The organism is Candidatus Alkanophaga liquidiphilum (assembly GCF_053996935.1).
On sequence record NZ_JBMXYC010000007.1, the window covers coordinates 1 to 47,355 of the forward strand.

50 protein-coding genes are annotated in these 47,355 nt (G+C 52.3%); 21 read left to right on the top strand and 29 right to left on the bottom strand.

All coding sequences use genetic code 11. The features are described from left to right. Nucleotides 1–214: 214 nt before the first annotated feature. The 5 genes from ACXJJA_RS00705 to ACXJJA_RS00725 are packed head-to-tail and all read right to left on the bottom strand — an operon-like array spanning nucleotide 215 to nucleotide 3,615. Nucleotides 215–676, bottom strand: coding sequence for a 50S ribosomal protein L30 (locus ACXJJA_RS00705; RefSeq protein ID WP_456486304.1), 462 nt, complete (start codon nucleotides 674–676; stop codon nucleotides 215–217). 29 nt (nucleotides 677–705) lie between these two features. Next, nucleotides 706–1,314 (bottom strand): 30S ribosomal protein S5, encoded by a 609-nt coding sequence (locus ACXJJA_RS00710; RefSeq protein ID WP_456486305.1) that lies wholly within the window; start codon nucleotides 1,312–1,314, stop codon nucleotides 706–708. Then, nucleotides 1,301–1,861, bottom strand: a complete 561-nt coding sequence (locus tag ACXJJA_RS00715; RefSeq protein ID WP_456486306.1) for a 50S ribosomal protein L18 — start codon at nucleotides 1,859–1,861, stop codon at nucleotides 1,301–1,303. The genes ACXJJA_RS00710 and ACXJJA_RS00715 overlap by 14 nt, the downstream gene beginning before the upstream one ends. Nucleotides 1,862–1,871: 10 nt before the next feature. Next, nucleotides 1,872–2,333 (bottom strand): 50S ribosomal protein L19e, encoded by a 462-nt coding sequence (locus tag ACXJJA_RS00720; protein WP_456486307.1) that lies wholly within the window; start codon nucleotides 2,331–2,333, stop codon nucleotides 1,872–1,874. A 10-nt stretch (nucleotides 2,334–2,343) separates the two neighbouring features. Then, entirely contained in the window at nucleotides 2,344–3,615 is a 1,272-nt protein-coding gene (locus tag ACXJJA_RS00725) for a nickel-dependent lactate racemase family protein (protein WP_456486308.1), read from the bottom strand. A gap of 178 nt (nucleotides 3,616–3,793) precedes the next feature. Between ACXJJA_RS00725 and ACXJJA_RS00730 the strand changes: the two genes are divergently transcribed. Both ACXJJA_RS00730 and ACXJJA_RS00735 read left to right on the top strand, forming a co-directional pair. Next, nucleotides 3,794–5,236: an OB-fold domain-containing protein gene (locus ACXJJA_RS00730; protein WP_456486309.1), complete on the top strand. Its 1,443-nt coding sequence runs from the start codon at nucleotides 3,794–3,796 to the stop codon at nucleotides 5,234–5,236. 5 nt (nucleotides 5,237–5,241) lie between these two features. Beyond that, the gene (locus ACXJJA_RS00735; protein ID WP_456486310.1) at nucleotides 5,242–6,438 is read left to right on the top strand and encodes an acetyl-CoA acetyltransferase; all 1,197 of its coding nucleotides are present in this window, start codon (nucleotides 5,242–5,244) and stop codon (nucleotides 6,436–6,438) included. 32 nt (nucleotides 6,439–6,470) lie between these two features. On the opposite strand, the gene rpl4p is transcribed toward ACXJJA_RS00735, so the two are convergent. Both rpl4p and ACXJJA_RS00745 read right to left on the bottom strand, forming a co-directional pair. Then, complete coding sequence (gene rpl4p / locus ACXJJA_RS00740; RefSeq protein ID WP_456486351.1) at nucleotides 6,471–7,247, bottom strand: 50S ribosomal protein L4; 777 nt, start codon at nucleotides 7,245–7,247, stop codon at nucleotides 6,471–6,473. A gap of 40 nt (nucleotides 7,248–7,287) precedes the next feature. After that, entirely contained in the window at nucleotides 7,288–8,250 is a 963-nt protein-coding gene (locus ACXJJA_RS00745) for a 50S ribosomal protein L3 (protein ID WP_456486311.1), read from the bottom strand. A 182-nt stretch (nucleotides 8,251–8,432) separates the two neighbouring features. Here ACXJJA_RS00745 and ACXJJA_RS00750 point away from each other — a divergent pair, with 182 nt between their 5' ends. Beyond that, nucleotides 8,433–9,602 (top strand): class I SAM-dependent methyltransferase, encoded by a 1,170-nt coding sequence (locus tag ACXJJA_RS00750; RefSeq protein WP_456486312.1) that lies wholly within the window; start codon nucleotides 8,433–8,435, stop codon nucleotides 9,600–9,602. Here the strand turns inward: ACXJJA_RS00750 and ACXJJA_RS00755 are convergent. Then, nucleotides 9,585–10,607: an NAD(P)/FAD-dependent oxidoreductase gene (locus tag ACXJJA_RS00755; RefSeq protein ID WP_456486313.1), complete on the bottom strand. Its 1,023-nt coding sequence runs from the start codon at nucleotides 10,605–10,607 to the stop codon at nucleotides 9,585–9,587. The two genes, ACXJJA_RS00750 and ACXJJA_RS00755, sit on opposite strands and share 18 nt — an antisense overlap. A 103-nt stretch (nucleotides 10,608–10,710) precedes the next feature. Here ACXJJA_RS00755 and ACXJJA_RS00760 point away from each other — a divergent pair, with 103 nt between their 5' ends. After that, nucleotides 10,711–11,355: a Yip1 family protein gene (locus tag ACXJJA_RS00760; RefSeq protein ID WP_456486314.1), complete on the top strand. Its 645-nt coding sequence runs from the start codon at nucleotides 10,711–10,713 to the stop codon at nucleotides 11,353–11,355. Between the two features lie 48 nt (nucleotides 11,356–11,403). On the opposite strand, the gene ACXJJA_RS00765 is transcribed toward ACXJJA_RS00760, so the two are convergent. The 7 genes from ACXJJA_RS00765 to ACXJJA_RS00795 all read right to left on the bottom strand — a co-directional run bounded on the left by ACXJJA_RS00765 (nucleotide 11,404) and on the right by ACXJJA_RS00795 (nucleotide 17,843). Further along, complete coding sequence (locus tag ACXJJA_RS00765) at nucleotides 11,404–11,772, bottom strand: Mov34/MPN/PAD-1 family protein (RefSeq protein ID WP_456486315.1); 369 nt, start codon at nucleotides 11,770–11,772, stop codon at nucleotides 11,404–11,406. 158 nt (nucleotides 11,773–11,930) lie between these two features. Beyond that, nucleotides 11,931–12,752: an acyl-CoA dehydratase activase gene (locus ACXJJA_RS00770; RefSeq protein ID WP_456486316.1), complete on the bottom strand. Its 822-nt coding sequence runs from the start codon at nucleotides 12,750–12,752 to the stop codon at nucleotides 11,931–11,933. Then, nucleotides 12,749–14,017 carry a 2-hydroxyacyl-CoA dehydratase subunit D gene (locus ACXJJA_RS00775; protein ID WP_456486317.1) on the bottom strand — a complete coding sequence of 423 codons (1,269 nt, stop codon included), beginning with the start codon at nucleotides 14,015–14,017 and terminating at the stop codon, nucleotides 12,749–12,751. Before ACXJJA_RS00775 ends, ACXJJA_RS00770 begins: the two co-directional genes overlap by 4 nt. After that, nucleotides 14,017–15,180 carry a 2-hydroxyacyl-CoA dehydratase subunit D gene (locus tag ACXJJA_RS00780; RefSeq protein ID WP_456486318.1) on the bottom strand — a complete coding sequence of 388 codons (1,164 nt, stop codon included), beginning with the start codon at nucleotides 15,178–15,180 and terminating at the stop codon, nucleotides 14,017–14,019. The genes ACXJJA_RS00775 and ACXJJA_RS00780 overlap by 1 nt, the downstream gene beginning before the upstream one ends. Nucleotides 15,181–15,189: 9 nt before the next feature. Next, nucleotides 15,190–15,945 carry an SDR family NAD(P)-dependent oxidoreductase gene (locus tag ACXJJA_RS00785; protein ID WP_456486319.1) on the bottom strand — a complete coding sequence of 252 codons (756 nt, stop codon included), beginning with the start codon at nucleotides 15,943–15,945 and terminating at the stop codon, nucleotides 15,190–15,192. A 25-nt stretch (nucleotides 15,946–15,970) separates the two neighbouring features. Then, a complete protein-coding gene (locus tag ACXJJA_RS00790) occupies nucleotides 15,971–16,435 on the bottom strand; it encodes a DNA-binding transcriptional response regulator (RefSeq protein ID WP_456486320.1) in 465 nt (154 codons plus the stop codon). Beyond that, complete coding sequence (locus ACXJJA_RS00795; RefSeq protein WP_456486321.1) at nucleotides 16,428–17,843, bottom strand: acetate--CoA ligase family protein; 1,416 nt, start codon at nucleotides 17,841–17,843, stop codon at nucleotides 16,428–16,430. Before ACXJJA_RS00795 ends, ACXJJA_RS00790 begins: the two co-directional genes overlap by 8 nt. 161 nt (nucleotides 17,844–18,004) lie before the next feature. On the opposite strand from ACXJJA_RS00795, the gene ACXJJA_RS00800 reads away from it, so the two are divergent. The 5 genes from ACXJJA_RS00800 (at nucleotide 18,005) to cutA (ending at nucleotide 23,225) form a co-directional block, all read left to right on the top strand. Then, nucleotides 18,005–18,463 carry a hypothetical protein gene (locus ACXJJA_RS00800; RefSeq protein WP_456486322.1) on the top strand — a complete coding sequence of 153 codons (459 nt, stop codon included), beginning with the start codon at nucleotides 18,005–18,007 and terminating at the stop codon, nucleotides 18,461–18,463. After that, on the top strand, nucleotides 18,464–19,606 hold the full coding sequence (locus tag ACXJJA_RS00805; RefSeq protein WP_456486323.1) for a hypothetical protein: 1,143 nt from the start codon (nucleotides 18,464–18,466) through the stop codon (nucleotides 19,604–19,606). Nucleotides 19,607–19,633: 27 nt separating this feature from the next. After that, nucleotides 19,634–20,806 carry a YcaO-like family protein gene (locus ACXJJA_RS00810; protein ID WP_456486324.1) on the top strand — a complete coding sequence of 391 codons (1,173 nt, stop codon included), beginning with the start codon at nucleotides 19,634–19,636 and terminating at the stop codon, nucleotides 20,804–20,806. A 159-nt stretch (nucleotides 20,807–20,965) separates the two neighbouring features. Beyond that, nucleotides 20,966–22,873, top strand: a complete 1,908-nt coding sequence (locus ACXJJA_RS00815) for a coenzyme-B sulfoethylthiotransferase subunit alpha (protein WP_456486325.1) — start codon at nucleotides 20,966–20,968, stop codon at nucleotides 22,871–22,873. A 25-nt stretch (nucleotides 22,874–22,898) separates the two neighbouring features. Then, a complete protein-coding gene (cutA, locus tag ACXJJA_RS00820; protein WP_456486326.1) occupies nucleotides 22,899–23,225 on the top strand; it encodes a divalent-cation tolerance protein CutA in 327 nt (108 codons plus the stop codon). 55 nt (nucleotides 23,226–23,280) lie between these two features. Here the strand turns inward: cutA and ACXJJA_RS00825 are convergent, their stop codons facing one another. The 11 genes from ACXJJA_RS00825 to ACXJJA_RS00875 form a co-directional block, all read right to left on the bottom strand. Further along, nucleotides 23,281–24,255, bottom strand: a complete 975-nt coding sequence (locus tag ACXJJA_RS00825; protein WP_456486327.1) for a hydrogenase iron-sulfur subunit — start codon at nucleotides 24,253–24,255, stop codon at nucleotides 23,281–23,283. A gap of 1 nt (nucleotide 24,256) precedes the next feature. After that, nucleotides 24,257–25,198 carry a complex I subunit 1 family protein gene (locus ACXJJA_RS00830; RefSeq protein WP_456486328.1) on the bottom strand — a complete coding sequence of 314 codons (942 nt, stop codon included), beginning with the start codon at nucleotides 25,196–25,198 and terminating at the stop codon, nucleotides 24,257–24,259. Next, nucleotides 25,199–26,371, bottom strand: coding sequence for a hydrogenase large subunit (locus ACXJJA_RS00835; RefSeq protein WP_456486329.1), 1,173 nt, complete (start codon nucleotides 26,369–26,371; stop codon nucleotides 25,199–25,201). Nucleotides 26,372–26,380: 9 nt separating this feature from the next. Then, nucleotides 26,381–26,872, bottom strand: coding sequence for an NADH-quinone oxidoreductase subunit C (locus ACXJJA_RS00840; RefSeq protein ID WP_456486330.1), 492 nt, complete (start codon nucleotides 26,870–26,872; stop codon nucleotides 26,381–26,383). Next, nucleotides 26,872–28,341 (bottom strand): NADH-quinone oxidoreductase subunit 5 family protein, encoded by a 1,470-nt coding sequence (locus ACXJJA_RS00845; RefSeq protein WP_456486331.1) that lies wholly within the window; start codon nucleotides 28,339–28,341, stop codon nucleotides 26,872–26,874. The genes ACXJJA_RS00840 and ACXJJA_RS00845 overlap by 1 nt, the downstream gene beginning before the upstream one ends. Continuing rightward, nucleotides 28,342–28,761: a hypothetical protein gene (locus ACXJJA_RS00850; protein ID WP_456486352.1), complete on the bottom strand. Its 420-nt coding sequence runs from the start codon at nucleotides 28,759–28,761 to the stop codon at nucleotides 28,342–28,344. It abuts the gene before it with no gap. After that, on the bottom strand, nucleotides 28,761–30,293 hold the full coding sequence (locus ACXJJA_RS00855; protein ID WP_456486332.1) for a complex I subunit 5 family protein: 1,533 nt from the start codon (nucleotides 30,291–30,293) through the stop codon (nucleotides 28,761–28,763). Before ACXJJA_RS00855 ends, ACXJJA_RS00850 begins: the two co-directional genes overlap by 1 nt. Before the next feature lies 1 nt (nucleotide 30,294). Beyond that, nucleotides 30,295–30,882 (bottom strand): hypothetical protein, encoded by a 588-nt coding sequence (locus ACXJJA_RS00860; protein ID WP_456486333.1) that lies wholly within the window; start codon nucleotides 30,880–30,882, stop codon nucleotides 30,295–30,297. Between the two features lie 32 nt (nucleotides 30,883–30,914). Continuing rightward, on the bottom strand, nucleotides 30,915–31,379 hold the full coding sequence (locus ACXJJA_RS00865) for an NADH-quinone oxidoreductase subunit B family protein (protein ID WP_456486334.1): 465 nt from the start codon (nucleotides 31,377–31,379) through the stop codon (nucleotides 30,915–30,917). Between the two features lie 94 nt (nucleotides 31,380–31,473). Next, entirely contained in the window at nucleotides 31,474–32,415 is a 942-nt protein-coding gene (locus ACXJJA_RS00870) for a methylenetetrahydrofolate reductase (protein ID WP_456486335.1), read from the bottom strand. Between the two features lie 12 nt (nucleotides 32,416–32,427). Continuing rightward, nucleotides 32,428–33,102 carry a methylenetetrahydrofolate reductase C-terminal domain-containing protein gene (locus ACXJJA_RS00875; protein ID WP_456486336.1) on the bottom strand — a complete coding sequence of 225 codons (675 nt, stop codon included), beginning with the start codon at nucleotides 33,100–33,102 and terminating at the stop codon, nucleotides 32,428–32,430. A 381-nt stretch (nucleotides 33,103–33,483) separates the two neighbouring features. Here ACXJJA_RS00875 and ACXJJA_RS00880 point away from each other — a divergent pair, with 381 nt between their 5' ends. The 5 genes from ACXJJA_RS00880 to ACXJJA_RS00900 all read left to right on the top strand — a co-directional run bounded on the left by ACXJJA_RS00880 (nucleotide 33,484) and on the right by ACXJJA_RS00900 (nucleotide 36,936). Continuing rightward, nucleotides 33,484–34,155, top strand: a complete 672-nt coding sequence (locus tag ACXJJA_RS00880; protein ID WP_456486337.1) for a DUF1614 domain-containing protein — start codon at nucleotides 33,484–33,486, stop codon at nucleotides 34,153–34,155. 128 nt (nucleotides 34,156–34,283) lie between these two features. Then, nucleotides 34,284–34,952 carry an energy-coupling factor ABC transporter permease gene (locus tag ACXJJA_RS00885; protein WP_456486338.1) on the top strand — a complete coding sequence of 223 codons (669 nt, stop codon included), beginning with the start codon at nucleotides 34,284–34,286 and terminating at the stop codon, nucleotides 34,950–34,952. Then, nucleotides 34,945–35,259 (top strand): PDGLE domain-containing protein, encoded by a 315-nt coding sequence (locus ACXJJA_RS00890; protein WP_456486339.1) that lies wholly within the window; start codon nucleotides 34,945–34,947, stop codon nucleotides 35,257–35,259. The genes ACXJJA_RS00885 and ACXJJA_RS00890 overlap by 8 nt, the downstream gene beginning before the upstream one ends. 12 nt (nucleotides 35,260–35,271) lie before the next feature. After that, complete coding sequence (gene cbiQ / locus ACXJJA_RS00895) at nucleotides 35,272–36,087, top strand: cobalt ECF transporter T component CbiQ (protein ID WP_456486340.1); 816 nt, start codon at nucleotides 35,272–35,274, stop codon at nucleotides 36,085–36,087. A 15-nt stretch (nucleotides 36,088–36,102) separates the two neighbouring features. After that, nucleotides 36,103–36,936, top strand: coding sequence for an energy-coupling factor ABC transporter ATP-binding protein (locus ACXJJA_RS00900; RefSeq protein ID WP_456486341.1), 834 nt, complete (start codon nucleotides 36,103–36,105; stop codon nucleotides 36,934–36,936). 14 nt (nucleotides 36,937–36,950) lie between these two features. On the opposite strand, the gene ACXJJA_RS00905 is transcribed toward ACXJJA_RS00900, so the two are convergent. From ACXJJA_RS00905 to hdrC, 3 genes are read right to left on the bottom strand one after another with little or no spacing between them, the layout of a single operon-like run. Further along, on the bottom strand, nucleotides 36,951–37,496 hold the full coding sequence (locus tag ACXJJA_RS00905; protein WP_456486342.1) for a hypothetical protein: 546 nt from the start codon (nucleotides 37,494–37,496) through the stop codon (nucleotides 36,951–36,953). A 4-nt stretch (nucleotides 37,497–37,500) separates the two neighbouring features. Then, nucleotides 37,501–38,376, bottom strand: coding sequence for a CoB--CoM heterodisulfide reductase subunit B (gene hdrB / locus ACXJJA_RS00910; protein ID WP_456486343.1), 876 nt, complete (start codon nucleotides 38,374–38,376; stop codon nucleotides 37,501–37,503). Nucleotides 38,377–38,390: 14 nt separating this feature from the next. Next, the gene (gene hdrC / locus ACXJJA_RS00915) at nucleotides 38,391–39,002 is read right to left on the bottom strand and encodes a CoB--CoM heterodisulfide reductase subunit C (RefSeq protein ID WP_456486344.1); all 612 of its coding nucleotides are present in this window, start codon (nucleotides 39,000–39,002) and stop codon (nucleotides 38,391–38,393) included. 23 nt (nucleotides 39,003–39,025) lie between these two features. Here hdrC and ACXJJA_RS00920 point away from each other — a divergent pair, with 23 nt between their 5' ends. The 7 genes from ACXJJA_RS00920 to ACXJJA_RS00950 all read left to right on the top strand — a co-directional run. Further along, the gene (locus tag ACXJJA_RS00920; protein ID WP_456486345.1) at nucleotides 39,026–40,159 is read left to right on the top strand and encodes a (Fe-S)-binding protein; all 1,134 of its coding nucleotides are present in this window, start codon (nucleotides 39,026–39,028) and stop codon (nucleotides 40,157–40,159) included. A 29-nt stretch (nucleotides 40,160–40,188) separates the two neighbouring features. Next, entirely contained in the window at nucleotides 40,189–40,983 is a 795-nt protein-coding gene (locus tag ACXJJA_RS00925; RefSeq protein WP_456486346.1) for an electron transfer flavoprotein subunit beta/FixA family protein, read from the top strand. A 12-nt stretch (nucleotides 40,984–40,995) separates the two neighbouring features. Next, nucleotides 40,996–41,982: an electron transfer flavoprotein subunit alpha/FixB family protein gene (locus ACXJJA_RS00930; protein WP_456486347.1), complete on the top strand. Its 987-nt coding sequence runs from the start codon at nucleotides 40,996–40,998 to the stop codon at nucleotides 41,980–41,982. A gap of 130 nt (nucleotides 41,983–42,112) precedes the next feature. After that, the gene (locus tag ACXJJA_RS00935; RefSeq protein ID WP_456486348.1) at nucleotides 42,113–42,610 is read left to right on the top strand and encodes a flavodoxin family protein; all 498 of its coding nucleotides are present in this window, start codon (nucleotides 42,113–42,115) and stop codon (nucleotides 42,608–42,610) included. Between the two features lie 211 nt (nucleotides 42,611–42,821). Further along, on the top strand, nucleotides 42,822–45,344 hold the full coding sequence (gene hsdR / locus ACXJJA_RS00940) for an EcoAI/FtnUII family type I restriction enzme subunit R (protein ID WP_456486353.1): 2,523 nt from the start codon (nucleotides 42,822–42,824) through the stop codon (nucleotides 45,342–45,344). Further along, entirely contained in the window at nucleotides 45,344–46,780 is a 1,437-nt protein-coding gene (locus ACXJJA_RS00945; RefSeq protein WP_456486349.1) for a type I restriction-modification system subunit M, read from the top strand. Before hsdR ends, ACXJJA_RS00945 begins: the two co-directional genes overlap by 1 nt. Before the next feature lie 16 nt (nucleotides 46,781–46,796). Then, nucleotides 46,797–47,355 (top strand): hypothetical protein (locus ACXJJA_RS00950; RefSeq protein WP_456486350.1); only part of this gene is annotated, 559 nt, incomplete at its 3' end.

Sequence of the window (47,355 nt, forward strand, 5' to 3'; positions counted from 1 at the left end):
GGCTGCTTATCCATTGCCTCGTCGCTTCGGGCTGTTGTCGATGACCTTCGAGGGCAAGCGGATAGCTTCCTCCCTCATTGGCAGGATGTGGGCTGGGCGACTGCCGAGCAGCTGCTAGAAAAGAGGCTGTGGCTAAAAATCTTTCGGCTTCTCATGATTGCTAAGCGGTGTCAAAACTGGCTGCTTTGAAAACAGCTCGTCTCAAACCCTCAAACTATCTCATTTTATACAACAATTCGTTTATTTTCTCCCCATGATAGCCGAGCTCGCCGCCCTCCTTAAAGCTCTTTTTTATGCCGCGATGCCCCTTTCTGGGGGGGTGCAGCCTAAATACGGGCTTCAGCCCCGGCACGTCCTTTATTTTCAGCTTCCCCTCGTAGATGGCGTATGCGAGCTCCTTTATGGAAGAGAAAGGCGTGTGCTCTTTCACGTATTCATCAGTCAACCGCTTCCCGCCGTCAAGCCGCCCCCGCAGTTCTAAGAGCTGCTTTAGCGTCTCCTTCGAAATTTCCCCCCATGCCACGTAGTCCTTGACTTTTTGGAGCATGCCCTTGTAATACTCGTTCTCCTCGACGAGGACGCAATGATTGACCTTGTGTAACCTGAGCATTTTCAACGTATCCTTTATGTCGGCACGGACGCCCACCGTCCCTCTTAGCCTAACAACCGCATACATAAAACTCACCAACTACCTGCACTCAACAACTAAACCCGCATCAGCGTCGTCTTCTTCAAGGCGTCGAGCGTCGCCTTTGCTGTGTTAAACGTCGTTCTCGTCTCGCCCATAGAAAATGTCCACACGTCGCGTATACCCGCGAGTTCTAAAACTTTCTTCTGCGTCTTCCCGGCGGCGATGCCCAAACCTTTCGGCGCAGGCTTTAACGTGACACGGACGCTTCCCGACTGCCCTGTAACCGTGAACGGGACGGAGTGCTTCCCACCGCAAGTGCATTCCCACGAGCCGCAGCCTCGCTCCACGTATATTAAATTTAGCTTCGCATTCCTGACCGCTTTCACGATGCTGTCGCCCACGAGGCTATCCTTGCCGAGCCCGACGCCCACATAACCGTCTCGATTGCCGACAGCGACGCAGACTCGGAATTTCGTCCGCCTCCCTGAATCCGTCATCCGCTGCACTAAACTTATGTCGAGAACCTCTTCGTCAAGGTCTGGCAGCAGATAATCCACAATTTCAATCTCCTTCAAAGGGTACTCCGACTTAAGCGCCTCCTCGATTGTTTTTATCTTACCTTCCTTCACAAGCTTCCCGAGCCTCGTTCTCGGCTCCCACGCCTCTAACTCATGCTCCTCCATTCCCTGCCACCTTTTTAGTAGCGTCCTCACGCAGCTCTTCTAATATTTTCTGCCTCGCACGCTCGAAACTTTCAACTATCGCCGTATCGTCTTTATATGCGGCGATATGCTCGCCTCGTATCCTTGCATCATCGGGAAAAATCTCCTCGCTGCACGGGATTTCCATGCCCGCGTCTATAGCGCCTTTTAACGCTGCAAAGACCTTGGCGCCCCGGGACGGCGTGTGCAAGCCGATGTCCAAGACTCCTTCGGCATAACCGGCATTCAACGCCCTGACGCCGAGCAACAGCCCTGTGAGGTAAGCTGCCGGCGTGTTCCCTGCATAGCCGTCGTAACCATACTTCTTCAGCTCTGAAGAGATCGCGGAGATGAGCGTGTGGTCGCCTTTGGCGTCAGGAACGACAAGCTGCACTCTTATTTGGCGATTGCTCTTCCGGACCACCACCCTCGGCTTGCCGCTGAGCAAGAGCCTTAACCGTTTCCGGTAATTCGTTTTTCCTTCTCTTCTCCGCCTAAACGACACTCTATAGACCGCTCCCCGTGCCATTTTGCAACACTCACTCCGTATCCAACTCTATCTTGAAATTCGCCTTTATATATGTATTCAGATGCGCAACGCTCTTGAACTCCCCGCCTTTCGCCTTCCTGTAAAGCATCCTGTAGGTTTTTCTGTCTATCTTTCCACTGTCCCGCAGTTCCCTGAGGCGACGCCGCAACGCCCTTATCCGTATTATCCAAAGCCGCTTCTTCGGCATCCTTGCCCCCTTTGCGCCCTTCCTCGAGCCATGCCCGCGGCGTCTGCCGAGCCGTCGCTTCTGTTCACGCAGCCTTGCTCTTCCTCTGCTCACGCCCCTCTCAGGTCTCCTTTTTATCAAACCCTCTTCGATGAGCGCCCTCACATCGTCCCTGGTTACAGCCTCCGCTATTCGCTCCATGGCTTCGGGCTCAGGGTTCATCCAGACCCTATGTACGCCGACCTTCAGGATTTCCGCCGCAAGCCTCCTCTGCAATGATGGCATTTTTATCCCCTCACTTCGCCGCAAGCGGCACTAACAGCACATCCATGCCTCTCCTTACCACTCCTACTTTATCCCCTTCTTTAATCTCTTCTTTTAAAGCTTCCTCTAAGGAAGAATAAGAGTTTATGCCCCATTCCCCCAACTTGCCAGTGTCAAGCTCCGAAACTATCGAGATTTTAACTTTCCGCATCGCCCTTCTCAGGTAAAAAGCTTTGTGCCCGCCGAGCACGAAATTTTCACGCACCGCCCTCTCCAGTTCCGCCTCGTCGAACTCCATCCACTCCTCAAAATACTTGTTTCCTATACCCTCGTCGCACTTCGCCACTAATATAAGCTTGCCGTCCTGCTTCACCGCTCTGTAGCAATGTTCTATTGCCTTTGTGGCTTGATAGAGACTCCGGTCCTTAGGGAATCCGCCGGCGCTGACTATTAAAACGTCGAAGTTGCCGCTGACGTGCTTTTCGAAGATTTTGCGGGCGGCGGCAACACCACGCTCGAAGACTGTGTTGAGCTCGCCGGCGTAAGCATCTACGAGCCTGCCGTCGGCGTCCGCGACGACGTTCAGCGTGAAATGTGGCGGCGCAAAAGCAGCAAACTCGCACATGTCTAAGTGCACGGGGTTGCCCTCGAGGTTTGCGGTCGTTGCTCGCTCATCTATGAGGAGCGAATGGTTCTTTTTTATGGATTCTCGCCCTGAAATCCCGGGAATCAGGCTCTTGCGTCCGCCGCCGAAGCCTGCGTAGTAGTGCAGCGTGATGTCTCCTGTTAAGATTCTCAGGGTAGCATCCACGTAGCTCTTGTTGATGAGCACGGGCGTTTTTCTACTCGTCTCGCCGAGGCGAACAAGGTCGGCGGCGTCACAGTCGTGCGCCTCGACCTCCAGTTCGCCACTCTTGTAAAGCTCGTAATACCTGCCGAGAATCCTCCTCAGCTCGCTCTCGACGGGCGGCTCGTGCGTCCCACACGCCACCAAAATCTTTAACTCCGCCGTCTCAACGCCGGCACCCCACAGCTCCTTCATAATGCCGTCGAGCATGAACTCGGTCGGCGTCGCTCTCGTGTGGTCATCAACCACGATTACTATTTTACGCCCGCCCATCTTGCCCTTACTAACAACACACAAATCTCTCAGCCTTTTAGTCCCCACAGGATGCTCTAACGCCGATTTTATTACATCGTGCGGCGGGTCGTTCGGATTCGAGCTTGTGGGATTACTGTCGAGCGGCACCGCCTCCACTTCAATCTCCAAAACGCTTGTGCCGTAAGGAAATTTGAGCAGCATTCTTCCATCAAAACTAAGCTCTAACCTTTATAAGTATGCCGCTTTGACAGCCGCTTTGACGCAGCCCTTAGTCCGAAGCTCCATTGTTGAAATTGAGCAGAATCCGAATTCAGCATGACACTTGATGGATGTTGAAAAATAGAAAATGATTTAACATGCTGCTTTAGAAGGGATTTTGATGGTGGGAATAATATCGTATGGAGCGTACATCCCGATATGGAGGATAAGCAGGGATGAGATAGCAAGGGCACACGGCTCTGCAACGATGGGCGGGGAGCGCTCTGTTGCCTCTTTCGACGAGGACAGTCTAACGATGGCGGTCGAAGCTGGGCTTGATTGCCTCACGGGTATGGACCCGAAGGGGGTGGATGCGCTTTTCTTTGCAACCGTAACGTCACCTTTAGAGGAGAAGCAAGCAGCTGCAATGATAGCATCAGCACTGGACTTACGACGTGATGTTCTGACCGCGGACATCACAGGAACGTTACGGGCGGGGACGATAGCTGTGAAGATGGCGATGGATGCCGTGAAAGCAGGCTCAGCAAAGAAAGTCTTAGTAACCGCCGCGGATTCGAGGGTGGCAGTCCCCTCTTCAGACTTGGAGCAGATTTTCGGGGACGGTGCCGCCGCACTCCTCATCGGCGAGGACGGCGTGATTGCTGACATCGAGGGCTTCTCGACGGTGATAAATCCAATACCCGGACCCTGGAGGCGGGAGGTTGACCTGTTCCCAAGGCGTTTCGAGGCGAAGCTCGACACAAGATACGGCTACTTGCACGATTTACCGACGGCCGCAGGAATGCTCGCCAAGAAGCTTAACCTCTCTCCCAAAGACCTCGCCAAAGTCGCAATCTACGGACCTGACCCGCGAAGCATACTCGGCGCCACAAAAGTGTTAGGGGTAGACCCGAAAACACAGCTCCAAGACCCGCTGTTCAGCACAGTCGGAATTACAGGAACGCCGCATGCACTCCTCATGCTCGTCGCCGCTCTCGAGCAGGCAAAGCCTGACGAAAGAATTATGTGCGCCAGCCAAGGCGAAGGGAGCGATGCTTTCGTCGTGAAGACGACGGAAAAGGTGGAGGAGCTGAAGGGCACGAGACGCGGCACGAGCTACATAAAGTCGAAAAGGATGCTGCCATCGTATGCGAGGTTTGCGGCGTTCAAAGGCGTTCTCGACACAGGCTGGCCATCGCAGCTGCCCGAAATTCCACGGTCGCCGGTGGTCAAGTATTGGCGGGACGAAAAGGCGATACTCCCGTTCTACGGAATGAAGTGCAAGAAGTGCGGTGAGGTTAGCTACCCGATAGGCAGGATTTGCATGTATTGCGGCGAGAAGGACAACTACGAGATTGTGAAGCTTGCGCGGCGTGGCAAGATTTACACGTTCGTGCATGACTACCTCTTCGGTCCCGGGAACATACAGCCCGGCGACGGCATCAACCCAGCGACGAAAGCCGCCGTCGACCTCGAAGACGGCTGTCGGGTCCTGATGGAGATGACCGACCACGACCTAAAAGAGGTAAAAGTGGATATGGAGGTCGAGATGACGTTCAGGCTCCTGCATGAAAGGGCGAAGTTCAGACACTATGGCTGGAAGGCAAGACCTGTAAGGGGGTGATTGGGATGGGAAGGATAACAGACAAGGTTGCGATAGTCGGGACTGGTGTCACGAAGTTCGGCGAGATATGGGAGAAGGACCACGAAGACCTCCTCGTAGAAGCTGTTTACGAGGCGTGCAACGAGGCGAACGTCGACCTACGGAAGGACGTGGAAGCAGCATGGGTCGGCACCTTCTGGACGTTTTCAGGCGTCGCCGGCGACGCCTTTGCCGACCCGCTGAAGTGGTATGGCAAGCCCATCACAAGGGTCGAAAACTACTGCGCCACCGGCATGGATGCTGTCAGGAATGCTGCATACGCCGTCGCCTCAGGCGTGTATGACATCGTGATTGCAGCAGGCGTCGAAAAAATCCTCGACCAGGGCTCAAGAGGGCTGCCGGACCTCGACAAGATGCTCCTCGGCGCAGAGGTTACGCTGAACGCCGAGAGCGCGCCGGCGATGTTCGCAATGGCTGCCGTCCGTGCTTTCAAGGAGTGGGGTTGGACGAAGGAGGACCTAGCGCTCGTCGCGGTCAAGAACCATTATAACGGCGCAAGACACCCGAAGGCGCACTTCCGCCGTGAAATCACCGTGGAAATGGCGTTGAAAGCGCCGATGATTGCGTATCCGCTGGGGCTCTTCGACTGCTGTGCGATGTCCGACGGCGCCGCTGCCGTCGTCCTCACGAGACCTGAGATTGCGAAAGAGCTCGTCGGCGACGAATACGCAACGATAAAAGCAATGGGACTCGCCGTTGAGACTTTGCACCCGTTCTACCGCAAGGACTGGACAGGACTCGCATTCCCGGCGAACGTGAAGGCTGCAGAGATGGCATACAAGGAAGCTGGCATCACTGACCCCCGCAAGGAGCTCGACTTCGGCATCGTCCACGACTGCTTCACCATCACCGAACTCATAAACTACCAAGATATGAAACTCTGCAAGCTCGGCGAGGGGGCGCAACTCATAAGAGACGGCGTTACCACAATCGAAGGCGACTTCCCGATAAACCCTGACGGCGGACTTAAGTGCTTCGGACACCCGATCGGCGCGACTGGTTGCCGCATGGTGGCAGAACTCACGAGACAGGTCCTCGGACGCGCTGAAGGACTACAAGTCAAAGACGCAGAAGCCGGCTTCGCTCACAACCTCGGCGGACCGCAGGCAGTCGCAATCGTGGGCATCGTCGGACGCCCCGACTGGAAGCCAGGAGAAAAATAACTCTCCTCTTTATTTTTAATTTGGTTGAGCTTTTAAGCCGGATAGACTGCGTTCTGCAGGCTTTGAATGGCGCTTTCTGTCCAGACCGTAAGTCTCCCCGCGTGTGTTCCCGGCGCTAAAAGCTCGGCGTTCAGCAGACGCACGTGGACAACATCCACGCCTGGCAAATTTCTCGCAGCTCTTCTTATCCCTTCATGCCCATTTTCAGTCGCAAACACCACTAAGACGCTCTTCTTAGTTTTGTAACGGCGTCCCCGCATTTTTCCAATGCCAGCACGCACTTTCCGCTCCTTCGCACGGAGCACGTCCTCCCAGATGCCCACCCGCTCGAAAACTTCCTTGACCTCCCGCGTCTTGCTCAAGCTCTCGAATGCATCCTCCAGAATTATCGGGAGTTCCGCACCGAACTTGTGCCCACGACGCCGCACGAGCGTCTCGTCGGCGGTCGCTGCAATCGCCGATTTTATGGCTTTGCGGCGCTCCTTTTTGTTTATCTTCTCACTTAGGATTTTCTCAGGCTTCGGGGGGTGTGCCCGCCTGCCGCCGACCGCTTGCGGGACTTTTGCGGCACGCCGTCCTGTCTTTATGCGAGGAACACGAGCGACTCCATAGCCGGGACCCCAGCTCTCAGCAGAAGTATCTCGCCCTGCGAGGATGTTGGTGCCGTAAGGTTGAAGCCTATTTGCTTGCGCTGCGAGCACCGCCCTTTTTATCAGATCGGGACGATACTCCTCCAAGAACACCCTCGGCAGCGCAATCTCTCGAAGAACTTCGCCAGAAAGGCTTAAGACCTTAGCTTTAGTCTTCATGCCTGCAGCACGCTCCTCAGCCATAGCCACCACAAACACCTCAGCAGCCCTGTTTCGACTCCGTACTCACACGAACGATTTGAGGGGCGGTGAGCTTGAAATGCCCCCTCACCGCGGGGGAAAGACGCACCAGCCGCTTCGCAGGCCCGGGAACGCTCCCCTTTAAAAGCACGTATTCGTTGCGGACGATGCCATAATGCAAAAAGCCACCTTTCGGTGTAACCTCTTCACCATTCTCTCCGACTTTCAAGATACGTTTGTTATATTCCGTCCTTTGATGATAGCCGGTCTGTCCCATCATCGGGACTCGCCAGCTCGTCCTCGCCGGCGTCCACGGTCCGAGCGTTCCGATGTGGCGTCCTTTGCTCGAGCGGTAAGCCTTGGCGTTCTGGATTTTCACACCCCAGCGCTTCACCGGACCCTGCGTGCCCTTGCCCTTCGTCACGGCGGTGACGTCCACGAAGTCGCCGTTGCTGAAAACGTCCTTTATGCTAACTTCCTTGCCGAAGACGTTTTTTGCATAGTCAAACGCATCTTCGCCGCTACCACCGCCGAGCCGCAGCTCCATGATTTCAGGACGCTTCTTTGGAACGCCAGTGACGAGGTGCGGCTGCGTCGCCATGATAAGGCGAAGCTCGTAGTTGCCGCCATTCAACAAATCTTCAATCTTTTGCACGCCTTCTTCCCCTGTTTTCCTGAACAAGACTTCGGTTAAGCACCTTAACCCATAAACCGTCGCTTTATACAGACGAATGCCTTCGACACGCAGTGGCGGCGTCTCTATCACCGTCGCAGGCACTGCTATTTCCGAACCGTAAGTTAAGCTCGTTGGCACATCGTCAACCATGATGACGTGCGTCATTCCGGCTTTATAACCCGCGAAGCCCTGCAGCAACTTTCCTTCTACGAGCTTCGCCCTCCTTATGTTGCAAGTCTCGCTCTTCGCCCTTTTCCTCGGAGAGAATGCCAAGGAACCCCTCCTCGGTCTGCTCGTCTTCGTCATCTCTGCACATCTGAATACGTCGCCCTACATAAAAAGTTTGCGTCACCAAACGTGAGAGCGGAAACGATGCCGTCCCAGTAGCTCTACGCAAACCCCAGCGACGGAACCGTAGTTAAGAAATAAGCTCATTTTGATATTACAAGCGAGGAATGGGCACACCTTGCAAAGACAACCGGGAGTTGATGCTCAGAAGCATCGAAAGCGAGGTATCAAAAGCCATTACGCTGATAAAGAGGGGTTTTTCCAGGGAGCGAGTCCTAAAAAGCTTGAGTAAGGACGTGCCACCTGAGCTTATTTACGAGGTTGCAAGGTGCAGACTCAAGGCGAAAGAGAAATTCGGGGCGCTCGCTGAGAGGCTCTTTTTCGACGAAGAGGGCTTACGTTACGCCACGCCCGCAATAATCGCAGAGTATAGAGCGAAAAGGCTGAAGTGCGACGTAATAGCGGACGTGAGTTGCGGCGTCGGTGCGCAACTTATTTTTTTTGCACTCAGTTGCCGTAAGGCTTACGGCGTGGAGCTGAATAGAGATAGAGCAAAGCTCGCAGCGCTTAATGTGGCGTCCTTAGGTTTGGAAAACGTGGAAGTCGTCATCGGAGACGCAACGAGCAATACCGTCGCTCAAAGGCTTGAAGATGCGGAGGTCGTGTTTTCAGACCCCTCAAGACCACCCGGAGAGAAGGTGCGAACAATCGAGAACCTTCAACCTTCGCCGTTGAAAATCGTTGAGAAGTATCGAAAAACAACTGAGAATCTGGCGTTCGAGCTACCGCCACAGATGCCGCCCGCGCGTGTGGGGCGTTGGCTGAGCGGGGAGAAGGAATACACGTCGCTGAACTTCCAGTTGAACCGTTTGGCGCTTTACATGGGCGCGCTTGCGGAGTGCAAGGTCTCGGCGGTCTCGTTGCCATCGGGCGAGCGGGTGACGTGCGAGGACGCCACCTTTATGCCTAAAACTGCAGCGAAGCCGAGAGCGTTTATCTACGAGGTGGACCCAACGGTGATCAAAGCTACGCTCATTAAAAACTTGTTGGGCAAGCTTGAGCTGGAAGCCGAGGTTCTAAGCGAGGACAAGCGGCGAACGCTCTTGACCTCCGACGAAGAGGTAAGTTCGGCGTTTCTTCGCCAGTATAAAGTGCTTGAATTCGTGGATTTTGGTGTGGAGCCTGTTGTAAAAGCGTTGAAACGGCTTAACGCCAAGAAGGTGACGTTACGCTTCTCGCTGCCGCCGTCGGAATACTGGAACGTGCGTAAGAGGTTTGAAGAGGGACTGAGCGGCGGCGAGCGCTGGATTCACCTTTTTAAAATAGGAGACAAAGCTCTCCTCGCAGAGCGTTTAGCTTCTAAGGATTAGCTTTAGGAGTGCCCTGACGTCCGCAACGGAATGCCCGACCGCCCGCTTCGACTCGACAGCCACGATTCTCGGAAGGAGAGGGAGCGCCCGCCAAAGTTTTCCCCGCTGGACCAATTCGACGAATTTATGCTCATTTTCAATCCATCGGAAGTGCCTGAGCACCCGCCGTTCGTAGTCTTCGAAATGTCCAGCTTTCAAACATTCATAAAAAAGCTTTGCGCACCTGAGAGACGGCGCATTCCCCTCGCCCGCACCGGAAACACAACCTATGGACTCGCCGACGCCAACGACGTTACCGACGACGAACGGGCGACATTTTGACGGCGCAAGAAGACGAACGAAAGCGTCACACCTGCAGAAAAGCTCGTTACTGACTTTAAAACCGTATTTTTCCCTGAGGCCGTTAAGGAGGGCTGAGAAGTTGCCCTCAGCCTCGCCGACGCCGACGTGCCAGCGGCGGTCGCCGAGCGGGAACGCCCATGCATAGCCCGTCGCCCCTTTGGCGTAAACGTAAATGTTCTCGTCGGCATCGTGCTCTTCCACGGTCTGAGCTGTTGGATACAGGTTGTCGTTTTCGATCTTCGGGAGCAGCGCCCGCTCGTAGCCGGTGGCGTCCACGAGAACGTCTGCTTGCTGCGCTTTCACTGCCGTAATATCTTCTATATCCATACGCCGCCATAAGTCCTCAAGAAGCCGCTTTTTGTCGAAGACCACTACGTTCTTGTTCTTGAACGCCACGCCGTTAACGATGACGTTTGCGGGACGCACGAGCACATATTCGTCAAGATTCACGTCTATTTCCTTATACAAGGCTTTAGCTTCGTTGTAAGTGATGCCCCAGGCGCAGCGACAGTCCGGCGAGGAACGCCGCCGCTCGCAGATGCTTACATCAAAGCCCGCCTGCTTTAAAAGGAAGTAAAGGAACGTGCCAGCGACGCCCGCCCCATATATCTTAACATTCATGCGTGCCACGCCCTCCAAACGTTGTTTTACAAATACTGCCACCGCTGCAAATAAAATTTGTCAAGAATTACGCCCTCTTGGTCCAGGGGTGCGCTCACGGGCGGAAAAGCTGAAACAAAACATCCCAAAAACTTTAAAAAGCGTTGTGATTAAAATTACGGCGGAGAGTGAGAATATGGACGTGAACGAGATAATAAACGAGGCGAAAAACATAATAACGTCGCCGAAGAACACCTTGGAGGAAGTAAAAGACAAAGAGCGGAGCACACAGGATATACTGGTTTATTTAGCAGTCGTTGCCGTGCCGCTACTCATAGGTGTCACCATTGGCTACGGCGTCGTCGGCATTAAGGTCGGCTGGGGAATGCTTGCGACGCATTTCACGCTCCCCATGGGCACGGCGGTCGGTCTTGGCATCCTGCAATACGTGCTCTCGATAATCGGCGTGGTGATATTCGCATATATCCTGAATGCTCTCGCTCCGAGCTTCTCGTCAGAACAGAACCTGATGCAGGCGATGAAGCTTGCGGCGTATGCTGCGACCCCAGGGCTTCTTGCGGGCATCCTTTACATCCTTCCGACGCTTTCGATTCTCGTGTTCCTGATAAGTCTTTACGGGCTCTACATTCTTTATCTGGGGATGCCAGTGCTCATGAACACGCCAGAAGACAAGCGAGTCATATACCTGATAGTGGCAATCGTCGTTTACATAATCATCATGGTCGTCGTCGGAGCGGTAGCAAGCACGGTGATGATGCACGCAGTCACTCCGGCAATCCCCTCTTTTTAATTTTTGAGGCTGGCGGCACTAGTTTGAACTAAGCGACTGCATATCGGCTTACAAGACTTCCAAGCGGCGGGGCTTGCCGCTGCGGTCGTAGCATGCCCAGTCAGTCTCGCCATACGGGTAGCAGATGATGATGTGGCACCTGCCGAGCCTTGAGAACATGCGAAGGTCCTCCTTTGAAGGGCGATTGTTCGGGGAGGGGTGGCTATGGGCGGAGCCGACGACGCCCATGCCGAGTGGCAGCATTTCTAAACGCAACGTTGCGCTCCGCTGCGAGGAAAGCGTGCCCGGCAACAATAAAATGTCATCAATGATACCACGCTCCGCAGTGAGTAGGCATAGAAACTCCTTAGGGTGCTGCGCCCTACTTGCGTTCAATATAAGTTCTAAAGTTTCCTTCGAGATCCCTTTTATTTTCATCAACCCTCCAACTTTTTCGTATGTTAAGTAGGGTTATGCCCAGTTACCTGAGCATGACACCGTTGGCCGGGGTCACGACGAGCTCTTATCACGACCCGACAGGGGGACAAAACTGCCCGTCGCAAAAACGAGGGCAAAAGGGAGCAGTAAAAAGTTGCTCATTTGAGGCTTTCGGCAGCGAGGAGCGCAGCGCCAAGGGCACCGGCGATCTGCGGCTCCTCAGGCACCGTGATTTTCACGTTCAGCCGCTCTTCAAGCGCACGGACGACACCTTCGTTCTTTGCAACGCCCCCAGTCATCACAACTCGCTCTTGGACCCCAAGCTGTCCGACCATGCCGGTGATGCGGCGGGCAATTGCCCTAAAAATGGCTGCGGCGATGTCCGCCTTTTCGTGCCCGCTTGCTATTAACGAGATTACCTCGGATTCGGCGAACACCGCACAAACGCTGCTGACCTCTATGTTTTTAGTAGCTCGGAGCGAGAGTTCTGTCATTTTACCCAAATCGACTTCGAGCGCCTCCGCCATCACCTCAAGAAAGCGCCCGGTGCCCGCAGCACATCGGTCATTCATCACGAAGTTCGTGACTCTGCCGGCGGCGTCGATGCGGATGACCTTGCTGTCCTGTCCGCCGATGTCAATGATGGTGTGAGCGTCAGGGAACAGGAACTTTGCGGCTCTCGCATGGCACGTGATTTCCGTAATCTGGCGGTCGGCGAATGGAACCCTCGAACGCCCGTAACCCGTTGATACCACGTATGCCAGATCCTCAAGACTCATGCCTGCCGCCCGTAAGGCATCTTTAGTGGCGCTTCTCGATGCGTTTTCGTGCGATGCTCCGCTACGCATGATACTGAACGATATGATATCGTAGCTCTCTGCATCTATGATGACAACCTTCGTGAATATGGAGCCAATGTCAACGCCCGCTACTGCCGCCCCCATGGCTCTTCCCGATGGCTTTTTCTTTCCACTCTTCACCTACGCCGCCGTGCGTCAATAGTTTCAAAAAGTGCTTGCAGCCTTGTTTCTATCTGCGCCTCGGAGACCATCCTCGAATCCACCATATCTGCCTCGATAATTACGCCGGGAACGCCGAGCCGCCGCTCTATCTCGTTTACTATCTCCCTCTGCCCGACCCACGCACGGCACGTCTTCGACGCAAACATCACCAACCCATCTATCGAATACTCTTCCACAAGTTCCATTATCTGCTCAAGGGCGCCCTCTGTCATCATAACCATGGCTTGATGCCCTTTCGTGTAATAAAGCTCGACCCAGTTCTTCACGATATCGTCGGCGTCTGGGTCTATATACTCAGGATGCGGGAAGAACTCCCACGGGTAACGCCCGCAAATCGGAACCGCCCCGTAGGACACGAACTTCCGAATGAACATCCCAAGAAACGCCCAAGGCAGCCACGCATCCCAATACAACCTGTATTTCTCACCGTCTGGCAGTATAGCTGGAATCTTCTTCGCCGCCCGCTCTTTAAGCTCCGCCAGCAGCTTCTCGTAGTAAGGCACGGTCTCAGGCTTCCCCATCATATAAAAGACCGGAGCGATACTCACGCCATAGTCCCAGAGCGTCCAAGGCGTCGGTTTCAGCTTGAAAAACTCCCAGCACTGGTTGCGCAGCGTCGTCGCTTTCTTTAGCACCCTGAGAATCCGCCGCATCTCCTCCTCGTCGAACTCCTTCCCGCAGACCTTCTCAAGTGCCGGTATCAAGCTCTCTTTTATTTGACGAACCACGAAACGCTCAAGCCTTGGCAAGTCCTCCTTGCGCCGTGGCGGCGGGATGTCCACCGCCACCACAGGAATTTTAAGACGACGATACAACGCTTCTGCGTAGTGCGCCATCTCGGTGCAGAGCCGTCCAGTTATCAGCAAATCTGGAATTGGCAAAATGACTTCTTTCCTCACAGGTCGCCCTCTAAGAATCGCCGCCGCCATTCCGGTATGCAAACGATGATATGAGCACGTGTCCATGAGCTCGCCGTCAGCCTCCGCCGCCTCTAAAACTTGGTCACCAGCCTTACGCCCGGCGCAATAAGCAGCGTAGCCCGCCATGAAGTGACACTTCATCCCCATCGCATACGGGAAGATAAACAGCGGCCCGGAGCACCACGCTACCTTTTCGCCGTGCTCTTTCGCCTCTCTAAGCTCAGCCCAGTGCTTGTCCACCATTGGGCCTATGAGCTTCGTCGTTTCGAGCCTGTTCAATTTGTATTCTTTCTTTTCTACCATCAAGCACCCCTCCTCAAAGACTCTGCGAACGATTGAAGTCTCGTCCGCACGCCCTCCAGAGAGACAATCTCGTGCTCCACCTCTATCATCACTTCAGGAACGCCCGCCTCCATCAGCCCCCTCTTAATATCAGGGTAGTAGCAGAGATGTGGCGGGCAGAACTTTATGAGCAACGAGATTACGCCATCGGCACCGCCTCTCTTTACCATCCCCGCAATTTCATCCGTCCAATCCATTTCCCAGTCGCCTTTCGTCGGGCACGTCGGCTCCCTTTTTAGATAATGCTCGGCAAGTGCCTCCAGCGGACGCTTGTTGCCGTCAAGCTCGACATCGTTCGCAAAGTATTTGGAGCCTACATAAAGGTCATCGTCCACAACCACCATCCCCAAATCTTCAATCATGTCTAAAATCTCGAGCTGCGGCGTCTGGCACAAAGCGCCGGTGAGCACTACTTTCAAGTCGCCCTTAACACGTGGCTCTTTCAAAAGCTCCTCCTGCCGCTCTTCAAGCTCTAAAAGAAGCTCTCGAAGCCAAGTGTTGTGCTCCTCCTTCGGCACGAGCATGCTCGACCACACGACTGCCATTACTTCACGAGCCCGCAAAACGCCCAGATTCTTCCGCCTGAACTCGTAGAAGCGCCGCAACATACGCCTATTTTCGTTGTAAAGCTCTATGCTCCGTCGCAGCTCTTCATCTGTAATCTCTTTGCCTGTAAACTCCTCGAGGCTCGCTTTGAAGCGTTCCAGCTCTTCTATCAGGAAATCCTTTGTCGCAGCCCCTGGAAAAATCGCTGGCAAATACAAATATTCAAGGTATGCCGGACGCACATGCTGCTCCAAGATGAACGGCAGCTCTTGCGCTTGCAGGCACGTTCTATAAATAATAAAGCCGTCAATGAAGTCCAGCTTGCCACGGACAGCATCATCCACAAAGCTGCGTGTCAGTCCGCAATTGAACGTATGCACATATGCATGCCCTATTGTCACAGGCTCGTCGCTACGCCATACAACCACAGGCAGCAATCCAGCGGCGTGCACGAGCTCTCTAGGTAGCCACATCGGGTAGCAGCCTATAACCTTCTTTCCAGTTCGCTCTTTCCACTCAGAAACGGTCTTGTATGGGTTCTCTACAGCCTTTAGAAATGGCTCTAATCCTCTTATCATAAAAACACCTTAGTGCATGTAGGTGCCACCGCTGACGCAGACAGTCTCTCCCGTGATGTAACTCGCCTCGTCCGAGACGAGAAAGGCAATGACGTTTGCCACTTCCTCGGGCTTGCCCCCACGCCCCATCGGTGACAGCTCCTCATACCTCCTCAGCACCTCTTCTGGATAAATGCGTCTTAAGAACGGATTCGGTATGAAGCCGGGAGCTATGCAGTTCACTCTTATGTTGTAAGGCGCCGCCTCCCTTGCTAACACCTTCGTGAACGCCATTATGCCGGCTTTCGCAGCGCAGTATGCGGCACCGTCCTCCTTCGAACCTATCCACGCCGCTATCGATGAAATGTTCACGATGTTGCCGCCCCTCTGCTTTATCATCGTCGGCAGCACCGCCCTCGAACAGTAGAAGGTGCCCTTGAGGTTTACGTTGACCACCGTGTCCCACGACTCATCGTCCAACTCCACCACAGGCTTAACTATGTTACGGGCGGCATTGTTCACGAGGATGTCAATCCTGCCAAACGCCTCCAGCGTCTGCTTTACGAGGGCTTCCACTTGTTCTTTGTCAGTAACGTTGCAAGGCACGCCGATAGCCTCAAAACCTTTCGCCTTAAGATCTTCAGCAACCTCCGCCGTCCGCCTCTCGTGGATGTCAGAGACGACGACTTTTGCACCTTCTTGCGCAAGTCGCCGCACGGTCGCTTGCCCTATGCCTGCACCCGCAGACGCCGTCACAATCGCAACCTTTCCCTCTAACCGCTGCATATTTTTAATTCTGCATTATTAACTATTATTTATAACGTTTTTGCCCCCCCTCGCCTGCCGCGCTTAGCTTTATTATTTCGTCAACAAGTGTTTGTAAAGGCACGGGCTTGCACAAGAAGCCGCTCGCACCCTTCTTTAAGGCACGCTGCCGTTCCGTTTCTAAGCTTTCAGGAGCGCACGCTGCAAGGCTTGCCAGAATCAGCACTTTGACCCGTGAAAAGTTCTTCTTCGTATATGCGAGAAGCTTGTAGCCTGTGTGCACCTCCTCGGGTGTAGGCAAGTCCCCACGTCCGTGTTCCGCCGCCTCTCTCGTCAAATCCAACTCTATGACTGCGACGTCTGCATCCCTTAAAAGCTCTAACGCCGCTTTCGGCTCTTCCGTGCTGATGACTCTATACTCAGCAACGCTCTCAGCGTTTAAAAATTCTTCCAGCACGTCGCAAAACTTTGAAGCTTGCGAGTCCACAAGCAAAACCTTTATTTCAGTCATTTACCCGCTTTGAGAGCTTATACAGCATACCAAGCGCCCGCACGGCGGTTTCGAAGTCCGAAAACACCGGGAAACCCAACTTCTCCAGCTCTCGTGAGAGCTCTTGCGCTAAAACGAGATGCGCCGAGTATGCCCATATCGCCACGGGCTTCGATGCCCTCTCCTTCAGCTCCTTAAAAAGCTCGACGTATAGTGGCGGCGGTGCCGCCTCGCCCGTCCACAGGACGACGGACACGCAGTCCACGCCCTCGTCCTCCAGTGCCGCTTCTATTGCCTTTTTGTATATTTGTATGATATCGTCAGCGAACAGCGCCGGTCCGACGTCCGAGGGGTTCTTTGCGAGCGACGGGAATATCTCGCCGAGCCTGTTTGAGGTTTCTTCGGAGAACCTTGCAAGTTCCAAGCCGCACTCGTAAGCGATGTCCGTAGACATCACGCCGGCGCCGCCCGTCATCGTAACCATGGCGATGCGGTTGCCCTTCGGGCGAGGTTGCCCGAAAATCTTGGGAATTTCGAAAAGTTCCCTGAAATTTTGAATTCTCAGCACGCCGGCTTGTCGGAACGCCGCGTCGTAGATTTTGTCGTCGCCTGCCAGCGTGCCGGTATGCGACGCCGCCGCTTTTGCTCCCGCCTCGCTGCGCCCCGACTTCAGCACGATGACGGGCTTCTTTTCAACAACTCGCTTCGCAGTCGCTAAGAACCGCCGCCCGTCCCGGATGGCTTCAAGATACATGGCTATGACCTTCGTCTCAGCGTCTTCAGCAAGATATTCGAGAAGGTCAGCTTCGTCCACGTCGCACTTGTTCCCGAAATCACAAATCTTACTGATGCCATACTGTAGGTCTTCGTAAGGCACAGCTTGCGGCGCAATTATCCCTGTTTGTCCTGCGAGCGCTACGAAGCCCCTTCTAATACTGGAGTAGCCGAACTCGTAGGGCGTCGTTACAAGCCCGTTTGCGGTGTTTGTGACGCCTACGGTGTTTGGACCGAGGATGCGGATGCCCTCACGCCGCCCAACGCTAACAAGCTCTTTTTGCAGCCTTGCCCCTTCCTCACTGCGTTCTGCAAAGCCGTCAGAGACGACAATCGCCGCACGCACGCCGCACGCCCCGCACTCCTCGAGGACGCTCGGCACCACCGCAGCAGGCGTCATGATGATGACGAGGTCAACCATTGCCGGAATGTCTTTAACGCTGGCGTAAACGTCTAAGCCGAGGACTTTGTCGTAGCGGGGATTGACAGGGTAAACCTCGCCAGGGAAGCCGAACACCCTTAGATTCTTTATGATGACATAGCCGCCGAACCAGCCCTCTCGGAGCGCCCCGATGACAGCGACGCTGCGAGGCTCAAAGAAGTAAGAAAAGCAACTCTCAGGCTCGGCTCCTCCGCCCCTCCCCTCTCCGGTCATATTCTTCATCTTTTACCTTTGAGTCATATAAAATTCTCGTTTTTGACACAGCTCTGCCCCCCTTAATCCGCCCACAGCATTCCCATGCGAGCAAAGCCCGTTAGCTTTAAATATTATAAGATTAATCACGATAAAGCGTAAAGCACTGGGAGGAAAACAAGATGGGCGAGGAAGAGCGGATGGGTCCTGTGGAGAAAATAGAGGAAAAGCAGTTGCTGCCGAAAAACGTCATCTGCCCCGCGTATTTCGACCAGCTCCAGTATAAGGCAAGGTGCGGCGCAAAAATAGTGAAGAAGGCGCCCGTCGTGCTTCAATACGAGGAGCTTGGCCCTATGGTTCATGATATATTCCATAGGGTCAAAGAGATTCCGAGGAAGGAGTGGCGGAAGTTCGGCTTCGGCGGCCCTACTAATCCTGAGTGGATAGAGCCGATATATGTGTACGTGTGCGAGCGGGGAAGGCATCATTGGGTCCGGCCGTGGTGGTGGGCTGACGTTCCCGTGGTTCCGCTCAGGGAGATTTACAAGCTCAAGGAGAAAGCTGTGTGGCCGTGGGAGAAGGAGGCGTCTGAAAAGGCTATAAAGGAGTATGAGGAGAAATGGAAGAAGGAGGTGGAGTGAATGAGGAAGCGTCCCTATCATGACAACACAGAAACGTGGCCGATGAGCAGGTACTTCTATACTGCTTTCGTCATCGGACGCCCCGGAGACCCGCTGCGGGAAACGCCACTCAAGCTGACCATGGCGATCTGGTACTTACTCAACATGCAGGGACAGGAGGAGTATGTCGTAAGGTTCGCTGAGAACCAGCAAATCATAAGAGCGTGGAAAGGAGGCATCTTTAAGGACATATCAAAGGTAATCGCTTACCTCTCATTCCCGCCGGTGTTCGCAACCCGTATCATCCAAGACCCCCCGTCCATGATTCTCCTCTACGGGCGGAGCGTTGATACGACCTTCGTAGGAGCGGACGGACGCACCCTCGAAATGCAGCAATACTTCCCAGACATCCATTATGAGGATGGCTACGTTACCAACGTCTGGCAGTTCGACCCCGAGTTCGGCATGGACTTGCTGGAGCGGCGGCATTTGAAGGTTGGAGAGAAGCTTAAGGATTTGATATGGTCGAGACCGGCAGCGGAAGCCGGCATGCTTGTTCGTGACATTTTCCTCGACGTTCGTAACGAGATGACACCCGAGTATGCAACTGCCGCTTACCACATCTGCGGCTGGTCTATTGCCTGTGCGGGCGTCGAGTCACCATCGCCCAACAGAACCGCCATCGAACTCTCAAGGGAGCTTTATCAATGCTTGAACTCTGTGAAGCTCGGCTGGCCGTTCAAGATGTGGGACGCTGAATTCTTCCCGAGACCGCCCGCTCTCGACCTTATGGCTCAGAACCCGCCAAGTGTCTTCACTTACAGGTTCAATGGACTTATCCTCGGCTCGAACTGGGCGTCACGGTTCATACATCTACCAATGTGGGATTACATCGACGCCCTCGGTGCGGAAATCATACCGCCAACGCACGAGGAGATTGCGTATTCCGTCCTGCGATACGGCATGGACAGGTATAAGATGCCAGAGACGTTCGTGCAGTCTAAGTTCGTCTACGGCGAGGAAACCCGGATGATGCCGACGCTCTGTGAGGAGACAGGCTACCCGCTGCCCGCTCGTTACTTCTGCTCCTTCGACGAAGCTACCGAAATCATAAAGAAGGCGAGAGAAGAACATAAGGAGTGGTTAAATCCCGAGGGTTACTAATTTAACTCTTTTCTCTTTTCTCTTTTTATGCTGCGACCCTGTAAGAAGAAATATTGGGGGGTTACTGGGCATAGAGCGGTGCCGCCCGCTAAGACTTTGAGGCGGCTTAATGACATCGGTGTTCTGCGGGATATAACAAATTTGGATAAGCTTAACATTCCTGTGTTCTTGTGCGAGAGCAAGGGCAAAATCTACAAAGGCAAAGGAGCGATAAAAGAAGAAGCCATGGCGTCGGCGTTGATGGAAGCAGTAGAGCGTTATTCCGCTTCTTTAGAGGCTCACCTCGACATGCGTGTCTTCATAGGCAGGTATGATGAGTTTCCAAACGCCATAAATCCCGATGAGCTTATTCTCCCTGATGATTTCTTGGTGGAGCGTAGGATAACGTGGGTTGAGGGCTTCGACCTCGTGCGTGAAGAAAGCGTGCTCGTGCCGGCGAACGCGGTCTTTTACCCCTTCCGTCGTGAGATATTCAAGCCCAACACCAACGGGCTCGCCTCCGGGAACACGCTGGAGGAGGCAGTCTGCCACGGCTTGGCGGAGGTCATAGAAAGAGACGCACACTCATTAGCCGAAGCGGCAAGGCGGACCGGCGCCACGATCACAGACGTGCGGCGCAGCAAGCGCTTGCAGACGCTCATCGAAAGGTATGAGCGGGCAGGCATCCACGTGATGATAAAGGAAATAACGACGGACGTGGGCGTTCCGACGTTCGCGGCGGTCGCTGAGGACCCCTCAAGGGACCCAAGGCTCCTGCTCATCGGAGTGGGGACGCACGTCAATGCCGAGGTTGCGCTTGGAAGAGCGTTGGCGGAGCTTGCGCAAGCGAGAGCCACGCAGATTTACATGAATACGAACGGCGGTTTCACTGAGGTAGAAGAGGCAGATATGCGCTTTAAGTTACGGCTCGGCTACGAGGGCTTGAAGCGATTAAACGCCCATTGGTATGCTGAGACTGAGGAAAAGCGTTTTGACGATGTCGAATCTCACGACAACGATGACATCTTGGAGGACATAGGCGTCATGGTAAAAAAACTGAGGAGAGCAGGGCTGGAAAGGGTAGTAGTTGTGGATTTAACGAGCGAGCTAAGGGTTCCTGTCGTAAGGGTCATAGTGCCAGGATTAGAAGCCTATGCGTTCGACGATGAGCGGTTCGGAGACCGGTGCGCCGCCATCACCAAACAACTCTGGCTTGGATAATATGTTCCCAAATTCGAATAAGGGTGCGTGAACATCGAGACAGAAAGTAATAACTATTGTTTGCGCTCCCTAAAAGGCAGGAACGCTCTCTAAAACACCAGGAAAACTATATATATAACTTAGAATAATGAAAATACAACAACTCTTTAGGAGGGGAAAATGGGCGAGGAGGAAAAGAAATCAAAGTTGAAATACAAGACGGAGGTGGAGTGGAGCGAGGTCGGCGATACTTTCAGGAAAGTGGAGGTTAAGGCGGGTGAGGAGCGTCTGTTCCACTGGGACGACACTGCGATTACAGGAATAAAGAAGGCTGAAGAGACTGCTTACCGTTTTGACCCTATGAAGCTCAGAGATCTTGTCATCGAAACCGAGAAGCAGCGTGAGATTTACGACGCTATGGCGAAGATGTTCAGAGCGTCACCTATGGACGTTATCGACCACGAAGCCTACCGGCACGGCGGCATCCAGCAGTCGAAGGCAAAGCGGGAATTCGTGGAGTGGGGCAGGCGGATTGCGCTCGAAAGAGGCATTCCGCAGTACAATAGAGAAGTTGGCATCCCTCTCGGGCAGAGGTATATTGAGCCTGTTCTGATAAGTGGTACGGACATTTTAATCGAACACGACGAGCTGAACTTCTATAACAACTGTGCGGCACATCAGATGATAGATGATGTAAAAAGGACTGTAATCGTCGGCTTGGACGTGCCGCACCGTGTTATCCAACTGCGGCTTGGCAAGGAAATTTCGCCAGAATCCATGAACTTGTTCATGGAGACATTGCAGCACACGCTCTCTGGTGGCGCTGTCATCCAAGAGCACATGGCTGAGACGCACCCGTGGCTCTCAAGAGACGCTTATGCCAAAGTGATGACTGGTAACGACGACCTGAAGGCGCAATTCGACCGCCGCTGGGTCCTTGACCCAGACAAGGAGTTCCACCCTGAGAAGGCAGAAATGTTGAAGAAAGGCATAGGTGACAGGCTATTCGTGGCGAACCACGTGCACACGCTCCGAGGCAGAATTACCGACGGTGGCTCTCAGGTGAGAGCGTCTGCGATTGCCATCGTCATGGCGTTCTGTGCCGCATATAGGCTCATCGGCGAGTCCGTCTTGTCAGACCTTGCGTATTCAGCAAAGCACGCACAGGCGTTCTTCATGGGCTTGCCAACGTGGCAAAGCCGTGCAAGACCGCCGAACGAGCCGGGCGGCGTCCCGTGGGGCTTCGTCGCAGACTTCTGTGCCAACGATGCCGAACTACCGCCGGTGCCTTTCTTGAAGGCGGCGGTCGATGACGAAGCCTTTGGCAAGCGGCTGACCGACGCCACCATAGAGGCTGCGATGATACACCAGGTCATGCACGATTCTTGTTGGTATGGCGTCTATATGTCAGGCGGTCTGGGCTTCCCGAGCGCAAACACGATTCTAACGATGGGCAACGCTTTTACGGATTGGCTGCATAGACTCGTCGAACTTGTGCACACAAACTTCCAAGGACACGAACGGGTGCCTGACAAGTGGGATGTCGTAAAGACGTTCATAGACATGGCTGGCACCTACGTCATGGAGACTTTCGAGAAATATCCGACGCTGCTTGAGGCGTTCTGGGGTGGTGCCCTGCGGATGGGTCTCATGTCAGGCGTCGGCGGCGCGCTGGCAGCACTGCTCACAGGCGACTCCGTGATGGGCAAGATGGGCTTCCATTACGCTATTGCGAACATCGCAAAGGAAGGCTGGATGCGCACCGGCTGGGGTGGACAGGAAACGCAAGACCATATAGGTCCTGGCAACTTGTGCTCGCTGCGTGGTGAGGAGGGCGGCTTGCCCGAGCTCCTCGGACCAAACGTCCCATACGTTTCATACACAGTAGCACACAACCAAGGCTTTATAATATACTCAGCGATGCTCGGTAGAGGCTCGGCATGGGCAACGTCGCCGCTCATCAAACTTGCATTCGCCGACCCCGACCTCGTCTTCGACTTCAGGCGTCCATGCCTGATGTATGCGAAGGGCGGACTCCACGAGTTCGAGCCTGCCGGCGAGAGAGACATCATAAGACCTGCAAGGTAATTTTCCCAATTTTTCCTTTTTTGATATGCAGAACGTCGTTGTTTTCTGCACATCAAAACCCGATGAGGCGGAGCGTATCGCAAAGTTCGTTGTCGAAAAGCGGCTGGTTGCCTGTGTGAACGTCATCGCAAGCGTCCGCTCCTTCTTCTGGTGGCACGACGCTATGCAGGACGAGGAAGAGAGCCTACTTATAATGAAAACCACTGAAGACCGATTAGACGAGCTTATAAAGCACATCAAAGAAATACACAGCTACGAAGTCCCTGAAATCATAGCGCTCCCAATAATCAGGGGCTACAATGCTTATTTGGAGTGGCTGCGGAACGCCGTCGGAGCGCCTCACAACGACTAATCTTAATACAGACAGTTTCGGCGGGGTTAAAAGCAAAAGCAACAAAAAGAAAAGCTCATTTAAGCTTTGAAATCATATTTTCTACGGCGGCAAATATTCTATCTTGCTTTTCGGCGGAAACCCACACCCAGTCGAATCTCTCGCCGAGCCCTATGCCTTCGAGCATCGCCTTCAGCTCTTTGAATCTGAATTCCGCCCAAAAGTTGCCGGAGACGAAGTGGCACTCGCCATGCTCACAGCCGAGGACGAGGACGCCATCCACGCCGCCCTTCAGAGCCTCAAGTATATAATTGTTGTCAAGCCCGCCGGTGCACATGAGTTTGACAAGCCGCACATTCTCGTATTTCTCAGCAATGCCAGCCTCCTCGGCGCCGCACCACGTGCACGAAAATACCAGAACTCTCGGGCGGCGCTCCGCACCTTTTAACTCCTCCACTGCAGCTCTTACTCTTTCAAGAACGGCATCCTTGGAATGAAGCCGCATGTCCAAAGCGTAGGCGGGGCACGTCGCGGCGCAGGTGCCGCAGCCCTTGCAAAGCGTCACGTCAATGCTCGGCGTCCACTTTATTCCGTCGCTCTTCGTCAACTTTATAGCGTTAAAGGCGCAGACCGCCTCGCACCAACCGCAGGAAATGCAGCGCATTGCATTCACAAGCTCGGAAGCAACGCTTGCGTCTTCCACAAGCACTTTCAACTCTTCTTTGTCAGTCACGACGACGCTGTAGCGTTCGGTCATTTTCACAGCACTCAACGGGTAGCAAAACGCAGCGCACTGTCCGCAGAATATGCAGCTTGCGTGCCAGAACTCGATTTTCCGGCTGCTGCCGTCATCCTCGACGGTTATTGCACGGGCGGGGCAGACCGCCGCACAAACGCCGCACACCGTGCACTTATCAGCATCTACTTCAGGCAAGCCTCTGAAGCCCTCAGGCGCCGGCGATGGCTCAAAGGGGTAGCGGACGGTAAACGGCTTCACAAATGACCTTATCGCTTCTGCAAGCGTCTTCATCATTGGTATCTTGAGCGCCATTTCACACCACCACGTAATATGCAAATGCTCTCAGGAAGTCGAGCGCCGCAAGGACGGCGGCGACCTTTATGAAAAAACTCACCGCCTGGTCTATCCGGTAGCGAGGCACGACTGTGGCGACGACACTCATCAGCGCCACAATGACGACGCAGAGCACCAAGTGAATGAGGATGTCCACGCCGTAAATGCCTGTAGTTACCGGTAAGAACAGCGCAATGAAAAGACTCGGCAGCGCAAATGCCAACATCGCATACGTCAGCTTGAAAATTCCAAGGAGCACGCCCGAATATTCGGTGAAGAGCCCAGCCATGATTTCGGTCTTTGCTTCTGGAATGTCAAAAGGAATCCAGCTGAGCTTCGCCATGATGCAGAAGAAGAAAGCAATCGCCGCCAGTGGATACTTTGCGATGTAAAGGAGGCCCTGTTGCGCCGTTACGATTTCGGCAAGCTTCAGCGTGCCGGCGTCGAGCACGACAGTCAAGGCGGCGAGCACGAGCGGGAGTTCGTAGGCGAAGAGCAGCGAGATTTCACGGCTGGCGCCAACGCTGCCGAACGGGTTTGCTGACGATGACCCGCCGACCGCCGCTGCAAACGGTGGGATTGTCAAGAGGTAAAGAACGACGATAAGGTCGCCGACAAAGCCCAGCGACGGCTTCCCCGCTATTGGAAGGAATAGCATAACAAGCGTGACCGCTGTGAGTGCGAAAATCGGCGAAAGTATGAAGAGGCTGCGGTTCGCATCTTCGGGGATCAGGGTCTCCTTCCATAGCAGCTTGAAGAAGTCCACGAAGCTTTGGTATATCGGTGGACCGATTCTTGCTTGTAGCCGTGCCATAAGCTTCCGCTTCTCCCAAACGAGCAACAGACCCACGACCGCCGTGAATATCAAGCCCGGATACACGAGCAGTTCGAATACCGCAAGAGCGGCGTCCACAACGCCCATTTAGCTCAACCTCCTCGTCTTTTTCCTTGAAAGGTAAACGAGTTCGTCCCAGCTCAGCGTCTTGCGCTCATCCCCTTTTGCACCCACGATAGTAATGCGATCGGTGCAGCTGAGGCACGGGTCGATCGATGCGATAATAATGGGGGCATCAGCTACAGTGTTTCCTATGAGCTGCGGCTTCAGCGACGCGATGTTCACGTACGTCGGCGCCCTTATCTTGTGGCGGATGGGCTTGTCGGAGAAGCCATCTGTCCGAATATAATGTATGTCCTCGCCACGGGGCGCCTCCGCCCGCCCGACGCCCTCGCCTGCGGGTATATAACGGACGTGCGTGACAATGTCGCCGCTTGGAAGAGCATCCAACGCCTGCCTTATAATGTTTATTGACTCAAGGCACTCAAGCAAGCGGACAACGGTCTTCGCCATCACGTCGCCCTCAGTCATCACCGGAATCTCAAAATCAACTCTATCGTAAGCTGCGTGCGGGCTGTCTTGCCTCACGTCTATCTTCAGCCCCGAACCCCTCGCCGTGGGTCCTGTAACGCAATATGCCTTCGCATCCTCTTTTGTCAACACGCCCACACCCTCCAGCCGCCGCCTGAGCACTCTGTTCTCGTAGGCGAAATCTATGAGCTTCTTAATCATTCCCTCCATGTCATCCATCGTCCTCTTTATCTTTTGGACGTCCTCAGGCTTCAAGTCCCTGCGGACGCCGCCGATTCGCATCATTGCATAGTGCTGCCTATTCCCGCAGACGCTCTCGAAAATATCGAGGACGAACTCTCTATACTTCCATGACCACATCAGGAGCGTGTCGAAGCCGAGGATATGCCCCCCAACACCTAACCAAAGAAGATGACTGTGTATCCTCTCGAGCTCTTCGATGACCGTCCTTATGTATAAAGCACGTTCGGGCGGCTCGATGCCTGCAACGGACTCAACCGCCTGCACATAGCAAAGCGGATGAATGTTGGAACAAATCCCACAAATCCTCTCCACGAGGAAAGTTATTTGCTCGAAAGTGAGGCGTTCTGCTGTGTATTCAATGCTGCGGTGGTTATAGCCGATGCGTATTTCCACATCTACGATTTCTTCGCCCTCAACCACCAGCTTGAAGAACTCCGGCTCTTTTAACGCCGGATGGTATGGTCCGATTGGAACTACCGCTGGCATCTCCTCACCTCAGTCCTTCTTTCTTAACGGGTAAACGCCCTCAGGCCAGTCGTCCGCAATTATGACTCGCTTATGAATTTCAGGATGCCCTTCAAAGTATATGCCGAAGAGGTCATGAATCTCCCGCTCTATGAAGTTCGCCCCCGGAATTAGAGGGGTTATAGAGTCCACTATAGGCTTCTCCTTCGGAACGATCTCCCTTATGTTCAGGATAATCCCCTTGTCATCAATGACGAAATGATAGATGACTTCAAGTTCGGGACGCTTGGCGCCGAGGTCCACGCCGGACGCCGTCATCAGCCTCGCCCCCTCCTCAAGCAATATCTCAGCCGCTTGCCGTATCCCCTCCTTTCTTATCGTCACAAACGCCGTCCTCTTTCTCAAATAGCGCCTGAACTCGTGTTTTATGAAAGCCTCGCCAAGAGCCTCCTTTAACCGCCCTATTATCCTCATCTCCTCCCTTTCACGCTCCTTGTCGCTCAGCGGCTCCTTCATGTGCATCACCCTATGATGAAAGCCGTCGCAAGCAATATTATGGCAAACGCCACGAACCATAGCAGATACATGTGCACTGAGCCAGTATGGGTCTTCCTGAAGCCGTTACAAGCCCGCTGGATGCCCCTTGCCGCTCCGAAATTTATAATGTCCATGCCACCACGGAACGCAAAGTCATAGAAGCCTCGTAGGTGCGTCTTTATACCCGAGTAAAAGTTTAGGGCTGAGAACTGTGTCTCTTCGATGCTGAGCTCTTCGCCGCCAACGAAGACTTTAAGCTTCTGTGGCGTCGGCGCCTTCGGAGACGTCCTAATACCCCACAAATATATGAGAGCGCCGACGAGCAGCCCTACAAGTATGAGAGCGGTTGCAACGCTCGCACCCCAGACGCCAATGTCCGTGATGAGTCCATAATATTCGACGGGAGCGGCAGCGCCCGTTAGCGTGGCGGCTGCTGGCAATATCAAATACTTCATCGGGAATTGCGGCGCCACGCCGAAAAGCACCGTTATCGCCGAGAGTATCAAGAGCGTGCCGCTCATCGTCGCCGGCACCTCTTTAACGCTCTTAAGCCTTTCAGGGCGCCGCCCGAAGAACGCTGAGTGTATCGCCATGACGAAGGCTGCGAGCGTGAGCGCACTCACGAACATCGCAATGACAGCAGCCCATGCATAGCCAGCCTCCAAGCAGGCGTTGAAAATCAACCATTTGCTGGCGAAACCGCTGAGTGGCGGGACGCCTGCGACTGCCATCGCCGAAATCACCGTGGCTGCCATCGTAAGAGGCATGTTTCTTGCAAGCCCACCGTAGTCGTCGAGATACTTAGAGCCTGTTGCGTAGATCAGGGCGCCGGCGCAGAGGAACAAACAACCCTTGAAGATTGCATGATTCAAACAATGCAGGAGCCCGGCGGCGACGCCGAGCGTCGTGCCCAAGCCGAGCGCCATTACCATGTAGCCGATTTGCGTTATCGTGCAGTAAGCGATGAGCCGCTTGAAGTTCCGCTGCACAATCATGTTGAACGACGCAACGAGCATCGTCGCCACACCTATTAGAACGACGATGGCGTGCCAAGATGTAAGAGTGCCGAAACTTTCAGGGAACAACGTATACATCCTCGCAATTAGGTAAACGCCGGCTTTGACCATCGCCGCTGCGTGCAGGTAAGCTGTGACCGGCGACGGCGCAACGGTGGCGTCCGGCAGCCAGTTATGCATTGGAAACTGCACGGATTTTGCCATTGCGCCGATGATAAATGAAGCGATGGCAACGGACAGCCAGAAATCTTTTGCTGGCAGCCCAGCCGCCGCCACATCGGTGAAGAGGAAGCTTCCAGTTTTGAGATAAACGATGAAAATGCCGAGGAGCAGGAAGATGCCGCCGACGTGTGTTATCACAAAGGCTTTCGTGCCGCCTCTAACATCCTCGACCCCACTGTAGAAACTAATAAGTCCGTAGGACGTCAGCGAAGTCATCTACCAGAAGACGAACAGTAGGAGAAGGTCGCCAGCGAGCACGAGTCCGACCATCGAGCCCAAGAACAAAGTCATCCAAACATAGAAACGAGCAAGCCCTTTACCTTCATGCGCCATGTCATCCACGGAATAGAGCATCGCGAACATGCCGAAACCCGTGGCTATCAGGGCGAAGAGCAAGCTCAACGCATCCACGTATAATGCGAGATGCACGTCCAAGCTCGGAATCCACGCCGCCTCGTAAATTATGGTCTTGCCGCCGAGCACGTCCGGGAGCATCGAAACTACGAACACGAACGATATGATTGCGCCTAAGGTTGCAAACCACCCTCTCGCTTTCAACGGCTTGATGAGCAGCGGAGAGAGCGCTGCAAAGACGATTGGAACGGCAATCGCCAACGCTGGTGCGTGCGGAAGCATCACGGCATCACCCCCATAACACAACTTTCCACAATCTTCAGCAACACCTCAGGGAAAAAGCCCACGAGGAGACATGCCACCGCTAATACGATTATTGGAATTAACATGGAAGTCGGCGTCCTTCCCGGATTCGTCGCTGCGGCTGCCGCCGTCGGCGTCGTAACGCCTGCGGCGTGCGTTGTTATCGGGGCTGCGACAACCTCTTCGAGCTTAGCCGTCGGAAGCTCCGAAACCTTGCGCCATGCCTCAGGCTCTGCCATGAAAATCCGGTGAAAAGCTCTTAAGTAATAAGCGAGCGTCATCACGCTTGCAACCATCGCAATTATGGTGTAATACCAGAAGCCGGCGTCGAACGTCGCCTTGTAAATCATGAGCTTGCTCCAGAAGCCGTTGAGCGGCGGCACTCCTGAAATCGCAAGCAGCCCTACAAGGAAACCAACGGCGACGGTCGGCATCTTCGAAGCTAATCCACCCAGCTCGTAAATGTTGCGACCGGCGTGGTAGAGCACGACGCCAGCGCAAAGGAACAGTAACGCTTTCGCAAGGGCGTGGTTGAAGATGTGGAAGATAGCACCACTCACCCCGAGCGACGTGCCCATGCCGAACGCCAGCAGCATGTAGCCGATCTCGTCTATACTTGAATACGCAAGCATCCGCTTCAAGTCCCGCTGCGCAATCGCCATCGCAAGCCCGACAATCATTGTTATCAAGCCGAGCGCCGCCAAAAGACCGCCAAAGCCGTCGAGCGCCGGCATGACTGCAAGCAATGACCTGAAAAGGGCGTAGATGCCCATGTGTATTGCCGCACCTGAGAAGAGCGCACTCACAGGTGTCGGCGCTTCGGCGTGCACGTCCGGCAGCCACGCATGCAGCGGCACCATGCCCGCTTTCGTGCCGAAGCCGAAGACCAAGCAGACGACTGCAACGTTCAGCAATACGCTGCCGCCCACCGCCGCCTGAAGACCCGTTCTTATTCCGTCAAGGGCGAGCGTATGCGCTTGCGTTAGGAAAATAGCTATGCTCAAGATTATGAAGACAGAGCCGAAAAGGCTAAGGATTAAATACTTGTAAGATGCTTCTAAGGCTTCAGGCACGCCCTTCATGACGACTGCGAGCGCCGACGTTACCGTCATCACTTCCATGAAAACGTAGAGGTAAAGAAGGTTCTGTACCATCGCCATGCCGACCATCGAAGCGACGAACAGCAACACGAAACAGTAATAGGCGTTAAGCCTCCCCTCTTCAATCTCCTTCTCGGCATAGCCTATGGAATAAACAACCGCCAAAAAGCCAAGCAGCGTGACCACGAGCAGGATGAGCCAAGAAAGCGTATCGACCCCAAACAAAATCCCTACATTACAAATAAGCGTCTCTCCTGCCAAAACGTAAGGTGTCATCATGCCGAGAATCAAGAGTGGAATCGCTGCGAAAATCGTCGAGGCTGCCTCACGCACGCCCTTCGGCGATATTAACGCTACGAGCGCACCCACGAGCGGCGACGCCAGCGCATATATGGGCAAGTAGCTCTCCATTTTACCACCTCAACGCCTTTAGATTCATTGTGCTGAAGCTTCCTGTCCTCTCATGTATGGTAATCACGATGTAAACGCCCGTGAGGATTGCGATTAAAAGAACGGCATGCAGGACGACACTCAGAGATGGCGAGTGAGCGGTAACGCTTAATATCTGGTGGAAGCCCGCCTCGACCATCACGAAGCCTATCAACACTTTCAGAGCATCGGATTTCGTGAGCATGCAGTATGCCCCTATTAGAATGATAAGAGCGCCATAAATTCCAACATTTGAGATGTTTAACGCATCGAGAAAAAGCAGCGCAGGATACGTCGTGACAAGGAGCATCATTAAGAGAACTGCGACGGACGGCATGCCACTGAACGCCGCACTGTCTTCTCGCACCCCCGTCTTCCTGAGAGTCCAGAGCAAAATTCCCGGAACCAGAACTGCCATCGTGACGAAGTTCAAAGCCGCTTCTGAAACCTCTAACATTAACGACAGTATGACGCCTAAGGCGATTAACGCTGCTATTGAGTAGTAAAAATCTTTGAACTCGGACGCTGCGAAGGCAGCGACCGCCAGCAACGCCCCCAACTCCACGAGCATTTTATCAACCCTCCTGTCACGCTAACCCAAGCTTACAACTTTTCTAACGCCTTCACGACGCCGTCAATTATAGCCTGTGGTCTCGGTGGGCAGCCGATGACGTAGATGTCTACGGGGATTATCTTGTCGAGCGGTCCGACGATGTTATAGCCGCCTTTGAAGACGCCACCTGTCGCCGTGCAGGTTCCGATGCCCATTACAAGCTTTGGTTCCGGCGTCTGCTCGTAAACTCGGCGCACCCTTGGAGCCGCCTGTCTCGTAACCGGCCCCGTGACCAAGAGGATGTCCGCGTGCCTCGGGCTGCCCTCCAGCAGGATGCCGAAGCGTTCGACGTCGAACCTCGGCGTCAGAGCCGCTACGATCTCAATGTCACAGTTGTTGCACGAACCGGTGTTCACGTGGAATACCCATGGCGACTTCTTCCTGCAAAAGCTGCAAAACTTGCCCCCCGCATCATTGCCTTTTGCCGAGTTCTTCTCAACAGCCGCCAGTTTCATCCTCCTACGCCCCGCTTTCGTATTCCAGATGGTTAGATAAAAATGTTACGATTTTTCCACGAGTTCCCCCCGTGGCACAAATAATGGGGGGGAATTATTTTTCCACCCCTTCTATGATTGGACCAATGACATCGGGGTAGCCGACCGCCATGATGTGGATGCCGGCGCACGCCTTTTCCTTTTTCACCTCCTTGATGAAGTTCACGAAGTATTCCACGTTATACTCGTTGATTTTCTCCTTGCGTCGTTCTTTGTCCTCGATTTCCTTGAACTTCTTAAAGGCTTCGAGGAACTCTTCCGGGACTGTAACACCCGGCACGTATTTGTCGAAGAATGACGCCTGCCCGTAGGAGCGAGGCGGAAAGATACCAATGAGCACTGGGATTCCGATGTGCTCCACCGCTTTTAAGAAACGCCGTGCGACCTCGACGTCGAAAATCACTTGCGTCTGCACGAAGTCGGCGCCGACCTCCGCCTTGCGCTCCAGCTTCAGCACCTCAGCTTCGAGCGGGTCCATGTTCGGGTTGCCGGCGACGCCCACATTAATCTCGGGTTTTGGACCGTGAACCTCGTTGCCGTCAAGGTCTTTGCCCTCGTAAACTAAGTTGTGGATGAGCGCTACGAGATGGGCAGAGTCGAAGTCGAAAACCGGCTTCGCGGCAGGCGTCGTCCCTATTTTCGTGTGGTCGCCCGTCAGAGCCAATATATTCCTCAAGCCGAGCGCCGCCGCCCCAAGAATGTCGGAGAGCAACGCCAGGCGGTTGCGGTCTGCAGTTCTCAGCTGATAAACGGTCTCGAGCCCTGTGTCCCGCTGCACGATGTAAGCGGCGACGAGCGAGCTGATCGCAGAGTCGCTCCTCGGGTTGTCGGTGACATTCGCCGCTATTATTTTTCCGGTGTTTTTGAGCGTCGTAGCCCAGTCCTTCACGTCCGATAAGTCTATGCTCCTGTGCGGCTCGAGCTCACCCGTGTAAACGAACTCGCCACGCTCTATGGCTTTCATCAAGTTTGAAAACGCCTTCCGTTCCTTCGCCATCAAAACCACCCCCTACAACCTCCTCGGACCGGTTGCGAGTGCCCAGTTCTTCGGTGGGCGATACATGCGGTAAAGGTCGAGCCGCCCAATCTCTTTCAGCCTGTTGAATATCAAATACCAAGCGCAGTCGTTCTTCACAACCTCCACGACCTCGCCTTTCCAGTCCCGGATCTCGACTTCAACCTCGCACTTGCCCTCGACGCATCCGCCGCAAGGTCCGTTCATGAGGCTCTTTGCGCACCTCGCCACCGGGCAGATTCCCCCTGTGTAGCCGAGCATGCAGTCGCCGCAGGCGACGCACGCTTCATACATGTTGCCCTCCCGCTTCTCCTCGTAGCCTATGAAGACCGTGTTCTGAGCAGGAAACGTCTGGACCTCAGGAAAGACCATCGTGAGCACTTGCACGCCGATGCCACACGCCATCGAGACAACAGCCTCATAACCATCAACATTGATTTGGTTGCGCAGTCCTTCGATGCAGCACTGTCTCGTAACGGTCGTTGCCGCCACCTTAACCTCCTGCCCCTTGGCTTTCCTCGCCATTTCAATCATGGACGCGAGTTTTTCAGCCTCCCGCAGCCCACGAGGCGGCTGGACGCAGCCGTCACAGCCCACGACGAGCACGCTCTTGTAAGGCTCGATGTAGCTTAATATTTCCTCTACTGGCTTCTCTTTCGTGATTATCATATGTAGATGTGCTAAGCAGACCCCTTTGATATAAGTTACGATTTTTCCTCGCTTTCCACCGAGGCACGTTTGCTCTATGTGTCACGGGGCTGCGTCATCCTCACGTCGCACGAGACGAAAGCTCACGCAGCTTTAGGGTCCCAACACCATCCAATGCGTCGGCTTGCGTTTGGCTATGAGCAGCAACGATAACCTGGAGGCCGAAGCTTTGAAAACGACGCCCGTCTCGGAGCGCGCCGCTATCAAGGCAACTCGAGCGACCGCGAACGTAATCAAATATCGTCAGAAATTTGAAACTGTGTTTAGATAAGCAACGTCAATGCACGGAACGTGCAAATGTAGAAAGTTTTTTAAAACTTTTATTGACTAATTACAGATGCAATGATAAAGCTCTCAAGGGCTGCGGATGCAAAGTTCTTTTACGTCTCCGCTCTTATTCTTATTCCTTGCGTCTTCCTTTGCGTCGCAAGATACGAGAGCGGTAGTAGTCTTGCGCTTGAGTTTCTTGCAGTGCTCGTAGTCATGCTTTTGGGGAGCTTCGTCGAAATTCCGGTTTACACGCTGCCGACAGCGAGGCCAAAATACACAGAAAGGGAGCTTGCGCTCATAAAAAAGATGTTTGGCGTTGTAGTAGAGGGGGGTATGAAGGGGAAGAATTCCGTGGTAACATTGAACATTGGCGGTTTTGTATTGCCCGTAGCTTTTTCTGCCTACCTCCTGCGCAAATGCCCACCTTTGGAAGTGGCGACGCTCACGCTTCTAATCATCATTCTTACTTATTTCATTTCCGAAATGACAGGTGGCGTCGGAGTTACAGTCCCAAGCTACGTTGGTATTTTCGCAATCCCCCTTGGCTTCCTCCTTTGTCAAGAAAACGCAGCGCCGCTGATATTCACGTCTGCGATTCTCGGCATACTCGTGGGTGTGGTCTTCAGGATTTTGGCGTTAGAGGAGGAGGATGAAGGAAGCGCCTTCCTTAGCGTCGGCGGCGCCGGGAACTTCCCCGCAATATTTATCATAGGACTACTTTCGCTGTTAATCTCCTGTTTCTGATTGAAGAGCCTTATGAGCTGAACTGGACGCCACTCCCGTAGTCAGCTGCTTATCATCATTTACGGCTAAAGCGAATTATTACCAAAAGTTTTAAAACAACACAAATAGTTCAGAAATTTGGGGGTAACATGCACATACCTGACGGCTATTTGGATGCATGGGTATTCGTGTTGTTCTACGTGTTGAGCGCAATAGTCTTATTCTTTGCGCTCCGCCGCTCGAAAGACATACTTCAGGAGCGTCAAGTGCCGCTACTCGGAGTGCTCGCCGCTGCTATTTTTGCGGCGCAGATGCTGAACTGGCCGATTCCCGGCGGGACGTCGGCGCACTTTGTCGGCGGCGCCCTCGCCGCAATCTTCCTCGGTCCCTACGCAGGCGCCCTTGCCATGACGGTCGTGCTCGTAATCCAGTGCTTGCTTTTCGGCGACGGCGGCATCACGGCGCTCGGCGCTAACGTCTGGAACATGGCAATCGTTGACTGCTTCATCGGCTACTACGTTTATAAGTCCATCGCGTCAAGGGTCAGCGGCGACGGTGGCAAGATTTTTGGCGCATTCTTCGGCGGCTGGCTTGGAATCACGGCAGCTGCGGCGTTCGCAGGCATCGAAATTGGCATCTCTTCAGCGTTCCGCTACGGCATTGGCGTGACCGTGCCCGTGATGGCAGGCTGGCACGCTGCCCTCGGCATCATCGAAGGAGTGATAACTGCAGCGGTCGTCGCATACACGCTGCGAGTGCGAGCGGACCTCTTAGCTTCGGCTTTGGAGCTTACGACTGCGACGGAGGGGGGTGTTTGAAGTGGGAGTGGAGTGGCTGCGTGAGCGTTGGGTGCTCCTGACCATAGTTGCGGTAGTGGTGATGGTGCTCATAAGTCCGCTTTTCGGCATTGCTTGTGAGCGTGTCGGCTACTCCGAGCCCTTAGAGAACGTCGGTGAGGAATTTGGCGCCGAGGAAATACCGATTTACGAAAACCCGCCGATGCCAGACTACGACGTCCCCGCGCTTGGCAACCCCGCACTCGGCGGCATAATCTCAGGGATTGTCGGCAGCCTCGTCGTGCTCCTGCTCGCAGTGGGCATTGGGACGTTGCTGAAAAAGCCTTGAGGCGTAAGAGCAGTGAGGGAGATACTCGAGGCATCGCTGAAGGAAATAACGAAGCTCTTGCGAGACTTCCTTGTTACTGAGAGTATTGCGTCGCAAAAGGGCGTGCTGCAAAGCATAGATGCGAGAGTGAAGCTCGTCTCCCTCTTTATTCTCGTATTTTTTGTTGCGATTTCTGACAGCCCACCCATATCCTTTTTTATCATATTCCTGTCGTTCTTGCTCGCCGTGCTTTCGAAAATTCCGTTGAGAGCCTACGCCGCAAGGGTCACGCTCATTCCTGCATTTTCTTTCGTCGTAGTCCTGCCCTGGGCATTCCTTACAGAGGGGGCGCCGCTTTTAAATCTCCCTTTAGGCTTAAAAATTACGCACGAGGGCATGTTCTATGTCACGAACTTCACAGCCCGGGTCTTCGCGTGTGTTTCGCTTCTCGTTCTTCTGATTCTGACGACGCGGTTCTCGTCGCTTCTTTCTGCGATGCGGGCGTTACGGCTGCCAAGCGGCTTTGTCTCGGTCCTCGCCATCGCTTACCGCTACATGTTTCTCTTCCTCAACGAGGTTTACAGGCTGCTCGTCGCCAGAGAGAGCCGCACCTTCAAGCATGAAAAACTTAGGAAGACGTGGCGACTTGGCGGCGAGACGCTCGGTGTGTTCTTCTTGCGGGCTTTGGAGCGTGGCGAGCGTGTGCATCTTGCCGCGGTCGCCAGAGGTTACAGCGCCGAAGTTAAGACTTACACCCGCGAAACGCAGTTAAAGCCAAAAGATTTTTTATTTCTTTTGCTCTCATTGCTTTTGAGCGCAACAGTAATTCTTCATGGCGTTCGCATTTGAGTGAGTGCGGAGGAAATGAGTTGCAAACTGGATAAGAGCGACATGGTGGCGGTGGAAGCTCACGAAGTCAGCTACAGGTATCCAGACGGGACAGTAGGCGTGAGGCGTGCGAGCATCTGCGTGAGGAGCGGCGAGCGTGTTGTGATCCTTGGTCCGAACGGTTCTGGGAAGAGCACGCTTCTCATGCTCCTTGACGGCTTGCTGCAGCCAGAGAGCGGCTACGTCAAGATTTTCGGCGTGCGTCTGACAAAGCGTAACGCGAGGATGCTCCGCAGGAACATAGGCTACGTCTTTCAGGACGCCGACGACATGCTCTTCTGCGCAACCGTGCGTGAGGATCTGGAATACGGACCCGCACAGCTTGATATCCCAAGAGAGGAGGCTTTAGAGCGTATAAAGGAGCTGACGGAGCTTTTCTCGCTCGATGAAGTTTTGGAAAAGCCGCCGTTCCGGCTGAGTGGCGGAGAAAAGAAGAGGGCGGCGATTGCTGCCGTGCTCTCAGTCCGTCCCCGTATTCTGCTCGTGGACGAGCCGACTGCGAACATGGATGCCGAGAGCAAAAACACGCTCATAAGCTTCTTGAATTTCCTAAACGCGGAGCATAAAATCACGCTAATAACGACGACGCAGGACGTCGAAATAGCTCCACAGCTCGCGACCCGCATCTACATTATGGGCAGGAATAAAGAGACGGTCGCGGAGGGCTCTGTGAAGGAGATGCTCACAGATGAAAAATTGCTTGAAGCTAACGGACTGGAAGCCCCTTGCATCGTGCGCCTTTTCAAAAAACTTGGCTACAAAAACTGTCCTCTGACAATCGAGGAGGCTTTTTCAGCCCTGTCAAAATGAGTTGCATGTGGAGCTCAAAAAAGCAAAAACATACTTAATTGCATGAGCGTTGCTGAAAACAGAGGAATCAAGAGGTTGTCGTCGAGGAATCTCAAGTGTAGTGGTAGGAAGTCCGCAACGGTTGCGCCTACGGCGCCGAGCATCGAGACGGGCAACGGGAGGTAAATGCAACCGACCGCCGTGCTTATGACGAACATCGCGAGCGCCGCCAACCTTCCCGTCGTCAAGGCTTTCATGACGCCGGCGATGCCATCGCCTGCTGCGAGCATTAGGATGGCTGCCATTGCCACGGCGCTCTCAAAAATAACGACGCACGTCAAGATGCCGATTAGGAAAAACACGTAACCTGCGAGTCTATCTTGCTCGTAACTCCTGAGAAGTTTCGAGTAAAAAACGAGCTTGTTATGTTTCAGTCTTAAAAACTCGAAGAATGAAGAGAAGCAAAGGCAGAAAAGGACGCTCAAGATTAGGAACTGTTTGCCAAAAATTTCGAAAAATACAGGCGTTAGTATGCCAATGGCGTGAATGGCTTTCCTTTTAAACTCGCTCGCCAATCGCATTAAGCTATTTCAAGAGCTTCTCTGGCATTTTCACGTATTGCAAGTCGAGCCCGAGCTCTTTTTCGTCAAAACCGAGCGCTAGTCCGAGGAGTTGCGTGTAGAAGAGCACTGGCATGTTCGGCTCGCCGCCAAATTTCTCTTTTATCTCAAGCTGCCCGCGGTCGAATTGCAGGTGGCAGAACGCACACGGGTGGACTATGCAATCGGCGCCTGCGTTCTTTGCGTTTTCGAGTTTCTGCATCGTGAATTTGAGCGCAGTTTCCAAGCTGCGAGCACGCACGCCGCCGCCGGCGCCACAACACATCAGCTTATCTTTGTATTCGACACTCTTAGCGCCAGTAATCTCCACGAGCTCGTCGAGGAGTGTCGGCGTCTCTGATGAGCCGTGTCCTCTTACCTCCGATGGCTTGAGAAAGTGGCAACCGTAGTGGACCGCGACGCTCACGCCCTCCAGCGGCTTCTTAACCACCTCTTTAATCCTCTCAAGCCCTACGTCATCGTATAAAATCTCAACGACGTGCTTCACCTCTATCGTGCCTTTAAATTCCTTTTCTATGCCCCTAAGAATCTCGTTCACCCGCGCTCTGAGCCGTGCGTCGTGCTTCAGCAAGTGGTTTGCCTCTTGAAGCGAGCCGTAGCAGCCATTGCACGTTGTTATGATGTCGCAGCCCAGCTCCTCCGCAATGCACAGGTTGCGGGCGGCGAGCGGCAGCCACGTCCGCAAGTCGAAACTCCCGAAAACCCCAGGCGCTGGACAGCAGGAGGCGCCCTCCATCTCCACTACCTCAACGTCAAACGCCTTCAAAACCTTTTTTGTCGCCGCCTCTATTCCCGGGTAACGGTTTGGCGTGATGCAGCCCAGAAAATATGCATATTTCATTCTTCACACCCCCACTACACGTCCATCTTCGCCCAGTCGAAGCCTACGAGCTTGTCGAAGCCGGTCATCCTCACAATCTCTTGAAGCTCTTTCAGCGCCGCTTCGTGGGTCTGTGTCGTCGGCGGGACTTCGGTGAGCCCTAATTTCCGCCGCTGTTCCCGTGTCGCTTCGTCTATCGGGACGGCGTGCCCGGTTTTTATCGCAAGCGCCGCCACCCTCTTGTGGGCATCAGCCATGTATCCCTCTCTGGCGGCGATGTTCCTCACGATTCTTATGATGTCCGTAGTTTTCACCTTGCGAGGGCACCGCTCGTAGCACGTGTAGCACGTGGTGCAGAGCCAAAGCTCGTCTGCTGAGAGCAAACGCTCCCGCAGGTTTAAAAGCGAGAGCAGAAACACCTTCCTCGTGCGCAACGCCGTGACTCTCCCTGACGGACAACTCCCGGTGCAGCGCCCGCATTGCAAGCATTCTTTTATCGTCTCCACAGCGCCGCTCCCGAAAATCTCATCGCCGAGCTCCAAAATCTCATCCACGAGCTTCCGAGGCTTTGCCGCATCCAAGCTTACCAACCCCGTTAAATTTAGGAAATTTTTTATACCGTTTGCCCGAAAGCATTTAAAAGCCATAGGTTTTCAACGCTCACAGAGGGATGGGCATGGAGACGATAGATGGAGAGAGTTTTGGGGAAAAATATGACCTTTTCGTGTGCTTGCAGTGCGGGAAATGTACGGGCAGCTGCCCGCTTTCGATGCGCTCACAGCTAAGCCCAAGGAAGCATGTCCGAGAAGCTTTGCTTTTCGACAACGAGGTGGTTCTGGACAAGGAATTCCTCTGGGACTGCACGACGTGCGCAACGTGCCGGCTCCGCTGCCCTCGAGACTTACAGCCCGTCGAAGTCATTATCGGAATGCGCAGCATCTTGATCGAAGAGGCAAAGGTGCCAGCCACCGTCCAAGAAGCCCTCGAAAGCACCTTCAAAAACGGCAATCCCTGGGGTCGTGCGCCGTCGAAACGAGACGAGTGGGCGGCGGAACTTTCTCTTAAGAGTGCGTCTGAGGGCGCAGAGTATTTATACTACGTAGGGTGCACGCCAGCTTACGACCCGAGGGTGCAGAACGTCGCAAAGTCGCTCGTCCGAGTCTTCAAGGCTGCAGGCGTGGACTTCGCAATCCTCGGCAACGAGGAGAAGTGCTGCGGTAATGAAATTCGACGCATGGGCGAGGTTGGGCTGTTCGAGATGCTCATGGAGGAAAACGTTGAAATCTTCGAGAATTACGGCGTTGAACGTATTGTGACGTCGTCGCCGCATTGTTATAACGTTTTTAAGAACGAATACGAGGGGCTGAAGGCTGAGGTCTTCCACTACACGCAGCTTCTCTGCGAAAAGCTCGACAACGGCTTGCTCAAGCTCACGAAGGAACTGAAGAAGAAGGTGATTTACCAAGACCCGTGCTTCCTCGGCAAGCAGAACAAGATTTTTGAGGAGCCACGGAAGCTGATTTCGAGCATTCCAGGCGTCGAGCTTCTGGAATACGACCGTGAGAAGGAGCGGAGCGTCTGCTGCGAGGGCGGCGGCGGACGCATGTGGGCAGAGGCTACAGCAACAGGCGAGCGGACTGCGGAGACGAGAGTAAAGGAGGCGGTGGCACTCGGCGCCGAGATCATAGCGGTGGCGTGTCCGTTCTGCATGCTCACTTTTGAAGATGCTGTGAAAATGACCGGCTATGAGGGCAAGATTGAGGTAAAAGACATCTCCGAGTTGCTTGTTGAGGCTATTGAGTAGGAGAGTGAAGAGAACAGGAGGGTGATGCTATGAAGATAGTGGTGTGCGTGAAGCACGTGCCGGACACGGCAGAGGCGGACGTCGTAATCACGCCTGATAAGAAGGGGATAAAGAAGGAGGGACTGGCGTTCGGGATAAACGAGTGGGACGAGTATGCAGTGGAGGAAGCGATTCTGATGAAGGAGAAATACGGCGGCGAGGTCGTTGCCATCACGATAGGCGGGAAGGAGTCGGAGGACACGCTGCGTCGCTGCTTGGCGAAGGGTGCAGACCGTGCGATTCGGATAGAGGATCCGGCGCTTGAGGGTTCGGATGCTTATGCGCTTGCGAAGGTATTGTGCGCCGTGATAAAGGGGATGGAATACGACATAATCTTCACGGGTGCGCAAGCTGGCGACGACGGCTTTGGGCAAGTTGGGCAGACGCTCGCCGAGCTTCTCGGAATTCCGCATGCGGCGCTCGTCACGAAAGTCGAGCCGCAGGACGGGAAGGCGAAGGTGCACCGCGAGCTTGAGGGGGGGCTTGAGGAGGTGCTTGAGATTCAATTGCCAGCGGTGCTTGCTGTGCAAACGGGGATAAACGAGCCGAGATACGTCTCGATCATGGGCATAAGGAAGGCGAAGAAGAAGGAGTTAAAGGTGCTCAGCCTGAGCGACATCGGGCTCAGTCCCGACGAGGTCGGCGAGAAGGGTTCGTTGCTCACGCTTGAGGAGCTTTACATCCCACCCGTTGAGAAGATGGCAGAAATTCTCACTGGCGCCCCTGACGAAACAGCGACGAAGCTGGCAGGCATCCTTGACGAGAGAGGGCTAATTCCGAAATAGGAGGTGAAACAGATGGCTGAGGTTTTCGTCTTGGTGGAGCATCGGCGCGGTGAGCTTCGGGACATCACGTTTGAAATGCTGAGCGGCTGCCGTGACCTTGCAAAGAACCTCAACGCAAGCATCACCGCCGTGCTCCTTGGCAAGAACATTGACAACTTCGTGGAACAGCTCAAGAGCTGGGCGGACAAAATTCTCGTCGTCGAGGACGACAAGCTTGAGAATTTCAACGCCGAAGCCTACCAGAGGGTCCTATCGCACCTGATAAAGGAGAGGAAGCCGATACTCACGCTCATCGGACACACGTCTTTCGGCATGGACTTGGCTCCAGCGCTGGCTGCGGAGCTCGGGATCCCGTTGGCGACGGACTGCATCGGCTTCGAATTGCAGGATGGGCGGCTGGTCGCAATCCGCCAGATGTATGGCGGCAAAGTGAACGCCCGCATCTCGTTTAAGACGGCGCCCTACATGGCGACGATTCGCTCAGCGGCGTTCAAGGCTGAGGAGCCGGGGCTGAGCGCTGAGGTTGAGAAGGCGCCGTCGCCGCTCACTGAAGAAATCACGACGAAACGCTTCTTGGAATACGTGGAGGCGGCAGTCGGCGAAGTGGACATCACGCAGGCGGAACGCATCGTTGCCGTCGGGCGTGGCGTCGGTGATTATAGCGACGAAAAGGTGCGCAGCATCATCGAAGAGCTCGCGAACGAACTCGGTGCAGTCATCGCTTGTTCACGCCCAATCGTGGACAAAGGCTGGTTGCCCAAAGACCGACAGGTCGGCACGTCGGGTAAGACTGTCAAGCCGAAGCTATATTTGGCGTTGGGAATTAGCGGCGCTTTCCAACACGTCGCCGGGATGAGCGCCTCCGAGACCATAGTTGCCGTCAACAAAGACCCGAAGGCGCCCATTTTCACTGTTGCGGACTACGGTATCGTCGATGATCTCTTCAAAGTCGTCCCCGTCCTCACAGAAAAAGTCAGAGAGGCAAAGGGCGGTTCTTAATTTATTTTTTCTTTTGTTTTTGCAGCGAACATTCCTTTCTCTTACGCAGCTAAAAACTGTAACTTAATCCCCTCCACCAAACCGGGTAAAAGAGCAAATTTATTTAGTTTTTATCGCCAAACCCACGAAGATGAAAGTATTAATCGTGTATGACTCTCTGGGGGGCAATACCGAAAAGATGGCAAAAGCGGTCGGCGAGGGCGCTCGTGAGGTGGGTGCCGACGTCGAGGTGAAGAGCGTGAAGGAGACGACGCTTCCCGACTTGGAGGCGGCGGACGCCATCATTTTGGGGTCGCCGACACATTTCGGCACAATGTCTGACGGCATGAAAAAGTTCATCAACGACTCCGTGAAAATACGGGGGAAGCTCGTGGACAAGCTCGGAGCGGCGTTCACGTCCTCAGGACACCCCTTCGGCGGCAACGAGACCACGCTTCTCTCGTTACTGCAAGCAATGCTCATCCACGGCATGCTCGTCGTCGGCGACCCCCTCGAAACCGGCGGGCATTACGGCGCCGTCGCCGTCAAAACGCCCGACGAAAAAGCCTTAGACGACTGCCGAAAGCTTGGAAGGCGGGTCGCGGAGCTTGCGAAAAGGCTGGCGGCGAGTGGGGGCAGCACTGCTTAGGCTTTATTCCCACATCAGCAAAAATTTGGGAATATGTGTCCATTGGACATGCTAGAAGGCAAATCCTATAGACGCCCCACGCGCAATGTAGATATAATTCCAGGATGGGAGTATATGCGCAATGCGTATATGAACGAGTTGTCCGGAATTCGGCTCGGCGGTTTTAAAAATTTGAGATTGAAAATAATTAATGGAAATGGGTAAAAATATCATGCTAAACGAAGCAGAAACAAGGGCTAAACTAATAGATCCGAAATTGCATGAATCAGGATGGTCCGAAGATTTAATCCAGCGTGAGCTAAAAATAACTGAAGGTAGGATAATAGACGAATACGGAAACAGAAAGGAAGGGGTGAAACCTGATTATATTCTGTTTTTAGAAAGATATTTCCCAATAGCCGTTGTGGAGGCAAAGGAAGAAGCAAAACATCATGCAGCAGGAATTCAACAGGCAAAAAGATATGCGGAAATGCTAAATGTCCCATTCACATACTCAACAAATGGGCACAGGATCGAGGAATATGATTTCATAACCAAAAAGCAAAGAACTCTTGATAAATTCCCATCCCCCCAAGAATTATGGAAAAGGTATTCATCATGGAAGTTTAATAAACTCTTGCCATTCAACAAAGATGAAAATCCTCTTTTGTATCCATACAAAATTGTCCAAAACAAAATCCCAAGATATTACCAGATTGCAGCAGTAAGAAATATTATAGAAGCTTTTCTGAACGGAAAAAAGCGTATTCTACTTACTATGGCTACCGGAACAGGTAAAACCTATGTAGCTTTTCAAGTGGCATGGAAGCTCTATAACACTAAGAAAATCAGAAGAATACTTTATATTGCTGACAGAATAATGTTAAGGGATCAAGCCTGTAATAAATTCTTTGAACCATTTGGAGGTGCAAGAGAAGTAATAAAAGAGGGAAAAGCACCTAAAATAAGAGATATTTATTTTGCTACATATCAAACGCTTTACTCAGAGAAAAATGGAAAGAGATTTTATCGGGAATATCCCCCTGATTTCTTTGATATGGTAATTATTGATGAGTGTCACAGATCAGGATATGGGAGATGGAAAGAGATTCTTGATCATTTTGAAGATGCTATTCATTTTGGTATGACGGCAACACCAAAAAGAGATGATAATATAGACACTTATGCTTACTTCGGCACTCCAGTTTATGTTTATAGCTTAGGACAAGGTATAGAAGATGGATTCTTATCTCCTTATAAAATTCACAAGATTTACATGAATATTGATAAGAAAGGAGGAATATCTCTTACTGATATGGCAAGCGAAGGTGCTATTATTGAAGCCCCTGAAGAGACACAGGTTAAAGATTTCTATTCTGTCGGTGAGTTTGAAAGGATCATAACTCTACCAGACAGAACAGAAGCAATGACTAAGAAACTTGCTGAAATACTAAAGATTTACGGTCCAACAGAGAAAACTATTGTTTTTTGCGTAACAAAAGAGCACGCCTTAGATGTTGTAAAAATTTTGCAGAATGAATTGGCTTATGAAATTGCTTCGACTGGTGTAAATGCTGACGATTTTGTGGTGAGGATTGTTGATGAAGAACCAAACGCAATAGAGCTTGCGGAGAAGATGGCAGATTCAGAATATCAGATACCTGTTATTGCTGTGACTGTAGATCTATTAAGCACAGGAGTTGATATTCCTCCTGTGAAAAATATTGTTTTCATGAAACCCATTGCATCCAAGGTATTGTTCAAACAGATAATGGGTAGAGGAAGTAGAATAAGTGAAGATGCAGATAAATTCTTTTTTAGAATTATAGACTTTGTAAATGCTACTCGTCTTTTGGATCCATGGGATTTACCCCCTGAGGAGTATATACCTGATATTCCAGAAGGACCCCTTGATTACTTCATAAAAGGAAAGGTTGTAGATAGCGAAGATGGAATGCCTGTTGCTAGTGCAAGAGTAACAGCAAAGTTAGGAGTTAATATGGTTAAGCCAGCGAGAACAAACGAAAATGGAGAATTTATTATTGATGGTTGTCCACATTCACCGGTAAAAGTAAAAGTTGAAGCAAAAAACTATAAACTTAGAGAAGTAAGCGTAGATCCTATCCCCTTCAAGGATAAGATTGCTGTTGTAATTGAATTGAAAAAGAAAAAACCAAAGGAGGGTAAAGTAGTTGTTAAGGGTATCAATGTTTATATTGAAGAGGAGATATATGTTGAAGTTGAAGGTAAGAAACTCAATAAAGCAAGATATATTGAGTATGCTAAAGAAAATGTGAGAAAGAAAGTCCTTACCTTGGATGATTTAAGGAAAATCTGGATAAATAAAGAGAGCAGGAAGAAATTTTTAGATGATTTAAAAGCAAAGAGCATAAATCCAGAGTTAATAGCACAATTACTTGATAGACCTGATGCAGATGCTTTTGATATTATTGCCCATGTAGCTTTTGATGCGCCCATACTTAGCAGAGATGATAGAGCTCAGGCATTGTTAAATGAAAAACAACAGCTTATTAACTCCTTCAATGAGACCGCAAAAGGGGTTTTACTGAACCTTATAGAAAAATACAAGATTGGTGGCATTGAGGAAATTTCTTCAGAAGCTCTGGAATCTCCAGACATTCAGAAGATTGGTAAGTTGAAGGAGATTGTAGATTCCTTTGGTGGAATAGAAAATCTTATACATACTCTTGAGAGGATTTCTCAAGGTCTCTATGAGGCTGGAGGTGTTAGATAATGGATAGGCAAACATTAAAATCAAAATTTAAGCAGGCTTGCGATTTGCTGAGAAATGAGATCGCTTCTGTGAATTACATAGTTCAGTTATCATGGATGCTTTTCCTGAAGCTTTACGATGATTTGGAGGATGAAAGAGAGTTAAAGGCAAAGTTGAAGGGCGAAGAATATCAGAGGAATATCCCCTCCCCATACAGGTGGAAAGATTGGGTTCATAAAGATTGGAGAAGTGAGGAACTTATAGATTTCATTAACAACAAGCTATTCCCTTTTCTTTCCAAATTGGATGGTGATGGTGAGAAAGAGTTAATTGCCACTATTTTCAGCGGTAAAGAAATTCAGAATTTTCTAAAAGATGGCTACAATTTAAGAGAAGTGGCTTTACTCCTTGATGAACTGAAGTTCAGAACCAGAGAGGATATTTATGTTATTTCTGCACTTTACGAAGAGCTCTTACCAGAAATTGGAGAAATGGGCAAATATGCAGGAGAGTATTACACCCCAAGACCTATTATAAGGTTGATGGTAAAGATTGTTAATCCCAAACTTGGTGAAATAATTTTAGATCCATTTTTAGGCTCTTCTGGGTTCCTGATCGAAAGCTACAACCACATTCTCAAGAGTAAAGAAGTTTTTACAACAAAAGAAACGAAGATTTTACATAATATGTTCTATGGACAGGATAAGAAAGACATCCCTTACCTTATAGGAATAATGAACCTTCTTTTGCATAATCTTCCCACATCTCATATTTACAAGGTTGATACTTTTGCTGAGGATGTGAGAAAGATTCAAGAAAAAGATAGAGTTGATGTAATCCTCACCAATCCGCCATTTGGTGGAAAGTTTGACGAGAGATTTAAGGTCAATTTTCCCGTTAAAAGCTCTGACACAGAGTTAATGGCTTTGCAGTATGTTATGAGGAAAATCAAGCAGGGGGGAAGAGTCGGGATAGTTGTTCCTGAAGGTGTTTTATCCAACACAACAGGACCTTTTGTCAGGGTAAGAAAAGAACTGCTTGAAAATTACAATGTTCATACGATTGTTTCCTTACCCAAAGGAGTATTTACAGCATCTGGAAAGACACCTGTTAAAACTAACCTCCTGTTTTTTGACAAGACAAGACCAACAGAGGAGATATGGTATTACGAGATACAACCTCCAGAAGGAATGAAGAATTTTACAAAGACAAGACCCATGAGGGATGAAGACTGGCAGGATTGTTACGAGAAATGGCAGAATAGAGAAATAAGCGAAAACTCGTGGATAGTTAAGATTAATGAAATTGATAAGGAAACTTATGAGCTAACCCCGAGAAATCCGAACAAGTTGAAAAAGAAAGAATACAGACCCGCAGGAGAGATTCTGGAAGATGTTTTGAAGGAAGAAGGAGAAGTTATGAGGTTGTTTGAGGAGTTGAAGGGAATGTTGAGATGAAGTGAAGTGATATAAAATGGGGGAAGTAACAAGAAAAATACATTTTTACCAAATAGTGTGGGTAAAAAATAATGGCGAAAAAATACAGAAAAATGCAGACTTCATTCACAATATTTTATCGAAGATTTCAGGGCAGTTAATTCAACAAAATGACAAACTATTGTATCTTGAGCCGTATGAGAAACTAAAAACGTTAACAAACACTAATAGGAAATTATACAGAATATCAAAAATTAGAACAAAAGATCTGCCATTAAAATTTGACGCAAATAAAAAGAACATTTCCCCATTAGATCTAAAAGACTATGAAGGACTATTTGAGCCATCTCATTTTGTGGTGTTTGATGGAAAAATAATTGGTGCTGAATATAATTACTATGGTGTAAGATGGGTGCACTCTAAATTAGTATGGCTGATTAATAATAATCTCAAAGAAAACACCTATGAAGATATAAAAAGAGTAGAAATAAAACCGATATTGAAAAAAGAAGTTTACGATTTAATTGATAAATTCGTAGAAATCAGAGGTATTAGAATCGCTGTAGCTACAAACTATGCAAAATTGCTAAAGCAAG

Coding starts and splice junctions, on each gene's coding strand:
- ACXJJA_RS00705 (WP_456486304.1), bottom strand. CDS start 676: ATGTATGCGGTTGTTAGGCTAAGAGGGACGGTGGGCGTCCGTGCCGAC.
- ACXJJA_RS00710 (WP_456486305.1), bottom strand. CDS start 1,314: ATGGAGGAGCATGAGTTAGAGGCGTGGGAGCCGAGAACGAGGCTCGGG.
- ACXJJA_RS00715 (WP_456486306.1), bottom strand. CDS start 1,861: ATGGCACGGGGAGCGGTCTATAGAGTGTCGTTTAGGCGGAGAAGAGAA.
- ACXJJA_RS00720 (WP_456486307.1), bottom strand. CDS start 2,333: ATGCCATCATTGCAGAGGAGGCTTGCGGCGGAAATCCTGAAGGTCGGC.
- ACXJJA_RS00725 (WP_456486308.1), bottom strand. CDS start 3,615: ATGCTGCTCAAATTTCCTTACGGCACAAGCGTTTTGGAGATTGAAGTG.
- ACXJJA_RS00730 (WP_456486309.1), top strand. CDS start 3,794: ATGGTGGGAATAATATCGTATGGAGCGTACATCCCGATATGGAGGATA.
- ACXJJA_RS00735 (WP_456486310.1), top strand. CDS start 5,242: ATGGGAAGGATAACAGACAAGGTTGCGATAGTCGGGACTGGTGTCACG.
- rpl4p (WP_456486351.1), bottom strand. CDS start 7,247: ATGAAGACTAAAGCTAAGGTCTTAAGCCTTTCTGGCGAAGTTCTTCGA.
- ACXJJA_RS00745 (WP_456486311.1), bottom strand. CDS start 8,250: ATGACGAAGACGAGCAGACCGAGGAGGGGTTCCTTGGCATTCTCTCCG.
- ACXJJA_RS00750 (WP_456486312.1), top strand. CDS start 8,433: ATGCTCAGAAGCATCGAAAGCGAGGTATCAAAAGCCATTACGCTGATA.
- ACXJJA_RS00765 (WP_456486315.1), bottom strand. CDS start 11,772: ATGAAAATAAAAGGGATCTCGAAGGAAACTTTAGAACTTATATTGAAC.
- ACXJJA_RS00775 (WP_456486317.1), bottom strand. CDS start 14,017: ATGGTAGAAAAGAAAGAATACAAATTGAACAGGCTCGAAACGACGAAG.
- ACXJJA_RS00780 (WP_456486318.1), bottom strand. CDS start 15,180: ATGATAAGAGGATTAGAGCCATTTCTAAAGGCTGTAGAGAACCCATAC.
- ACXJJA_RS00785 (WP_456486319.1), bottom strand. CDS start 15,945: ATGCAGCGGTTAGAGGGAAAGGTTGCGATTGTGACGGCGTCTGCGGGT.
- ACXJJA_RS00790 (WP_456486320.1), bottom strand. CDS start 16,435: ATGACTGAAATAAAGGTTTTGCTTGTGGACTCGCAAGCTTCAAAGTTT.
- ACXJJA_RS00795 (WP_456486321.1), bottom strand. CDS start 17,843: ATGACCGGAGAGGGGAGGGGCGGAGGAGCCGAGCCTGAGAGTTGCTTT.
- ACXJJA_RS00800 (WP_456486322.1), top strand. CDS start 18,005: ATGGGCGAGGAAGAGCGGATGGGTCCTGTGGAGAAAATAGAGGAAAAG.
- ACXJJA_RS00805 (WP_456486323.1), top strand. CDS start 18,464: ATGAGGAAGCGTCCCTATCATGACAACACAGAAACGTGGCCGATGAGC.
- ACXJJA_RS00810 (WP_456486324.1), top strand. CDS start 19,634: ATGCTGCGACCCTGTAAGAAGAAATATTGGGGGGTTACTGGGCATAGA.
- ACXJJA_RS00815 (WP_456486325.1), top strand. CDS start 20,966: ATGGGCGAGGAGGAAAAGAAATCAAAGTTGAAATACAAGACGGAGGTG.
- cutA (WP_456486326.1), top strand. CDS start 22,899: ATGCAGAACGTCGTTGTTTTCTGCACATCAAAACCCGATGAGGCGGAG.
- ACXJJA_RS00825 (WP_456486327.1), bottom strand. CDS start 24,255: ATGGCGCTCAAGATACCAATGATGAAGACGCTTGCAGAAGCGATAAGG.
- ACXJJA_RS00830 (WP_456486328.1), bottom strand. CDS start 25,198: ATGGGCGTTGTGGACGCCGCTCTTGCGGTATTCGAACTGCTCGTGTAT.
- ACXJJA_RS00835 (WP_456486329.1), bottom strand. CDS start 26,371: ATGCCAGCGGTAGTTCCAATCGGACCATACCATCCGGCGTTAAAAGAG.
- ACXJJA_RS00840 (WP_456486330.1), bottom strand. CDS start 26,872: ATGCACATGAAGGAGCCGCTGAGCGACAAGGAGCGTGAAAGGGAGGAG.
- ACXJJA_RS00845 (WP_456486331.1), bottom strand. CDS start 28,341: ATGACTTCGCTGACGTCCTACGGACTTATTAGTTTCTACAGTGGGGTC.
- ACXJJA_RS00850 (WP_456486352.1), bottom strand. CDS start 28,761: ATGCTTCCGCACGCACCAGCGTTGGCGATTGCCGTTCCAATCGTCTTT.
- ACXJJA_RS00855 (WP_456486332.1), bottom strand. CDS start 30,293: ATGGAGAGCTACTTGCCCATATATGCGCTGGCGTCGCCGCTCGTGGGT.
- ACXJJA_RS00860 (WP_456486333.1), bottom strand. CDS start 30,882: ATGCTCGTGGAGTTGGGGGCGTTGCTGGCGGTCGCTGCCTTCGCAGCG.
- ACXJJA_RS00865 (WP_456486334.1), bottom strand. CDS start 31,379: ATGAAACTGGCGGCTGTTGAGAAGAACTCGGCAAAAGGCAATGATGCG.
- ACXJJA_RS00870 (WP_456486335.1), bottom strand. CDS start 32,415: ATGGCGAAGGAACGGAAGGCGTTTTCAAACTTGATGAAAGCCATAGAG.
- ACXJJA_RS00875 (WP_456486336.1), bottom strand. CDS start 33,102: ATGATAATCACGAAAGAGAAGCCAGTAGAGGAAATATTAAGCTACATC.
- ACXJJA_RS00880 (WP_456486337.1), top strand. CDS start 33,484: ATGATAAAGCTCTCAAGGGCTGCGGATGCAAAGTTCTTTTACGTCTCC.
- ACXJJA_RS00885 (WP_456486338.1), top strand. CDS start 34,284: ATGCACATACCTGACGGCTATTTGGATGCATGGGTATTCGTGTTGTTC.
- ACXJJA_RS00900 (WP_456486341.1), top strand. CDS start 36,103: ATGAGTTGCAAACTGGATAAGAGCGACATGGTGGCGGTGGAAGCTCAC.
- ACXJJA_RS00905 (WP_456486342.1), bottom strand. CDS start 37,496: ATGCGATTGGCGAGCGAGTTTAAAAGGAAAGCCATTCACGCCATTGGC.
- hdrB (WP_456486343.1), bottom strand. CDS start 38,376: ATGAAATATGCATATTTTCTGGGCTGCATCACGCCAAACCGTTACCCG.
- hdrC (WP_456486344.1), bottom strand. CDS start 39,002: ATGGCTTTTAAATGCTTTCGGGCAAACGGTATAAAAAATTTCCTAAAT.
- ACXJJA_RS00920 (WP_456486345.1), top strand. CDS start 39,026: ATGGGCATGGAGACGATAGATGGAGAGAGTTTTGGGGAAAAATATGAC.
- ACXJJA_RS00925 (WP_456486346.1), top strand. CDS start 40,189: ATGAAGATAGTGGTGTGCGTGAAGCACGTGCCGGACACGGCAGAGGCG.
- ACXJJA_RS00930 (WP_456486347.1), top strand. CDS start 40,996: ATGGCTGAGGTTTTCGTCTTGGTGGAGCATCGGCGCGGTGAGCTTCGG.
- ACXJJA_RS00935 (WP_456486348.1), top strand. CDS start 42,113: ATGAAAGTATTAATCGTGTATGACTCTCTGGGGGGCAATACCGAAAAG.
- hsdR (WP_456486353.1), top strand. CDS start 42,822: ATGCTAAACGAAGCAGAAACAAGGGCTAAACTAATAGATCCGAAATTG.
- ACXJJA_RS00945 (WP_456486349.1), top strand. CDS start 45,344: ATGGATAGGCAAACATTAAAATCAAAATTTAAGCAGGCTTGCGATTTG.